The sequence below is a fragment of the Bartonella sp. AP88HLJMH genome (assembly GCF_042195605.1).
In the GTDB taxonomy this organism is placed as follows: Bacteria; Pseudomonadota; Alphaproteobacteria; order Rhizobiales; family Rhizobiaceae; genus Bartonella.
Genome location: NZ_JBHIOR010000016.1, coordinates 1 through 46,304 on the forward strand (window position 1 = coordinate 1; position 46,304 = coordinate 46,304).

Annotated in this window: 36 protein-coding genes, 3 tRNA genes and 3 pseudogenes; 22 read left to right on the plus strand and 20 right to left on the minus strand. The window is 36.6% G+C overall.

Translation table 11 applies throughout. From position 1 onward, the window contains the following. Positions 1–359 precede the first annotated feature (359 nt). The 3 genes from ACFIMA_RS07470 to ACFIMA_RS07480 all read right to left on the minus strand — a co-directional run bounded on the left by ACFIMA_RS07470 (position 360) and on the right by ACFIMA_RS07480 (position 2,655). A tRNA-Val gene (locus tag ACFIMA_RS07470) sits at positions 360–434 on the minus strand. Positions 435–531: 97 nt separating this feature from the next. Then, complete coding sequence (gene cpdR / locus ACFIMA_RS07475; RefSeq protein WP_375613077.1) at positions 532–894, minus strand: cell cycle two-component system response regulator CpdR; 363 nt, start codon at positions 892–894, stop codon at positions 532–534. 843 nt (positions 895–1,737) lie between these two features. Beyond that, entirely contained in the window at positions 1,738–2,655 is a 918-nt protein-coding gene (locus tag ACFIMA_RS07480; protein WP_375653493.1) for a serine aminopeptidase domain-containing protein, read from the minus strand. Positions 2,656–2,914: 259 nt separating this feature from the next. On the opposite strand from ACFIMA_RS07480, the gene ACFIMA_RS07485 reads away from it, so the two are divergent. Then, positions 2,915–3,382, plus strand: coding sequence for an Hsp20 family protein (locus tag ACFIMA_RS07485; RefSeq protein ID WP_273791398.1), 468 nt, complete (start codon positions 2,915–2,917; stop codon positions 3,380–3,382). A 251-nt stretch (positions 3,383–3,633) separates the two neighbouring features. On the opposite strand, the gene ACFIMA_RS07490 is transcribed toward ACFIMA_RS07485, so the two are convergent. After that, positions 3,634–3,710, minus strand: a tRNA-Pro gene (locus ACFIMA_RS07490). 606 nt (positions 3,711–4,316) lie between these two features. On the opposite strand from ACFIMA_RS07490, the gene ACFIMA_RS07495 reads away from it, so the two are divergent. Beyond that, the gene (locus tag ACFIMA_RS07495) at positions 4,317–4,682 is read left to right on the plus strand and encodes an iron-sulfur cluster assembly accessory protein (RefSeq protein ID WP_375632191.1); all 366 of its coding nucleotides are present in this window, start codon (positions 4,317–4,319) and stop codon (positions 4,680–4,682) included. Positions 4,683–4,752: 70 nt separating this feature from the next. On the opposite strand, the gene mazG is transcribed toward ACFIMA_RS07495, so the two are convergent. The 8 genes from mazG to ACFIMA_RS07535 form a co-directional block, all read right to left on the minus strand. Continuing rightward, positions 4,753–5,568 carry a nucleoside triphosphate pyrophosphohydrolase gene (gene mazG / locus ACFIMA_RS07500; RefSeq protein WP_375632192.1) on the minus strand — a complete coding sequence of 272 codons (816 nt, stop codon included), beginning with the start codon at positions 5,566–5,568 and terminating at the stop codon, positions 4,753–4,755. Positions 5,569–5,601: 33 nt separating this feature from the next. Continuing rightward, on the minus strand, positions 5,602–6,531 hold the full coding sequence (locus ACFIMA_RS07505; RefSeq protein WP_375632258.1) for a lipid A biosynthesis lauroyl acyltransferase: 930 nt from the start codon (positions 6,529–6,531) through the stop codon (positions 5,602–5,604). A 6-nt stretch (positions 6,532–6,537) separates the two neighbouring features. After that, the gene (locus ACFIMA_RS07510) at positions 6,538–7,566 is read right to left on the minus strand and encodes a zinc-binding dehydrogenase (RefSeq protein ID WP_375613072.1); all 1,029 of its coding nucleotides are present in this window, start codon (positions 7,564–7,566) and stop codon (positions 6,538–6,540) included. Positions 7,567–7,623: 57 nt separating this feature from the next. After that, entirely contained in the window at positions 7,624–8,898 is a 1,275-nt protein-coding gene (locus ACFIMA_RS07515; RefSeq protein WP_375632193.1) for a beta-ketoacyl-ACP synthase, read from the minus strand. 15 nt (positions 8,899–8,913) lie between these two features. Next, a complete protein-coding gene (locus ACFIMA_RS07520; RefSeq protein ID WP_375613070.1) occupies positions 8,914–10,089 on the minus strand; it encodes a beta-ketoacyl-ACP synthase in 1,176 nt (391 codons plus the stop codon). Positions 10,090–10,099: 10 nt separating this feature from the next. Further along, positions 10,100–10,384: an acyl carrier protein gene (locus ACFIMA_RS07525; protein ID WP_005773457.1), complete on the minus strand. Its 285-nt coding sequence runs from the start codon at positions 10,382–10,384 to the stop codon at positions 10,100–10,102. A 189-nt stretch (positions 10,385–10,573) separates the two neighbouring features. After that, positions 10,574–12,892, minus strand: a complete 2,319-nt coding sequence (locus tag ACFIMA_RS07530) for an NADP-dependent malic enzyme (protein ID WP_375677957.1) — start codon at positions 12,890–12,892, stop codon at positions 10,574–10,576. Between the two features lie 1,002 nt (positions 12,893–13,894). Then, positions 13,895–18,454: a hypothetical protein gene (locus ACFIMA_RS07535; RefSeq protein ID WP_375693298.1), complete on the minus strand. Its 4,560-nt coding sequence runs from the start codon at positions 18,452–18,454 to the stop codon at positions 13,895–13,897. A 654-nt stretch (positions 18,455–19,108) separates the two neighbouring features. Between ACFIMA_RS07535 and hfq the strand changes: the two genes are divergently transcribed. From hfq to ACFIMA_RS07555, 4 genes are all read left to right on the plus strand, one after another. Next, a complete protein-coding gene (gene hfq, locus ACFIMA_RS07540; RefSeq protein WP_005773461.1) occupies positions 19,109–19,348 on the plus strand; it encodes an RNA chaperone Hfq in 240 nt (79 codons plus the stop codon). Positions 19,349–19,401: 53 nt separating this feature from the next. Continuing rightward, the gene (gene hflX / locus ACFIMA_RS07545) at positions 19,402–20,745 is read left to right on the plus strand and encodes a GTPase HflX (protein ID WP_375693297.1); all 1,344 of its coding nucleotides are present in this window, start codon (positions 19,402–19,404) and stop codon (positions 20,743–20,745) included. A 144-nt stretch (positions 20,746–20,889) separates the two neighbouring features. Further along, positions 20,890–22,716, plus strand: a complete 1,827-nt coding sequence (locus tag ACFIMA_RS07550; protein ID WP_375693296.1) for a hypothetical protein — start codon at positions 20,890–20,892, stop codon at positions 22,714–22,716. Positions 22,717–22,847: 131 nt separating this feature from the next. Next, the gene (locus ACFIMA_RS07555; protein WP_375677961.1) at positions 22,848–23,939 is read left to right on the plus strand and encodes a COX15/CtaA family protein; all 1,092 of its coding nucleotides are present in this window, start codon (positions 22,848–22,850) and stop codon (positions 23,937–23,939) included. Positions 23,940–23,959: 20 nt separating this feature from the next. On the opposite strand, the gene argC is transcribed toward ACFIMA_RS07555, so the two are convergent. Further along, positions 23,960–24,892, minus strand: a complete 933-nt coding sequence (gene argC, locus ACFIMA_RS07560; RefSeq protein WP_375693295.1) for an N-acetyl-gamma-glutamyl-phosphate reductase — start codon at positions 24,890–24,892, stop codon at positions 23,960–23,962. A 322-nt stretch (positions 24,893–25,214) separates the two neighbouring features. Here argC and glyA point away from each other — a divergent pair, with 322 nt between their 5' ends. The 6 genes from glyA (at position 25,215) to nusB (ending at position 29,754) form a co-directional block, all read left to right on the plus strand. Further along, the gene (glyA, locus tag ACFIMA_RS07565) at positions 25,215–26,528 is read left to right on the plus strand and encodes a serine hydroxymethyltransferase (protein WP_375611569.1); all 1,314 of its coding nucleotides are present in this window, start codon (positions 25,215–25,217) and stop codon (positions 26,526–26,528) included. Positions 26,529–26,539: 11 nt separating this feature from the next. After that, positions 26,540–27,022: a transcriptional regulator NrdR gene (gene nrdR, locus ACFIMA_RS07570; RefSeq protein ID WP_375611570.1), complete on the plus strand. Its 483-nt coding sequence runs from the start codon at positions 26,540–26,542 to the stop codon at positions 27,020–27,022. Further along, complete coding sequence (ribD, locus tag ACFIMA_RS07575) at positions 27,015–28,145, plus strand: bifunctional diaminohydroxyphosphoribosylaminopyrimidine deaminase/5-amino-6-(5-phosphoribosylamino)uracil reductase RibD (RefSeq protein ID WP_375611590.1); 1,131 nt, start codon at positions 27,015–27,017, stop codon at positions 28,143–28,145. The genes nrdR and ribD overlap by 8 nt, the downstream gene beginning before the upstream one ends. Beyond that, positions 28,127–28,744: a riboflavin synthase gene (locus ACFIMA_RS07580; protein WP_375613061.1), complete on the plus strand. Its 618-nt coding sequence runs from the start codon at positions 28,127–28,129 to the stop codon at positions 28,742–28,744. The genes ribD and ACFIMA_RS07580 overlap by 19 nt, the downstream gene beginning before the upstream one ends. Positions 28,745–28,825: 81 nt before the next feature. Then, on the plus strand, positions 28,826–29,281 hold the full coding sequence (locus ACFIMA_RS07585) for a 6,7-dimethyl-8-ribityllumazine synthase (protein WP_375611572.1): 456 nt from the start codon (positions 28,826–28,828) through the stop codon (positions 29,279–29,281). Positions 29,282–29,283: 2 nt separating this feature from the next. Continuing rightward, complete coding sequence (gene nusB / locus ACFIMA_RS07590; RefSeq protein ID WP_015856452.1) at positions 29,284–29,754, plus strand: transcription antitermination factor NusB; 471 nt, start codon at positions 29,284–29,286, stop codon at positions 29,752–29,754. Between the two features lie 78 nt (positions 29,755–29,832). Here the strand turns inward: nusB and ACFIMA_RS07595 are convergent, their stop codons facing one another. Continuing rightward, entirely contained in the window at positions 29,833–30,312 is a 480-nt protein-coding gene (locus ACFIMA_RS07595) for an outer membrane protein assembly factor BamE (RefSeq protein WP_375613146.1), read from the minus strand. 221 nt (positions 30,313–30,533) lie between these two features. Between ACFIMA_RS07595 and ACFIMA_RS07600 the strand changes: the two genes are divergently transcribed. The 5 genes from ACFIMA_RS07600 (at position 30,534) to ACFIMA_RS07620 (ending at position 34,427) form a co-directional block, all read left to right on the plus strand. Beyond that, entirely contained in the window at positions 30,534–31,091 is a 558-nt protein-coding gene (locus ACFIMA_RS07600) for a DUF177 domain-containing protein (RefSeq protein ID WP_375618504.1), read from the plus strand. Positions 31,092–31,240: 149 nt separating this feature from the next. Beyond that, a complete protein-coding gene (gene plsX / locus ACFIMA_RS07605) occupies positions 31,241–32,311 on the plus strand; it encodes a phosphate acyltransferase PlsX (protein ID WP_375693294.1) in 1,071 nt (356 codons plus the stop codon). 49 nt (positions 32,312–32,360) lie between these two features. After that, positions 32,361–33,335, plus strand: coding sequence for a beta-ketoacyl-ACP synthase III (locus tag ACFIMA_RS07610; RefSeq protein WP_375629381.1), 975 nt, complete (start codon positions 32,361–32,363; stop codon positions 33,333–33,335). Between the two features lie 77 nt (positions 33,336–33,412). Then, on the plus strand, positions 33,413–33,727 hold the full coding sequence (locus ACFIMA_RS07615; protein WP_273791377.1) for an integration host factor subunit alpha: 315 nt from the start codon (positions 33,413–33,415) through the stop codon (positions 33,725–33,727). Positions 33,728–33,923: 196 nt separating this feature from the next. Then, the gene (locus ACFIMA_RS07620) at positions 33,924–34,427 is read left to right on the plus strand and encodes a MerR family transcriptional regulator (RefSeq protein ID WP_375607116.1); all 504 of its coding nucleotides are present in this window, start codon (positions 33,924–33,926) and stop codon (positions 34,425–34,427) included. Between the two features lie 1,048 nt (positions 34,428–35,475). On the opposite strand, the gene thrS is transcribed toward ACFIMA_RS07620, so the two are convergent. The 3 genes from thrS to ACFIMA_RS07635 form a co-directional block, all read right to left on the minus strand. Further along, on the minus strand, positions 35,476–37,452 hold the full coding sequence (gene thrS / locus ACFIMA_RS07625) for a threonine--tRNA ligase (RefSeq protein WP_375611577.1): 1,977 nt from the start codon (positions 37,450–37,452) through the stop codon (positions 35,476–35,478). Positions 37,453–37,563: 111 nt separating this feature from the next. Next, entirely contained in the window at positions 37,564–37,914 is a 351-nt protein-coding gene (gene yidD / locus ACFIMA_RS07630; RefSeq protein WP_375632204.1) for a membrane protein insertion efficiency factor YidD, read from the minus strand. Beyond that, a complete protein-coding gene (locus ACFIMA_RS07635) occupies positions 37,915–38,343 on the minus strand; it encodes an iron-sulfur cluster assembly scaffold protein (protein ID WP_375653703.1) in 429 nt (142 codons plus the stop codon). A 125-nt stretch (positions 38,344–38,468) separates the two neighbouring features. On the opposite strand from ACFIMA_RS07635, the gene folE reads away from it, so the two are divergent. The 4 genes from folE (at position 38,469) to ACFIMA_RS07655 (ending at position 41,312) form a co-directional block, all read left to right on the plus strand. Further along, complete coding sequence (folE, locus tag ACFIMA_RS07640; protein WP_375653705.1) at positions 38,469–39,080, plus strand: GTP cyclohydrolase I FolE; 612 nt, start codon at positions 38,469–38,471, stop codon at positions 39,078–39,080. Between the two features lie 137 nt (positions 39,081–39,217). Beyond that, positions 39,218–39,302 (plus strand) — tRNA-Leu (locus ACFIMA_RS07645). A gap of 193 nt (positions 39,303–39,495) precedes the next feature. Next, positions 39,496–40,668 carry an alpha/beta hydrolase gene (locus tag ACFIMA_RS07650; protein WP_375607121.1) on the plus strand — a complete coding sequence of 391 codons (1,173 nt, stop codon included), beginning with the start codon at positions 39,496–39,498 and terminating at the stop codon, positions 40,666–40,668. Between the two features lie 137 nt (positions 40,669–40,805). Then, positions 40,806–41,312: a hypothetical protein gene (locus ACFIMA_RS07655; RefSeq protein WP_015856440.1), complete on the plus strand. Its 507-nt coding sequence runs from the start codon at positions 40,806–40,808 to the stop codon at positions 41,310–41,312. Positions 41,313–41,664: 352 nt separating this feature from the next. Here ACFIMA_RS07655 and ACFIMA_RS07660 read toward each other — a convergent pair. From ACFIMA_RS07660 to ACFIMA_RS07670, 3 pseudogenes are all read right to left on the minus strand, one after another. Further along, positions 41,665–42,686 (minus strand): annotated as a pseudogene (locus ACFIMA_RS07660) (tyrosine-type recombinase/integrase). A 391-nt stretch (positions 42,687–43,077) separates the two neighbouring features. Beyond that, positions 43,078–43,341, minus strand: a pseudogene (locus ACFIMA_RS07665) (hypothetical protein); the annotation flags it as partial. A gap of 113 nt (positions 43,342–43,454) precedes the next feature. Then, a pseudogene (locus ACFIMA_RS07670) lies at positions 43,455–43,748 on the minus strand (hypothetical protein); the annotation flags it as partial. Between the two features lie 580 nt (positions 43,749–44,328). Here ACFIMA_RS07670 and ACFIMA_RS07675 point away from each other — a divergent pair. Continuing rightward, on the plus strand, positions 44,329–46,125 hold the full coding sequence (locus ACFIMA_RS07675; protein WP_375693293.1) for a ShlB/FhaC/HecB family hemolysin secretion/activation protein: 1,797 nt from the start codon (positions 44,329–44,331) through the stop codon (positions 46,123–46,125). Positions 46,126–46,304 lie beyond the last annotated feature (179 nt).

The following is a 46,304-nucleotide window of genomic DNA, read 5'->3' on the forward strand; positions in this document are numbered from 1 at the left end:
ACAGAACAACAGCTCCTTCACGAGATGATAGAGACCTATCAAGGCTTAAAGATGATGTCACGCATCATGAAATTGATTGCCTTCATTCTCTTTATGTTTGTTATCGATTTTTCCCGTTGCGTGGACGCCATAGAAAATAGCTTCTCACATCTTAAAAGATGGATAACAAAAAGTTAGATATCTTAGAATAGCGACCCTTTGGACCTCTGGTTTTGCTAAAAAACCACCCCGAAAAGAACTCTTGATTCGCAATAATTAAGAGGCATGTTAAAAATCCTATTCCCTTAACTTTATTAAGGTATCCCTCACTTAAAAAAACATATGTAAAATCAATAAATTATTGTTGATATAAAATGCAATGGTGGGCGTGACAGGGATTGAACCTGTGACCCCTACGATGTCAACGTAGTGCTCTCCCGCTGAGCTACACGCCCATTCATTGATGTTGCATACACCATATAGAATGCCAAACGTCAATGCCTAATTTCATTTTCTCTTTCAACAGATGCAAATAACTTTAAAAAATACTTTTTAAGCAGCAATAAGGATTTTTTCAACCTCATTGACGAGTTCACGTAAGTGAAATGGCTTAGAGAGAACCTTTGCATCAGGAGGGGTATCACTATTTGAATTGAGTGCTACCGCTGCAAAACCCGTAATGAACATTACTCGTAAATCAGGGTCAATCTCAGTAGCACGTCGAGCGAGTTCGATTCCGTCCATCTCTGGCATGACAATATCAGTCAGGAGAAGGGAAAATGGCTCTTCTTGTAAACGTTCATATGCGCTAATACCATTATCGAAATCGGCGACTTCGTAGCCTGCACGTTCTAGGGCTTTTACGAGAAAGCGACGCATATCGTTATCATCTTCTGCGAGCAGGATTCGTTTCATGATTATATTCCAATGGCTCCATTTGTCAGAGTTTTGCCGCATCAATTATACAATATAGAGTATTTATAAAAAAGATGGTAAAATGCTCATAATTGAAATGAATGGCAAAATGGTTAATTCTTACATTCTGATTCAAAATACAGCATATTCGTTGTGAGTTGGTTAAATTCGAAATATATGTGATTTTGAAAAAAGAAGGGGTTCTCTAAAACTACTAAGATGATTCATTACTATCTTTTCTTTTAAAGTTACTGATTATTATCAGAATTCCATTAAAAAACTTATGAAAACCGTTATTGTAGGGACTTCCTATATCGAGAAATTAAAAGAATATTATGTTAATTTATTGTTTTTAAAAAGTTCTTCTAAGAAATAGAAATTTTATAGTTATTTGTTTTTATAGAGATTTGTAATAAATATTATAAATGCGCTTTATTTCCAGTTTTTTCCTTAAATAGATGAAAACTATTGTTTTCCTATATATAATATTAAATTATCACTTAATAACAGATCAAAAATAGTATTTTGATGCTTTATTTGTAAATATGTATCATGTTATATTAAGATAAATTTATTATTTTTATTTATATAAATAGTTTTTTTATTAAGTTATTTTTTATGATGTAAAATAATATTGTTTAATGTAATGATATACTTTGTATATTATTTTTTTTATTAGAAAGCGTGGTGCATATTTAGGTCATGGCTTGCCTGTAAAGGCTAGAAAACGAATCATATGAGTGGTTGGAAAGAAAAATCTATTATATTAAAAAGTGTTTGTAGATCCAATGCTCGTAGAAACTTTCTTTTTTGATGGGGCGGAGCGGAAATTAAGGTTTAGTGTTATTTTACAGATACATTATCGGGAATAAAGGCATCAAATGCAGCCCAAAATTGTTTTTTATAATCTTCGTTAACCATAATTGTATCCAGTTCAGCGCCTGTAATAGTAATAATTTCTGTTAGACGTGTGTGTTGGCATAATTGCCGCACTTCAATGTTGTTTGCAATATTGTTTTGATTGGCAAGAATAAAGAGTGTTGGGATTCGTAAATCTCCATGAAGTACATTTCTCTTCATAGAATCAATCGCATTAAATACTGAAGCCATCCATTGGGATGTTGGGGGCTTAATGGAAGGGAGCGGCACTTTATGTATGTGTCCCAATTGTATATTTTTTTGTTTTGTCTTGTTTAATTTTTTACTATCTTTCGCTGGTATAAAGCCAAGACCTATATCAGAAAGAAATTGTGTTAATTTATGTTGAAAACCATTCGTTTTATTGCCGAATGGAGCAAAAAGGGGAGAAACACAGAGCAATCTATTAAACTGATGATTAATGAGATCTAATCCGCTAAGTGCTATCAATCCACCTATGCCATAGGTGAGCATAGAGTAAGGTGGCAGACAATTAGGATAAACAATATTTGTAAGAAATTTATATAAGTCATTAATATCATTATTTATATCAAAATATTGATGTCGGCTTTGTTTTCTTATCTTGAGGGATATTTTTTCTTGATCAAACCAGTCAAATATTGCTGTATGAAAACCGCGTCTAGAAATTTCATTTATTAATAAAAAATATTTTTCTAAAGTATTTGCGTAGCTTTTGAGAATAACAATTGTTCCCTTAGATTTTTCCACCTCAGGATATGTTATAGCAAAACAAATTTCGTGATCTATTGCTATTTTAAGAGTACCATGATGGATATTAAGAGGAGTGGAACCCCAGTCTATGGGATAAAGAGGTGTTTCCAATTGAAATTCCTTTACAGTGTATTTGCCGCTTAGTGCTTTGACATTTATGTAATGAAGAAAGAGGATTAAAAAAGGGGTATATTGCTTTTTAGATAGTTTTTATCAATTTAGGTCCCAAAGAGTTGAAATAAAGAAAAACGATTACTAGATAATATAATGCGGTTGCCATGATGGGGCCGCAGGTTCACAAGTAAGTTTGCCATGTGGGAACTTTGTGAATTAATTATAAATTATAGTCGCTCTAGAGGAGGGCAATATTATGCGTCAAGTAGATTTTTCACCATTTTATCGTTCCACAGTAGGTTTTGATCATCTTTTTAACTGGTTTGATTCTAGAACACAACCAGACGAAGTTTCTTCTTATCCCCCTTATAATATCGAGCGTTTAACTGAAGATTCTTATAGAATTTCTATGGCTGTTGCTGGTTTTTCTCAAGATGAAATTGATATTGAAACGCATTGTAATCAGCTGATCGTTAAGGGAGACAGAAAGTCTAAAAATGATGATGAAGAGCGAGAATTCCTTTATCGAGGTATTGCTTCGCGTGCTTTTGAACGGCGTTTTCATTTGGCTGATCATGTTAAGGTTATTGGGGCAGAACTTGGAGATGGGCTTCTTCATATTCAGCTTAAAAGGGAAATGCCAGCTGAATTAAAACCCAAAAAGATAACCGTACAGATGTCACCATCCATTACAAAAAATGATAACAGCGACATTATCGTGTAAAGAAAATTTAGAAAATATGAGATCGGATAATTATAAATTTTTCTGAAAAATAAAAAACGCGAGGCAAAAGGTCTCGCGTTTCGTATGTGTTTTCCTAAGAACGAAGCGCATTTTAATAAAACAGCTTATCTCGAATTTATGATAAAATATCATTGCACATTATTCTACGTTGAAGAAAAAGTTCATGTGTGTGCAATTGAAATGCATAATAATTCACTTTTTAAGTAGCTTATTTTATAGTATTTTAAAAATGGTCGGAGCGGCGGGATTTGAACCCACGACCCCTTGACCCCCAGTCAAGTGCGCTACCAAGCTGCGCTACGCTCCGAGTTCGTGTAAAACGATTAAATGACTGTTTCTTTAAAGGCAAGAGAAAAAATAAACAGAATAAAATCTAAAATGCTCTTGCACTTAGAGCTTTTGAAAGTAAAAATTTTGGACATCAATATTTTGTTGTTAATTCAAGATAAATAACGAATTTGTAAAATTCTTTGTGATCATTAAATTTTTAGCTCTATAGTTAATAGATGTATGCAATTTAATTACTTTTGAGATTGTGAGGAGGGGGGTAAGATTGGTGTAGAGGTATGAATTGGAGCAAATGAGTGCTGAAGGTATATTTTTTTCTTACCTAATCGTTACTTTTCTAAAAAGATAAAGATTTTCAAAAGAAGAGGAGTGAATGTATGGTTTTGAAAAGTTTTCGTTTTTTAGAGTTTTATAGACGAGGTATTTTCATTTTATATGGATAAAAAATTGTAAGTTCTGGATTGTATAATCACAAATCTCATTTTACGGGTATGTATTTTTATCCAAATAAACAAGATCAGAATGCTTTAATTTATGTTTTGTTGTTTTTTTTCTAAAATATCAGATAAAATATTATAGAGGAAAAACTTTCAAAGTGTCTATTGAACTAAGAAAAGAGTAAAGGATGAGCCGTTTTTCGGTAATAAATTTGACGCAAGCAGCAGTGGATCGTGTTAAAGCGATTATGGATGCAAAAGATGCACAGGGTATTCTTGTTGGTATCAAAAAAGGTGGCTGTGCAGGGATGGAGTATACAATTACTCTTGTCAAAGAAAACGGGATAGATGCGGATGTTGTTGAAGTGAATGGTGCCCGTGTTTTTGTAGCACATGATGCGGTATTATTTTTATTAGGGACGCAGATGGATTATGAAGTGACAACGCTGCGGTCTGGTTTTGTCTTTAAAAATCCTAATCAAGTTTCAGCATGCGGGTGTGGCGAATCGGTGGAACTTCGTCCTGCTACGCAGGATCAATATAAAACAAATTGAGCTGAGCTAAATTATAATTAAGTAATTTTAGAGGGGCTTGTTCTTTTAGGTAGAAGAAATCTACTATTTTTTATCGTTCATTTTTAGCTTGCTTCCAAAGTGCTTCCATTTCATTCAAGGATGCGTCAGTGAGTGTTTTAGATTGAGTGGATAGCTTTTCTTCAATATAGGCGAAACGATTTCGAAATTTTATATTCGTTTTTTTTAATGCTTTTTGTGAATCAATCGCTAAGTGGCGCGCGAGATTAAGAAGTATAAAGTAGAGATCTCCAAACTCTGCTTCTATCTCTGAGTTTTGTTTATTTTTGATGGCTTCTTTGAGCTCTTCCAGTTCTTCTTCTATTTTTTCAAAAACTTTATCACTTTTTTGCCAATCAAAACCTACTTTAGCTGCTGTTTCTTGTAAAGCAAGTGCCTCTTGGTTTGCTGGCTGGATTTGTTTTACTGTTGCGAGTATGCTTATGGAGGAATTGTTGTTTTTTTCTTCGCACATTCTTTTTTGTTCAACCTGTTCTCTTTTTTTTATATATTCCCACTCCTCTTTTATAAATCCTCGTTTTTTTTGCTCGGTATTTCCAAAAACATGAGGATGGCGTCGAATCATTTTTTCCGTGATTGCATAAACAACATCTTCAAAAGTAAAGCTGCCTTCTTCTTGTGCTATGGTAGCATGATAGACAACTTGTAAAAGAAGATCCCCAAGTTCTTCACAGAGATCCTTTCGATTCTTTCGTTCAATGGCATCGATGACTTCGTAAACTTCTTCGAGCATATAGGGTATGAGGGATTCAAAAGTTTGTTTTTTATGCCAGATACAACCATTATCAGAGTTTCGTAATGCAGTGATAATTGCAGTGAGATCTTTGATATCTTTTGAGGCTAACATTTTGCACTTCCTTTGTAAGCAATAGAGCTTATGTTAGATGTCCCAACGTCTATGTAACCACATCCATTGTCCAGGATATTCACGGACCCAAGATTCAACAATATCATTTAATTTTTGCGTAGAAGCAGCTATATCGATATCATTTTTTTCATCACGTGGAAGTTCTACATGTTCATATAACTCTAAACGATGACGTCCTCTAGGCAAACGAATACAACGTGCTGGATAAATATCACAGTCATATTGTCGAGCAAGTTTTATAATTAAGGGGTTTGTTTTAAGAGGTCTGTTAAAAAATGTTCCCATGATACCGCGGCGAAATTTTTGATCAACGAGCATACCAACATTTTCACCTTCTTCTAATTTGGCTGCTAATGCCCATGCGGCACCGGCCTTGGAGGGAACAAGATGTCCCATAGAAGTTTGTCGTGCTTTAAGGATTCGTTTGGCAACATAGGGATTATTGGGTGGTCTAAATAATACCGTAACATTAAGATCAAAACTTTGTGCACAAATAGGCAGAAGTTCAAAATTGCCAGTATGTGCGGTGAAAAAAATATGTGGTTTTTTTTCATTTTTTAATCGCTCAAATATTTCAATGCCTTTAACCTCAATGAAACCTGGCTCGTCTGCATGAGGATCAAAATCAAAAATTTTATCAAGAAAAATATATTCGGCTAGGAAACGTCCTATATTTTCCCACATTTCTATTGCAATCGCACGGAGTTCTTGCTCTGTTTTTTCTGGATATGCACTCCTAAGGTTTGCGAGTGTGATTTGATGACGATGTACAAGGGGACCAATTTTTTTTGCTAACCAAGCAAAAAAAGAAATTCCCATTTTGGCTGGAAAACATTTTAGAATAAATAAAGAACCAAAGAGTAGATATGCCCATAACAAGTAGGATATTTTTTTAGCTATAATTTTAATACGATATATGAGATTTTTAAGAGAAAGCTTCATCATGATTTAATCGATTTTAAGGATAATTTTACCAAAAACATCACGACTCTCCATTCGTTTTAAAGCTGTATCAATTTCATCCAGCCCAACAATTGTATCAATGACAGGGTGTACGGCTTTTTGTGCCATTTTTTGCATGGCATTTTTCATATTTTCCATACGGCAGCCAAATGAACCGAATATTTTAAGCTGTTGCTGGAATAGTTGCATGAGATTTATTGGTGCTGAAACACCAGAGGTAGAACCGCAAGTCACTAAGCGTGCTCCTTTTTTCATACATAACAGAGAACCGTTCCATGTATCGACACCAACATGCTCAAAAACAACGTCAACACCTTTTTTTTGGGTTAATTTACGCACTACACCTTCAAAACGATCTTTACGATAATTAATCACATGATCTGCCCCAAGAGAGTGCGCTTTTGCAATTTTTTCATCTGAACCTACAGTTGTGATAACTGTACAGCCCATGTGTTTTGCAAGTTGAATGGCTGCAGAACCAATACCTGAGCCACCAGCCTGTACCAGGATTGTTTCTCCTGCTTGTAGTTTTGCGTTATCGAAAAGCATATGTTCTACGGTACCAAAAGTAATTGGAGCAACTGCTGCTTGCAATTCATCACATTGGGGAGGTGATGGAACTAATAAACGTGCTGGCAAATTGACAAGCTCACACGCAAATCCATCAAGGTGAAAACCGTAGACTCCCTTTACATTACTGCAAAGATTATCCCGTCCTTCATGACAAGCTTGGCATACTCCGCAGGTTTGTGCACCATAAATTGAGACAATCTGTCCAAGTTGGAGATGTTCAACGCCATCTCCTATTTGTATAACCTCACCAGAGGCTTCTGCACCAATGATGAGTGGCATTTTTCTTTTCGCAAAAGCCATGCCACGCCATCCCCATACATCAATATGATTAAGAGCAACGGCTTTTATCCGCACAGTTACTTCACCTATACTAGGTGAAGATGGCGGGGAAATATTGGTGATTTCAAGCCGACGATCATCGAAGAGTTGCAGTGCACGCATTATCATCCCCCTTAAATATATTATTGGTTAGCGTTATAAAATTTTATTATTACAGGATTATCCTTTATATGTAGTGATAACAAGACTCATATTTTGACCACCAAATCCAAATGAGTTTGACAAAACCGCATTGACACAGGCCTTACGGCTATGATGAGGAACAACATCTAAGGGGATAGTAGGGTCAGGATTATCATAATTTATTGTTGGTGGAAGTATTCCCGATTGAATGGTTAAAAGCGAAAAAACCGCTTCTATTGCACCAGCAGCAGTTAATGTATGCCCAATCATTGATTTATTAGAAGAGACAGGAATATGCTCTAAAAGATCACCGAATACTGTTGATAATGCAAGATATTCCATTTTTTCATTTTCAGGTGTTGAAGTTCCGTGGGCATTAATATAGTCAATTTCATTGATGGTTATTTTTGCATCGTCTAAAGCTTTGCGAACGGATTCAATTGCTGGTGATGCATCGGGTTTTGAACGTGTACGGTGAAAGTCATCGGCGGTTTCTCCACAGCCAGCTAAAATTCCTAAAACTGTAGCATTACGGTTTAATGCGCTTTGAAGAGATTCAAGAACAAGAGCGCCTGAGCCTTCTGCCATAACAAAACCATCTCGATCACGGCTAAAGGGTTTTGCTGCTTTTTCTGGAGGCTCATTCTGAGTTGAAAGAGCAGATAGTAGCGAAAAACGAATAAGAGATTCTGCTGAAACTGATCCATCTGTCGCAATTATGAGAGCTCTATTTGTCTCTCTCCGTCTAATAGACTCAACACCTAATTGAATTGCTGTTGCACCAGATGCACAGGCAGTGGAAAGTGTAACAGGAAGTCCTTTTGTGCCAAATGTTTTTTGAAGTTTTTCTGCAATTGCACCAAATTGTGTGGATTCAAAAAGCGTCTCATGGAGTTTATCTTTACAGACTTTAAGAAGATGTGCATAAGAAGGCTCATTATTGAATTCTTCCTCTTGATCAAGACTAAAACGTGCTTTCCATTCAAGTTCAACAGGAGGAGCAGCTAGAAAGAGTGGTCCATTAAAGTTTTTTTTATCAATAGCAGCTTGTTCTAAAGCTTCTTCAGCAGAAAGATGTGCAAGCTTCTCAGAGAGAGCTGAAGCACCAAGTGTACTTTCTTTAAGAAAATCAATTGTTCCAGCAATATATGTATTTAATCCCTCAACGGGAAAACGTGTTATTTTGTGGATACCACTTACACCGCTTGTTAATTTTTGCCAATTTTCATGTTTCCCTTGTCCCAGTGATGTGACAATGCCTGCACCAGTTATTGCTACAAGTGGACGCCCAAAATGATCATGATATTTCACTATAGAAATTCCCCTTCAAACAGCAGTAAGACGCACAATACCTTCAGCTCTTTTTATACCAATCGTTGTAACAAATATTTCACGTACTTCTTTAGAAAAAGGTTTTTCATGAGGACTTAACGCTGGAAAACCGCGTTTTTTTTCAATTGAAAGTGCTGCAAGAGCTAGAGCTAGAGGAAATTGTGCTTCCCGCATATAACCAAATAATGTTGTAATGCCACGGTAAGATAGATCAGCATTATCAAGAGCATTTTGTTCTGCTTTTGTTGCTTCGTGAGCTCCTGAGGCTGCTGAAATGGCTAAGGCAGATTTAGCGCCCGCAGTTTTTAACATTGTTGCAATTGAATCTCTAAGTGGAATTTTGGTTCTATCTGTTTGGTCTGTAATAATTTGGCTAATTTCAGCATAAGCACGTGCGTTGCGTTTTTTGGCATGTTCTCCACTTTCAATAACTAGGAAGATCCCACCAGAACCTGCTATGACACCGCCGCCTGGATAGATTCCACGATCCCACACTGGGCTCCATCCATTATGGGTTAAAAGACCACCAAGCTCATGCGCCAACAACATATCATAACTTTGTGCATTATAGGAACTTCCTACAAGAGCATGGGTACTTTGACCTGATTTAATACGAGCTACAGCAATTTGAAGTGCAGAAAGACCACTGCCTTCTTCTCCCATAAATGTACGAGATGATCCAGTGACTTTATGAACAATTGAAATGTTTCCTGCCAAAAGGTTTGAAAGTTGTGCCAAAAATAATGTTGGACGAAGTTCAGTTGAAAGAGCAACATTTAACATAGAAGCATGATCGGCAACAGCGCGCGCTTTAGAAAGAATCTGTGTATCAACAGTAATATCACGTTCTCCCCCACTTGCTGCTACGATCATATCCATTGTTGAAGTGAGTTGTTCATTATTTTTCATGCCGGCATCATCAAGAGCAAGACCAGCCGCATAGGTACCAAGACGCTGCCATGTTCCCATTTGCCGTTGATCACTTTTTTTAGGAATTTGTAAACTCCAATCAATTTCGGGCAATTTATGAACCGTGTAAGGTGAAAAAGTTGTATAATCTAGGTTTGGTGTACGGATTGGATCATTTAAGAGATTCCAATGTTGATCAGTTCCTTCCCCCAGAGAGCTTATGAGACCTATACCAGTGATGAATACAGATTGATCATGCATGGCGAAAAAACTACTCCGCCTGTTTTAAGGCAACGAGATCATCAATTTTTGCACAAAGGTTTTTAAGAACAAAGTATTCTTCTGTTGCAACGGTACCTTCGTTGACTTCTTGTGTCCATTGTTCTAGAGGGACTTTTATTCCAAAAGCTTTATCAATAGCGAAAACAATATCAAGAAAATCAAGACTGTCGATTCCTAAATCGTCAATTGTATGACTCTCAGGTGTAATTGTATTGCGATCAATTTCACTGATTTCTGCAATGATATCAGCAACTTTATCAAACGTGGAAGGCAATGTACGGATTCCTTATTATAGAGTTAGTAAATTCAAAATACATTTAATATTGTTCTTCTAGCCTTTTTTCTCTTTAAAAAAAAGACTTAATCCAGAATATAGCTGTCTTTATCTATAGAGAAAAGAGGTTTACAGTACATGAAATACTATATCTCAATATTTAAAAAACTTTGAAATTTTATTGCGCATTTATTTTACGAGACTATTTTTTCTATTGGCAGCAAGGACAGCAAGGGCTGTTATATTAACAACTCCCCGAGAAGTTACTGAAGGTGTTAAGATATGGGCGGGACGTGCTGCCCCGATTAGAATAGGACCAACATGGAGTGCATTTGTGAGGCTTTTAACAGTGTTGAGCGTGATATTGGCTGAATCAAGTGTTGGAAAGACAAGCAAATTAGCTTCACTTTTAAGACGAGAATTAGGAAAAACACGATCACGAAAAACTTTGGAAAGGGCAGCATCAGCATGCATTTCACCATCTGCTTCTAAATCAGGGTGTAATTTGGCAAGAATTTCTGTTGCACGTCGCATTTTACGCGCACTTTCTGTGTTTTTAGAACCAAAGTTTGAGTGTGATAATAAGGCTGCTTTTGGTGTTATTCCAAATGCTTCAACTTCTTGAGCGGCCAACACAGTCATTTCAGCGATTTCTTCTGCAGAAGGATTTTCATTGACGTAAGTATCTGTGAGGAAAAGAGTACGTTGTTGAGAGATAAGCAAACTCATAGCAGAAAAACGGTGAACATGAGGATCAAGACCGATAATTTGTTCAATCAATTCAAGTTGACGTTCAAAGCGTCCTTCTAAGCCGCAAATCATCGCGTCTGCTTCTTCACGCATGACGGCGAGGGCAGCAATAGCCGTTGTTGATGTTCTCACTACTGTTTTTGCCATTTCAGGCGTAACACCACGCCTCCCTGTATAATGAAAAAATAAATTAACATAATCACGAAAACGTGGATCATCTTCAGGGTTTGTTAATTCAAAATCTATACCAGGACGAATTCTTAAACCAAAGCGTTTTAATCTTGCTTCTACGACATGTGGACGGCCGATAAGGAGGGGCGTTGCTGTTTGTTCTTCAATGACAACTTGTGCCGCACGAAGGACGCGTTCATCTTCACCATTGGCATAGATGACGCGTTTACGTTTTGCTGTTTTTGCTGCAGCAAAAACAGGTTTCATTGTTAAACCAGAAAGAAAGACAAATCGATTGAGGATATCATAGTAGGCCTCCATATCTTCAATGGGACGAATGGCGACACCAGTTGTCATTGCTGCTTTAGCAACAGCGGGAGCAATACGCAGTATTAAACGCGGATCAAAAGGAGAGGGGATTAGATAGTCTGGTCCAAAATTGGGTGGTTCTTTCGAGTATGCACGTGCTACAACATCTGAAGTTTCTTCACGTGCAAGGGCAGCAATCGCATGAACAGCGGCCATTTTCATTTCTTCATTAATTGCACTAGCACCTACGTCTAATGCACCACGGAAGATATAGGGAAAACAAAGGACATTATTAACTTGATTGGGATAATCAGAGCGTCCTGTGCAGATCATTGCATCTGGTCGTATAGAGCGTGCTTCTTCAGGCATAATTTCTGGTACTGGATTAGCCAGTGCTAAAATGAGTGGATTTTGAGCCATTCTTTTAAGATATTCAGGCTTTAAAACACCACCTGCAGATAGGCCTAGAAAAATATCCGCATCATCAATAATATCAGATAAAGTTCGTGCGTCCGTTTTTTGTGCGTAATTGATTTTCCAACGATCCATAAGGGTCTTGCGACCTTTATAAACAACTCCCTCTAAGTCACTAAGCCAAATATTTTCAACTTTTGCCCCAAGACGAACCAAAAGATTAAGGCAAGCGAGGGCAGCAGCACCTGCACCTGAGGTAACTATTTTTGCATTTTCAATTTTTTTTCCTGAAAGATTTAAGGCATTTAATACAGCCGCAGAAACAATAATGGCAGTTCCATGTTGGTCATCATGAAAAACTGGAATTTTCATTTTAGCACGAAGCTTTTCTTCGATGTCAAAACATTCAGGAGCCTTAATGTCTTCAAGATTAATACCACCAAATGTAGGTTCTAAAGTCGATACCGTTTGTACCATTTGTTCTATATCGGATGCATCAATTTCAATATCAAAGACATCAATATTCGCAAATTTTTTGAATAAAACGGCTTTACCTTCCATAACTGGCTTTGAAGCAAGAGGGCCAATATTTCCTAAACCAAGAACAGCAGTTCCATTGGATATAACAGCGACTAAATTAGAACGGGAGGTATATTGAGCAGCAAGATTAGGATCTTCATGAATTGCAAGACATGGTGCAGCAACACCTGGAGAATAAGCAAGAGCTAAATCACGTTGGTTATCAAGAGGTTTTGTTGCTTGTATTTCCAATTTTCCAGGTTTAGGGTACTGGTGATAAAAAAGTGCGGCACTGTCAAGTTCAGCTTTTGGTGAACTGAAATCACTATTTCGTTCTCTAGACATTTTTATGATATCCAAGTTAGCGTATGTGTATATGAGATGTTCCATCTACGATAAGGTTTTGTCCACTAATAAATCCTCATTTCTCTGAATATCAAAATGCATGAGTATGAGAAAATTCTTCTGGATCGTAAAACCAGTTTGATGATTCTTTTTGTTTGTGTGCATGAATAATTTCATTGATAGCAGCACGATTAGTTTTTTCTTTCCTTAATAAAACCCGTAAAAATTGATTAGTCTACAAACAAATAAAATATTACTAATAATTACATTACCAAGCCATTATTTTTTTTGCAATGCTTACAACTTAAGGAAAGAAAAGAAGAGTGTTTTCTATTAACTTCATCTTCTTTATTTAAATTTCTATAGGGAGGTAGAAGAAATTTTAAATAACAATTTGCAATTTATAAATTATTTTTGCAGCTATTTAAAAGGAAATTGGAACTTTAAAAATGGGAGTTGTTTTGTTTATTATTCCATTGAACTCTTAATAATGCAAACTTTATAATTTATAATGAATCATCTCGTATGTTGAATGAGAAATTTGAATACAATAAGATTCTTTTAGCTCAAATTCATCTAATATAATAAAAAATATTTACTTACATAATTCAAACGAGAGTAATATGTGGATAAAAAACATTAAAAAAATAAATAGAAGTGTTTCTATGAGCTATTTTAATACAAAAGCATGAATTTTTTTCACAATTAATAAAAATAATTATTACCGATTTTGTACCTTTATGAAACTATGAAAAATAAAGGAGTTAAGAAAAAGATAAGGAAATAGAAAACATGCTTTATCATTCTTAGAATGATACGTTGTTTGATAAGCCATTACGCTTCTTTAGGGTTATTGCTTAGGATATCAAAGAAAACCGCATGCCAATTATCCCAACCTTTGAAGTACAAAGCTACAGTTGAAAAAAAAGCATTCTATGATGAGCCATTAAAACAACTGGAGAGAGAAAGTGGAAAAAATATCTTTTTCCACTTTCTTATTTGTTATTGGATTCGACCACTTGCATGAGCAAGCATAGTATAAACTTTTCCGGTATCTGATATCAAGTACTTGCGAACTGAGTTGGAAGAGCCAGAACTGCGCGATATATCACGTAAGAGCTTTTCGAAATCTGTAACATATTGATTCACTGAACGTTTAAACCCAAAATCGCTCATATATTTTTTCTTAATCATTTCAAATATTTTTTGTCCATTTAAGGTATAAAGGCGTTCTGTTACGATGTTTTTTTGTCCACGTTGATAATGATCCCATAGCTCAACAATGGCATTGTGATTAATAGCTTGCACTATACCAGAAGCTAATGAATTAAGAGAGCAGTTTGCAGGAGATGGTTTTGTTTGCACTGATGTTAAAACATCATCACTAGGGGGAGCATCATAAAATGTTTCTTCACGTGAAGCTCTTTCTAAGAGATTTGATACCCATTTATTTGGTCTTTTTTTGCTTTGATCTTGTTGCAAAATAGGCTTAGGTGGCACAATCTTTTTAACAGACTCAGTGGAACTGTCACTTTTTTGATTAAACATTGATGATGTAGGAAATGCTGACATTAGCTGTTTTTGTGCGCTCTTTTGATCATTTTGTATAACACTGACTAAATCTTGTAACGCTGTAATCTGTTCATTCAAAGCTGTGCGAATTGTTTGCGTTGTTTCTTTTGTTTTTTCTGGAAGTTTTTTTACATTTTCATTGATATCATTATTAATCTTTGAAAGCTCTAAACGAACTTCATCAGCGGAGCGACGTATATCTTCTGCTGCTTCTGAAAAACGCGTTGATGCTTCACTAACAAGCTTATTAAGTGATTGTTGGAATGAATTTGTGGAGTTACGCGCATTCTTATCAGAGCGTTCAAGTGCTAAGTTGAAGATTTTTTCATAATGCCCAATCATTTGATTAATTTCATGAGACTTTGAAACAAGAGCATCACTTAATACAGAAAGCGTATTATGTTTTTCTTCAAGTGTTGCACTAAGTGAATTTTCAGACTGTTCAAGAACATGAATAGTTTGGGAAAGTGTCTTTGCATGTTCACCAAAACTGCTCGTTATATGATTAATTTGTTCAAAGGTACTCTTTGAAAGTCCTTGCAGAATTTCAACATTAGTATTGAGCGCTTGATTTGAAGCTGACAAACGCTCTGCTACTTGGTCCGTGTTGCGGAAAAAATTATTCGTACTCTCATTAAACTGCCCATCAATATTTTGAACAGCCGATAATAAAACATTACTATTTTCCTGAAAATTGTAAATTGATTGATTCAACTGTGTTAAGATGGATGAGACATTATTAACAAGCTCTTCCTTCATAATCGTTATTGTTTGAAGTGTTTCAGAGTTAGCTTTGGTTAAGCTATTCACTAAAGATTCATTATGTGCATAAATTCTTTGTTCAGCATCTTGTGTGGAAAGAGAGAGTTGTTCACCGATATGCTGTGTTAAAGAATCAATTGATTCTGTCGTATTTTGCGCTGCTTGATTTAAGTGATTTGTAAGCTCTGTTATTTTTCCAACATGTTGTGAAATTTGTGTTGTTGTTTGATTTCCAGCATCTTCCAGACGGCTCGTTACATCAGAGAGCTGATATCCTAAATTATTTTTAAGATTTTGCATAGAGTGATGAAGAACATCACAGCGTTCATTAAGAACTTGTTCTATTGCTGTTGTTGATGTGTGAATAGTTTCATTCAATAATGCTTGTGCATTATGGCTGGCTGTTGCGAAAGCTTCGACAGTATGCGCTGTTTGTTCAGACAGAACTGACAGAACTTTTTCACTGGTATCATAAACAGTTTTTTTGACATTTGATACAATGCGATTGCCTGATTCTGAGAGAATATTTTCTGCTTGTGCAGTAACATTTGTAACAGATGAAAGAATTTGTTCACTCGTAGAAGAAAGAATATCAGAAGCTTTTATAATCTTATTATGCAGGTTATCTGTCACTGTATTAACAGAGTCTTCTAAGGTTACACGCATATTGTCAACACTGCTTTCCAGCGCTTGTTGAATTATCTGACTTTGCTCATTACTAATCATGAGAGACGTTTTTAATGTGTCAGAACGTTCCTCAATAACAGATGTTTGCATATCAATGGCTTCACAGATTTGGCTAAATTTTTCAGATAATATTTCCTCTAGCGTTGTTGTCCGTTCAAAAATTTTGTGTGCACGATCTTCTAGATCTGTATCGAATGATTCCATACGTGTTTCAAGGGTTTCAAAGAAAACACCACTCGATTGAGAGAGAGTATTCTTTAAAATTTCGGCATGGCTTTCAAGGTTTTTGATATGATCTTGAACCGTTTCAGTAATGTTTTTATTATTGGCGACAATTGCACTCTCAACTAAATCTATTTGTTGTTTCAATGCAACATCGACACGTATATCACTTTTTGCAATGAGATTATGGATTGTTTCCATGCGTTGTTCAAGTGTGCGTGCTTGATCGGCAAGAACTTCATTGAGAGAAAAACTATTAATCGCTAAAGAATCGCGCAGAGCATCGGCACGGATATCAATATTTCTCGCTTGTGCTTCTAAAGCATCTTGGGTTGTATTACAACTTTGTACAATGACATCTTGTAACTTTTCAGTGCATTGAATGATGTTTGTAATATGATTTTCAGCTTGTTTATCAACGACTTGAACATTATCAGCCAAAACTTTTTCAATATGAGAAGTATTTTGGGACAAAACATCAATTTGATTTCTTAATGTATCCGCAATTTTATTTTTCTCGTTATCGAGCATGTCTGCCATAAGAGCTCGTTGATCAGAAAGTTGTACTTTAAAATCTTGTGAACGTTCTTGTATGATATCAACAATGGCATTGTCGACATATTGAATTTCTTCTCTCAGACTTTCCTTACTTTTATCAATTGCAGAAAGAATAGCTTCACGTCCATTTGTAAATGCATGGGTAATGTCTGCTGTTTTTTCTTGGAGGTTCTCATTTATTTTCAAGACATGAGCTTCCAAGAAGTTACCAAGTTTTTCAGCATTATCCTCTAAAGCCTGACTGCGTTCTATAAAGGAATCAATGATGGAATCACTATGTTCTTTAAGAGAAAGATCAACAGTTGCTAAACGTTGTTCAAAGGCTCCAATTGCTTGCGAGGTTACGTTATCAAATTTAGAAGAGAGTTTATGTGCTTGGTCGTCGAGCTTTAAGATCTTCTCATCAAAATTCTGTAGAGATTGATTATTACGATCAATAAGAGCTTTATCCAAGGCTTTAAACTTTTCATCGACAGCGTGCAAAGTTTGATCTGTTACTGCTTGTATATGTGTTGCAATTTTAGCAACATGTACTTCCGCTTTTTCAGCTGTTTCATTAAAGGTTTTTTCTATTTGTTTTTCATTATGATCAAATCGTTTTGCAAAACCATCAAAGTTTTTTCCTAATTCATAAAAAAATTCCGTGTTTTTCTGCTGAATTTGTGTTGTTGTTTTGTTAAATTTTTCAACAAGTTGATTTGTTACGCCATCACCGGCATAGGAAAGTTTTTCAACAAGGTCTTCACCTTGTTTTTGTAAAGTTTGAGAAAGGGTTTGTGCAAGCTTTTCAACATTGGTCACAATGTTAGAGGTAACCAAACCAAATTCATCACTCAGTTGTTCTTGGGTTCCTTTAATTGTTGATTGTACGCGATCTGCGTGATTCAAAATGGCTATGCGTTCATTACTCAATTCTTTGATTAATGTGTGAATGCGTGATTCATTCTCAGCATAGGCTTGTTCTAGATTGTGAACTTCACCTTGTATGATTGCTTCAAGTTCAACAGCACGTCCGAGGGTACGTTCAATACCTTCGTTCATTGCCGCTACTTCTTCACGAATGGTTTGCCCTATAGCAATAGCTTGTTTTTCAGATAGATGTTGTGGTTCACTAAGGCGCTGTGCAGCATTGGTCATAAGAAGCGCAATATTATGCAAGTCGTTTGAACGTTTTGTTAATTGAGCAACGCCCCAAGATATAAGGATAGGAATTGCTGTTCCGGCTGCTACAGCAAGTCCTGTTGGGGATGTAACAAAAGTGCTGATATTGGATAAGGAGCTGAGTCCGGTAGGTGCGAGTTTATGCGCAATAAAAGCTCCTCCCGTTGCCCATAAAGCACTAAGCGCTGTTGTATACCAGTAGACTCGAGAGGAAGAACGCTGCTTGAATGGTCCAAAATTTACAGGGGTTGTTATATCATCATTTGCAGGAAGAAGTTTTGTAGGCAATAATGTATTATGAACAGTTCCACCTGAAATATCAGGTGAAGGTTTTGGAGCAAAAAGCTGTTCAACAACGGATTTATCAACAACAGCTTCATCATGAATATTAGAAACAAAAGTTGACGTACCGTTTTCAGCAAAAAATTCTTCTTCTGCCATTGCAATTTTTTGAATCAGATCATCGACATTAACAACATTTTCAGAATTATTGGATGATATCGTTTCAAATCCTGTGTCATCGAAATCAAAGTTCATAGCTTTTGTGAGGGCTTCTTCAACTTCAACTTCAAATGTTTGCAATTTTGTTCTGCGTGCCATACTCGCCTCGTACTCTTACAGCCGGAAAAGGGATACGTCCTCTTCCACATAATTTCTACATACTAGCTGTTAATTATTTAGAAAGGAATATGCTTAGGGAAAAATTTTAAAAACTTATCAAGATAAAGTTAACGCGGTTTCTTGTACCCTGTTTAAAAATGTTATAAAATATAGTAAAAACAATTTATTATTTAAATCTAACTAAAACAAAAATACTGTTTACAACTTGTGTTTATAGAAAGCTTTATAAGCCGGCAGTCTTTGAAATAAGGACAATTTAATAGCGGTTATATATACAGTAAGGTGCGAATGTCTCTCTTTAATATCGATAATCGTTAATAAATGTTGTTGTCCGCTTACTTTTATTGATTCTAAACGAAGCAGATTCATCATCACATATAGTCTGTAATAGCTTAGGATGTATAAAAGTATGCCTTTGAATTGTAAGCTCATAAAAAAGTAAACGTGGAAAAATTTTTAATTTAATATAGCTTTTCGTAAGTTGTACTTTATTATTGTCTTAAAGAGCTGTTTTTTCTCTAATTTCAGTTGTTTGTTGCTGAATTTTTAAGCTTCTACGTTGACAATTGGATATTTTTCAGTCGATATGCATGCACGAATATTTTATGCAATCTAGATAAAGGTGTAAGAATAATGGCAGAGCGATCACAACACCTGCAAGATGTGTTTTTAAATACGGTGCGTAAGCAAAAAATTTCCCTTACAATTTTTCTTGTCAATGGCGTTAAACTCACGGGTATTGTAACTTCATTTGATAATTTTTGTGTTCTTTTGCGCCGAGATGGACACGCGCAATTGGTTTATAAGCATGCTATTTCTACGATTATGCCTGGACAGCCTGTACAGATGTTTGAGGGTGAAAGTCCTGAGTAAACATATCATTTTAAGATAGACCTCTTATCCCATTTAAAAGTACTTAGATTGCTATGATAAATGAAAATGAGAGATTAGGAGGGGTATTTTCGCAGAATACAGAACAGGTGCGCGCACTTGTTCTGATACCGATTTTTCAAGAAAATAGAAGTGAAAGCTCTTTGAGAGAGTGTTCTATATCTTCTCGTGTTAAAGAATCATTGGGGTTAGCGCGTGCTATAAGGTTAGAAGTTGTTAATTATGAAACGATTAATATTGCAACGCCTCGCTCTGCGACTCTCTTTGGAAAAGGTAAAGTAGATGCGTTAACCTGTTATATAGATGAATATTCTATTGAGCTTGCGATTGTAGATCACTTTTTAACGCCAGTACAGCAGCGTAATTTAGAAAAATTATGGAATTGCAAAGTTATCGATAGAACGGCTTTGATTCTTGAAATTTTTGGGGATCGTGCACGAACAAAAGAAGGAGTTTTGCAAGTAGAGTTAGCGCGTTTGTCCTATCAAAAAGGGAGGCTTGTGCGGAGTTGGACGCACTTGGAAAGGCAACGGGGGGGGCGTGGCTTCCTAGGTGGACCTGGTGAGACGCAAATTGAAGCAGATAGGCGTCTTTTACAAGAGAAAATTATTCGTATTCGCCGCGAATTGCAAACGGTTATTAAAACACGTGCACTTCATAGAGCAAAAAGGAAAAAAACATCTTATCCTGTTGTAGCAATGGTAGGATATACGAATACAGGAAAGTCAACTCTTTTTAACCGTTTAAGCGGTGCAGATGTTTTAGCAAAGAATATGTTATTTGCAACGCTTGATCCGACTTTGCGCAAAGTTGTTCTTCCCCATGGAAAAACTGTTCTTTTGTCTGATACTGTAGGGTTTATTTCTAACTTGCCAACGAATTTGATTGCAGCTTTTAGAGCAACCCTTGAAGAAGTGGTTGAAGCAGATCTCATTCTTCATATAAGAGATATGTCAGATCTTGATCATCGAGCACATGCCCAAGATGTTTTAGAAGTGCTTTCAAGTCTTGATATCGATATTGATGATATGGAGCATATCATAGAAGTTTGGAATAAGATTGATATGTTAGATGAGCAAGCATTGAATGTTTTACAAACAAGCGCAAAGACGCGATTAAATCCTGCTCTCATGGTATCAGCACTTAAGGGGGATGGACTCGATCAATTATTAAGAGCCATTGAAAAGCGAATTTTTGGAGAGGTGCAAAGCATTGAATATCTTTTACAACCTCATGAAATGTCGCTTATTGATTGGTTTTATGAAAACTCTGCGGAAATAGTGCAAGAAGGGCATGATGATGGGTCTATTACCATTAGAGCGGTTGTTACTTCTGAAGCAAAAAAACAACTAGAGAGCCTCAAAAAAAATATGAATTAAGTTCTTTAAAGCTATTGTTGAACATTTGTTCTTAAATTTTATATTTTTATTATCTCAAAATAATATGACAGCAAGTTAAGAGGATAGTTACTACTTTCTCTTAATAAAACAATATGAAGAAGTATTTTGCTGGTTAAAATAAAGATGAGTCTTACATGTAATAAAAGACTATTCGTACGTACCGTATGGCGAAGCATTTTGATTGTTTTGCTATTACAAATGCTATGTGTATCTTTGATTTGGTTGTATTATTTTGTCCAGCCCCGTGGTTACCAAGCAACTTTAACATTTTCATTATCTGATTCTGTAGGAAAGCTATTACCAATTAAAAAGCAAGACAATGTTATCGCCTTTTTGTTTTCACAGCCTATGTTCTTCAATGATTCGAATTTTTCTTTAAGTGCTTCTTATAAGAAAAAAAATCATGAAAATATCCGTTTATCGCGTCATGGTGATTTTATCGATCTTACTTTTGAAGCCGAGACACTTGAAGCAGCTCAACGTGGGTTGGAAACTTGGTTTTCCGCATTTTCACAAGCAATCATAAAACAGAAACAATTCTTGTTAAATGATAAATTAGAAGACAAACAATATGATAATATTGCAATCCTTAATATCGTGCAGGAATTTCGTAAATCTATTGATTCTTTTATTCAGCGTGGTGTAAAACAAACAGAGCTTCATGATCTTTCGATGCAATTAACGCAAGCAACTTTAAAGCGTATTCATTTAACAAGTTTGAATTCAACGATTAACATGATGCGTGAAAATGGGCAGTCTTTACTGTCTTTATCGTTTATTGCAGGCAATTCAGCAATTGCTGCTCTGGAATCTAAACGTGATCTCTTGGAAACACAAAGAGCACATATGGCTGTGCAATTAGGGTGGACACATCCTCAAATTAAAGCGATGACTGCAGAATTAGAGACAGTTTCTCATCAATTAAAAAATAAAATTTTACAAATTGTTTATCAAGTTCATTCAGATGAGGTTATTGCAACGGAATTAGAAAAACAGCTCAAAAAAAGAATGAACTTTTTTGTAAAAGATCAATCCCAATCTTTGAATGAAATATTTAACGAGTTTGAAAATAAAATAAAAGCAGCAGTCGATGCCCAAAATAAAGCGATGAGCAAGTCTGCTCAACGAAGAGAAAAAATTATTGATTCATATCGGAGATTGAGTGATGATCCTCTTCTCTTACAAAATACAAATATTCACGTGGTCACGCCAACAACGTTAGCACCAATTTCTTTTATGGCTCTTTATGGAAAAAATATTCTTGTGAGTGCATTGGTCAGCTTCCTTACTCTTTTGCTAGGAATATTGTTATTCTATCCGTGCTTTAAAAGGAAAAAAGACCAAATCTCAGAAGAGGATTTGAGATCAAAAGAAAATGATCTTAAGAAGAATGAGAGTATTTTAGTCTCTCAAGAAATGAAAAATTTTGAAGCTTTTATTACGATAGAGGGATTATCTGATGTTTTGAAATGGCGTGCTTCAACCATTATTTCAATCATTGGACCAGAAGCTGCACGGACAGCGGCAAAGCTTTCACTTCATCTCACAAAAGAGAACAAAACAATTTTGTTGGTCGATATTTCTGGTCAACAAATAGAGAAAGTCATTGGCCCACATCGCGGACTGAGTGATATTTTAACGGGCAATGCCAAGTTGCATGATGTTATTTACCGTGATTATGATACGGGGGTTGATATTCTTCCTCAGGGGTTAACAAGTGCTATTTCAGCACAAGATTTTTCAAATGATATTTTTCATATATTACAAGAATTTAAAAAAGAATATGATTTTATCATCCTAGAGATGGCAAGCGAACCAAAATATGGGGTTGAGCAATTTGCAGAGCTAACAGACTATTATATTTGTAATACTGTTCTTAATGAACAAGAATGGATGATGCGTATGGTAGACAGCTTTCCAAAGACTGTTTATCGCGTTGTAGCATCATAAGCTTCGTAAAAAAGAAATATGTATCGCATGTTATAGTGGTACGCTTGTTTTTTGCTAAAGTTGTAGTACATACTAAAATAGACAAAGAGTTAATGTTTAAATTTTAAAATGCATTTTAGTTGGAGAGAAGCGTGGGGCAATCAGAGATGGCAGTAAAGAGATTAAACAATAGCGTTTTAACGCCTGTGCAAAAGGAAAATAGAAAACATATACAGGTGTGGCTTTACTCTATTTTATTGCTTTGTTTGGCAATTGTCTTAGTGGGTGGCGCTACTCGTTTGACGGGATCAGGATTATCTATAACGGAATGGAAGCCAATACACGGCGTTATTCCACCGATTGGTGAGGATCAATGGCAAGAGGAATTTTTAAAATATCAACAGATAGCACAGTATAAGCTGCTTAATCCTGATATGACTTTAAGTGCTTTTAAGGTCATTTTTTGGTGGGAATGGGCGCATCGTGTTCTTGGGCGTCTTGTTGGTCTTGTCGCTTTATTGGGGCTCATTTGGTTTTGGGCGACTAAGCGTGTTGAAAAAAATATCTTACTCCCGCTTATTGTTGTACCTATTCTTATCGCCTTTCAAGGCTTTATTGGTTGGTGGATGGTTGCTTCAGGGATTGGGCAAAGTAGTTTAACAAGTGTGAGCCAATATCGTTTGGCCTTTCATCTTATAACGGCATGTTTTGTTATTGTTTTTGTTACTTATTTATCTCGAGGACTTGAAGAATACTCAGAAAAGCCAGCAAATCAAAAGGTGCAATATTTTGCGGCATGGCTTGTTATTCTCGTCTTGATAGAGATTTATTTCGGAGCTTTGGTTGCAGGGCTTCATGCTGGAAAAGTCTATAATACATGGCCCCTTATGGATGGTCAGATTATTCCTGATGGATTGTTACAGCATCGTCCTGTTTGGCTCAATTTATTCGAAAATCCCTTAACGGTTCAGTTTATTCATAGATTTTTTGCTTATTTTTTATTGATTGCCTCGGCTATTCATGCTTTCTATGTACAAAAAAATGCTCCACATTCAACTCATTCTCGTCGTGCATTTCTTATCTGTGTTATGATTATTATCCAAGCAGTCTTGGGTATCTTAACACTGTTACATGAGGTTCCGATAAGTTTGGGGCTCATTCATCAAAGTATGGCATTAGTCGTGTTGTGTTTTGTTGTTGCACATTGGCGAGCAACAAAAGGGGCTTATCGCGTTGTTGAATAAAAGTTTGTGGGTAGGGAGGTTTAGTCGCTTGCAAGCATTAAATCGAGGTTTTGGATAGCTGCAGCTGATGCGCCTTTTCCTAAATTATCGAATATGGCGCTGAGATTAAAAATACCTTCACGATCATTTCCAAATACGAACAGTTTCATACCATCTTTATTGGCTAAACACTCTGGATTAAGTCTTTGAAGTGAAGCAGTTTCTTCTTGTGATGCAACTAAAATGGTATTTTGTCCATCGTAATGGTTTGCGAGAATTTCGCGCAAATCAGAACAGTTTGCTGATTTTGTAAATAAATGGCGATGCAGAGGAAGATTTACAATCATTCCTTGGGGAAAACGACCCACACTTGGTATAAAAACTGGGGGTTGATTGATTTGTCCATAGATTTTAATTTCTGGCACATGTTTGTGTTCAAGATTAAGACCATAGATAAAATAATTGTCCTGAATATTTTGTTGAGATTGATTTTCCATTTGTAAAATCAACTGTTTTCCACCACCGGTATAGCCGGAGATTGCATTAATCGAGATGGGATAATCGGCGTCTAGCAGTCCTGCTTCACGGAGTGGGCGAATCAAACTAATGGCACCGGTAGGATAGCATCCGGGATTGGTTATATAATGTGCTGCTTGGATGCGCTTTCTTTGTCCTGCTGTCATTTCAGGAAAACCGTAAACCCAGTTTGGTGCAACACGGTGGGCTGTCGAGCTATCAATAATCCTAATGTTTTTATTTTTTTGAAGCCAATGAACCGTTTCGCGTGCAGCATCATCTGGAAGACACAAAATAGCAATATCGGCTTGATTAAGATAGTCTTGTCGCAGATGAACATTATGGCGATCTTTATGAGCAAGAGAGAGTAGTTTTAAATCTGTACGCCTTTCTAAGCGTTTTTGTATTTGTAGTCCGGTTGTGCCATGTTCACCATCAATAAAAACTTTGGTTAGCATTCTTATTTGCCTTCGTATTAACTTTGCCTATTATATTCAGCTTTTCACATTATAAATTATTTTTAATCATTAAATTATTGAATTTCTTTAGATTATAGATATTTTTTGTAAAAGGTGTAAACAAATAAGAGTGTAAAAAAGAAATGTAATCTCATTTTTTACTATTCTCGAGAGGAAAGTTTTTCGCTGTTTTTATAACAAAGAATAAGATAAATATTTGCCTCATTATTTTTGAGTGTAAGTAGTTTAAAATGTTTGGTTTGCATGGTTTGCTGTGTTATCGTTCCTTGACTTTATTTTTTTTATGTTAGGAATGTGTTTTATGACTCAGCAAGAAAATGACGCACAAAAGCGCTTTTTTAATGATAATTTACAAACTGTTGATGGTGCAATTTTTGACGCAATTAGAGGGGAGTTTGAGCGTCAACAACATGAAATTGAGCTTATTGCTTCAGAGAATATTGTTTCAAGAGCGGTCCTTGAAGCGCAGGGGTCTGTTTTAACCAATAAGTATGCAGAAGGTTATCCAAGAAAGCGCTACTATGGTGGGTGTCAATTTGTTGATGTCGTTGAAGATTTAGCTATTGAAAGGGCAAAACAGCTTTTCGGTGCTGCGTTTGCGAATGTACAGCCTAATTCTGGTAGCCAAATGAATCAAGCTGTCTTTTTAGCTTTACTTCAGCCTGGTGACACATTTATGGGGTTGGATTTAAATGCTGGAGGTCACCTTACGCATGGTTCACCTGTTAATATGTCAGGAAAATGGTTTGATGTTGTTTCCTATGGTGTGCGTCAAGAAGATCAGATTATTGATATGGATGAGGTTGAGCAGCTTGCAAAAGAACGTAAGCCAAAACTTATTATAGCAGGGGGCTCATCTTATCCACGGCTATGGGATTGGGAAAGATTCCGTGAAATTGCAGATGAAATCGGTGCTCATTTACTCGTTGATATGTCTCATATTGCTGGTCTTGTTGCTGGTGGCGTGCATCCTTCACCTGTTCCACATGCGCATATTGTAACAACAACAACACATAAATCGCTTCGAGGTCCCCGGGGTGGTTTAATATTGACAAATGATGAGGCTTTATCCAGAAAAATTAATTCTGCAATTTTTCCTGGTCTTCAAGGTGGTCCTTTAATGCATGTGATTGCCGCAAAGGCTGTTGCGTTTGAGGAGGCTTTGCGTCCCTCTTTCAAGAGTTACAGTGCCAATGTTGTCGCTAATGCGAAAACTTTAGCAAAAACATTACAGGGTAATGGTTTTAATATTGTTTCTGGTGGTACAGATAATCATTTGTTGTTGGTTGATTTACGTTCCAAAAATCTAACAGGTAAACGTGCTGAATTGGCTTTGGGACGCGCTCATATTACCTGCAATAAAAATGGCATTCCTTTTGATTCTGAAACGCCATCTATAACATCGGGAATTCGTTTGGGATCACCTGCTGCCACGACGCGTGGTTTTTTAGAAAAAGAGTTTATTCAAGTTGGTCATCTGATTTCAGAAGTTCTTGATGGTCTTCGGAGTGCAAAAAGTGATGAAGATAATCATGCCGTTGAAATGGCTGTTGAGAAAAAGGTAAAAGATATAACGAATCAATTTCCTCTTTACTCTTATCTTACCACTCGTTAAGGATACAAAGGATGCGCTGTCCTTACTGCCAATATGAGGATACACAGGTCAAAGACTCACGTCCAGCAGAAGAGGGGGCAGTGATTCGCCGCCGCCGTGTGTGTTCTGTTTGTGGTGGTCGTTTTACAACTTTTGAACGTGTTCAGTTGCGTGAGCTCTTGGTTGCTAAAAAAAGTGGACGATGTGAACCCTTCGATCGTGATAAGTTAATGCGATCAGTTGATGTGGCTGTACGTAAGCGCAATATTGATCCTGATCATATTGAACGAGCAATTTCTGGCATTGTACGCCAGCTTGAAAGTTTGGGAGAACCAGAGATTTCTTCAGAAAAAATTGGGCATCTTGTGATGGAAGCATTGAAAAGAATTGATGATATTGCTTATATTCGTTTTGCTTCTGTGTATCGAGATTTTCGTAATGCAAGCGATTTTCACGATGTTATAGATGAATTGTCAAAGGGTATCGCGGATACAGAATCTCGTTTTGATGAATAAAAAAGTGCAAGATGAACGGTTTATGGCTGCAGCTATTCGTTTAGCAGAACGTCATGTCGGTCTTACAGGTGAGAATCCTTCCGTTGGTACGTTAATTGTGCGAAACGATAATGGTGCTGTGGGGGCTTTTATTGTTGGCTATGGCGTAACAGCTATTCATGGGAGTCCTCATGCGGAAGTGCAAGCTTTACACATGGCAGGTTCTTTGGCTCAAGGAGCGACTGCTTATGTTACTTTAGAACCTTGTGCGCATTATGGAAAAACTTCGCCGTGTGTGAATGCGCTTATTGATTCAGGTGTTTCTCGAGTTGTTATTGCGCTGACTGATTGTGACAAGCGTGTTGATGGTCATGGTATTGCTCTTTTGCGAGCGGCGGGTATTGAAGTGGTTGAGGGCATTTTAGCTGAAGAGGCTTTTGAATCCTTATGGACGCATTGGTGCATAAGGAAGATACAACGCTGTGCGGTCACTTTTAAAATGGCAATTTCTGCCGATAATGGTGTTGGAAAAAGAGAGAAGGGCAGCGTAAAAATTAGTGGAACACTTTCTCATGCCCATACGCATATTCTACGTGCTCAAAATAATGCTATCCTCGTTGGTATTGGTACTATATTAGCAGATGATCCACAACTCAATTGCCGCTTGCCAGGGATGGAGATGCGCTCACCAATTCGTATTATTTTGGATGCAGATTTATCTATCCCCCTTGATGCAAAAGTTGTCCAAACAGCCATAAAAATTCCTACATGGGTTATTTGTGATGTGGATATTTCAAAGAAAAGCAAAAAAAATGCATTGGAGCAATATGGTGTGTCTGTTTATTCGGTCGAGATGAACAATGGTTGTGTAGAACCCTTTGCTCTTTTACAGATGCTTTATAAACATGGGATTAATAGTGTTTTATTGGAAGGGGGCGTCAAGACAGGGGAAAAATTTTTGAATGCTGGTTGTGTTGATCATTTGATATGTTTTCATACCCCCATTGTTTTAGGCAAAAATCGTATTGAAGCCCCTCATTTTGGAAATTATCTCTCGCAGTTTCATGAGATTGAGACAAGAATGTTTGGAAATGACCGTTTTTATAAGTGGAGACGTAAGACATTATGTTCACAGGAATTATAACGGATATTGGTTGTGTTGAAGATGTTCAACCTTTAAAGCAGGGGATGCGTTTAAAGATTTCTACCCGCTATGCTATAGAAAGCTTAGCAATTGGGGCGTCAATTGCTTGTTCAGGAATTTGTCTGACAATTGTAGAGCGAGGATTAAAGCAAGAAGATTCCAATTGGTTTGTTGTCGAGGCGTGGGAAGAAACATTACGTTTAACGAATCTTGCACAATGGATAAAAGGAACTTTTGTTAATTTGGAACGTTCGCTTCGATTGGGTGATGAAATGGGAGGACATTTAGTTTCTGGTCATATTGATGGTTTGGCTGAAATCATTGATCAAAAAAATGAAGGGGATGCAATTCGCTTTTATTTAAAAGTTTCAAGACAATTTATGCCTTTCATTGTTAATAAGGGATCTATTGCACTTAATGGGACATCTTTGACTGTTAATGGTGTTGAGGATTGTGTTTTTGATGTTCTTATTATTCGCCATACACTTGAAATGACAACGTGGGGACAAGCTAAAATTGGAGATCGGGTCAATTTGGAAATTGATCAACTTGCTCGTTATGCTGCAAAACTTTTTGCTTTAAAAAGAGAAGATGAATAAGCCAACACTCTATTGATCGTTTTCAGAATTTTATGCTTTATAACTTTGATTTTTTTGATTCGTTTTTTGTGGAATTCCATTATGATGAAAGAGATAGGTAAAAAGCCTCACGTATTGATTGTTGAGGCACGTTTTTATGAGGGGATTTCTGATGCACTTTTGAGAGGTGCAGTGAATACTTTGCAAAAAGCTGAAGCAAGTTATGATGTTGTAACGGTTCCTGGAGCATTAGAAATACCAAGTGCAATAGCTTTTGCTGAACAAAACAAGATATCGTATGATGGTTATGTTGCTCTTGGTTGTGTTATTCGGGGTGAAACATATCACTTTGAAATTGTTGCTAATGATTCTTGTCGTGCATTGATGGATTTAACTGTTCATCAGCACTTGGCTATTGGAAATGGTATTTTGACTGTTGAAAACGAAGAACAAGCATGGGTGCGTGCAAAACTAGATGACAAAAATAAAGGTGGTTTTGCGGCTGAAGCTGCTTTATGTATGATCGCTCTAAAAAAGAGATTTGGAGATAATCGTTAAATATGGCTGATATAAAAAGCAGACATTTTCCGCGTTCAGCCAATAAACGTGGAGCAGCAAGACTCGCTGCAGTTCAAGCACTCTATCAAATGGATATCGTGGGTTCGGGGGTGATGGAAACGGCAGCTGAGTATGAGGCTTATCGTTTGGGAAAAGATATTGATGGAGATCAATATCTTGAAGCTGATTTTCAATGGTTTTTGGCTATTATAACGGGTGTTGTAAAAGATCAAAAGCAGCTTGATCCGCTGCTTCATCAACAGCTTTCTGCAGAGTGGTCTCTTTCACGTCTTGATTCTATATTGCGAGCAATTTTACGAGCAGGTTTATGGGAGTTGATCAACCGTAAAGATGTTCCCGTTGCAGTTGTCATGAATGAGTATGTTGACATAGCAAAGGCGTTTTTTGAAGGTGATGAGCCAAAACTTGTTAATGCAGTTCTCGACAGTATGGCAAAAAAAGTCCGCCTCTAAGAGTTACAAATCCCCCCCCTATTATAGATCTGATATTATCAGACCTATAATATTGAAACGGTATGCAGACTATATAATTTAGTTATGGGGTGGCAAATTCGCAGGGCCTTTTATAATTTGAATTAAGAAAGGATGTTCTTTCGTTACAGTTGGTGTTGTTTGTGTAATAAAATCAAACACTTGACCGTCTTGTAATCCGTAATTTGCAACTTTTGTAACCTGATTATTTTTACTGAAGTAAATGGCTAAAACTTTGCGATCAATAATCTTTGTTTTCATAAACTGCATCCCACGATAACGTGTCTGTGAGATGTAATAAAAAACTTCATTATCATATTTTGTTTTTAATGAAGGGGTCCCTAAAGTTAAAAGAACTTGCTCTTGACTTGAGCCAATAGAGATAGAACTTAGAGCATTTTTATCAAGAACATAGCCCTCTCTATAAATTTGGCTCGAACCTGAAGAATCAAGAAGGCTACACCCAGCAAGCATTCCTATGCTTGCTATTGATAGACCAATCAATAATTTACGTTTGATTAAGGCTATTATGTGAGGCATTTGAAACAATGGTATCTCCTTTTTATACTGAGATGTAGGACAAGAAGGCAACCTCAAGTTTTTTCTAATTTTAACTTAATCTACCGTAGCTTACACTGAGTTTCCCTGTTATAAAGCAAATTATGCCATATAGAATTTCTTTAGAAAAGAAAAAAATGCATAAATACTTGAGATAAATAAAAACATAGTGCTTTACGCGTTTTTATGTTTGGGAGTTGTCAATGAATGTTCAAAATGTTCCTCAAATGACATTTGCTTTGGCTTATCCAATATCTGTACGTTCTCTACCTGCTAAAGGTATAAGGGTTCATTTTTGTGCAAACAAAAAAGAATGTACACATTTAGCCCAGAACCATGATTTAATTGAAGTAAAATCTTGTGAGGGAAAATTCCATATTTTCCCGTGGAAAAAACGCGGAGTGCGTATAAAAGGTCTGTTGCAAGCGCGTATACTACAGTTATGTGTTGTTACATTGGAACCATTAGAAAATATCCTTTGTGAAAATATTGAGGTTGTTTTTGTTCCTGAAGATTCAAATTTGATGAAGCCAAAAATATCAGAGGATACAGGGGAATTGTTTTTAGATGTGGAGGGGCTTGATACTCCTGAAGTGTTTTATGATGATAAAATTGATATTGGCGCAATCATGGAAGAGTTTTTTGAGTTGTCTATTAATCATTATCCACGTAAAGAAGGGATAAAGATGAATATGGGTGAAAATTTAGAAGAAGCAGAGCGAAAATTCTCTCCATTTTCTGTTTTGAAAAATTGGAAGTGATTGTAGAAACATACAAAAAATATCTATTGTATGCTAAACGGTATTTTCTGCGGAGCGATTTTCGCAAGATGTGCTGTGTGAGTATTCAGGAGCCAAAAATCATAATATGTATTTAAAGATGTAAATGAAAAGATGTGGGATATGCAAGCGTGATTAGAATTTCTGTGGATGTCATGGGTGGTGATTACGGTCCAGAAGCAGCTATTGCAGGAGCAGCAATTGTACAAAAATATTTATCAAATATTTATTTTCTATTTTATGGAGTAGAGGAGGCTGTTCGTCCGGTTTTAAAAAAATATCCCTGTTTGGATTCTGTATCGCGCTTTTGCCCTACAGAAAGTTATACACGCATGGATGAAAAGCCAAGCCAAGCACTTCGTAATGGACGTGGTAAATCATCAATGTGGTACGCCATTGAAGCGGTAAAAAATGGTGAAGCTGATGCTTGCATTTCTGCTGGTAATACGGGTGCACTCATGGCCATGTCTTATTTTTGTTTGAAAATGCTTGCAGAGGCTGAACGTCCTGGTATTGCGGGTATCTGGCCAACACTGCGCAGTGAGAGTATTGTTTTAGATATTGGAGCAACAATTGGTGCCTCTGCTAGTCAGTTGGTTGATTTGGCGGTTATGGGAGCAGGTATGTTTCGCGCTTTATATCACACTGAAAGACCAAGTGTTGGGCTTTTAAATGTGGGGGTGGAAGAGGTTAAAGGACTTTATGAAATAAAAAAAGCAGGAATGATATTGCGTGAAGTGCAATTAGAAGGATTGAAATATAAAGGATTTGTTGAGGGCAATGACATTGGAAAAGGAACAGTCGATGTTGTTGTGACAGAGGGGTTTTCTGGTAATATTGCTTTAAAAACCGCAGAAGGAACCGCGCGACAGATAGGAGAGATTTTAAACTCTGCAATGCGCAGTTCTTTTTTAACATCTCTTGGTTATTTTTTATCACGGGGTGCTTTTCGTATACTGAAACATAAAATGGATCCTGATAGGGTGAATGGAGGAGTTCTTTTAGGTTTGAATGGTGTTGTTATAAAAAGTCATGGCAGTGCTAATGCTAATGGCTTTGCTTCTGCTATCCGCGTTGGTTATAAAATGGTTAATAATGGACTTTTACAAAAAATAACGGCTGATTTACGGCGATTTCATGAAAATAAAGCAACACTTTTTGACCAAGAAGATGAAGCGGTGATGAATGGAGAGTCCTTATGATAAGCTCTTATAATAGAAATAAAAAATTTGAAGAAAAGGTAAGAGCTGAATGATTCGGTCAATTATACGTGGTGTAGGAAGTGCTTTGCCGAAAAGAAGTTTATCAAATGATGAGATTGCAAAGTTTGTTGAAACGTCAGATTCATGGATTGTTCAGCGTACAGGAATACGCCAACGTTATATTGCCAGTGAAAATGAAACAACTGTTTCTTTAGGAGTTGAGGCTGCGCAAGCAGCACTTACAAATGCTGGTTTAACAATAAAAGACATCGATTGTATTATTTTAGCAACGTCCACCCCGAATCGTACTTTTCCTGCTTCTGCTGTTGAAATTCAGCATGCTTTGGGAATGAGCCATGGATTTGCTTTTGATATTCAAGCTGTTTGCTCTGGTTTTATTTTTGCTTTAACAACAGGAGATTCTTATTTACGGTGTGGAGGGGCTAAAAGAATTTTAGTTATTGGATCCGATACATTTTCTCGAATTTTAGATTGGGAAGATCGTACGACATGTGTTTTGTTTGGTGATGGTGCTGGTGCTGTTATTTTGGAAGCACTAGAAACTGAGGGTGATATTGCTTTTGAGCGTGGTATATTGTCTGCGAAATTGCGCTCTAATGGTGCTTATATAGATAAGCTATATGTTGATGGTGGACCTTCAACAACACAAACGACAGGCTATTTGCGTATGGAAGGACGAGAAGTTTTTAAATATGCTGTTGGTATGATAACGGATGTGGTTGATGATTGTTTTGCAGCTGCAGGTATGGATTCTTCACAACTAGATTGGTTTGTACCTCATCAGGCTAATAAGCGCATTATTGAAGCATCTGCTAAAAAGCTGGGAATTTCACTAGATAAAGTTGTGATTACCGTTGATCAACATGGTAATACGTCTGCTGCATCAGTTCCGTTGGCTTTAACAACAGCTGTTTGCGATGGAAAAATAAAAGAAGGAGATCTTATCATGTTAGAAGCCATGGGAGGTGGATTTACATGGGGAGCAATTCTTATTCGTTGGTAAATTATGGCTACTTGACCATATTTCAAGAAAACGTATAAGTCATTTTGTAATTTTTAATATTTTAATAGGTGGTTATAATGACAAGTAAGACAGTAACGCGTGCAGATTTAGCGAGCGTAGTTTGTAAAAGAGTGGGCTTGTCACATACTGAATCAGCAGCTTTAGTCGAATTGGTTTTGGATGAGATTTGCAACTCACTTGTAAGAGGTGAAGCGGTTAAATTATCTTCTTTTGCAACTTTTCAGGTTCGCAGTAAAAATGAACGTGTTGGACGCAATCCAAAAACAGGTGTTGAAGCACCGATTCCGCCGCGACGTGTTGTGACGTTTAAGGCTGCCAATGTCCTTAAACAGAGAATTTTAGATTCGCATCGTGCAAAACAGAAAAAATGATATCTCATAAATAAATGCCATGGTATGTTTGGTATTTGTTAAAGAAATGTATAAAATAAGGGTCTTTATTTTTTAGAAAAAGACTGGTGAGTAAGGTATCAATGATGGTCTTATTTTTGACTAATCTTGTTGAGAAATTGAGACAGAATGAGTCATTGTGAAGTAATTTATTTTGTTTTAAATAAGGTGTTACAAAATGGATAAAAGCTCTGATGCTTTTCGCACAATTAGCGAAGTAGCGGAGTTATTGGAGCTTCCGCAGCATGTCTTAAGATTTTGGGAAACACGTTTTAGGCAGATTAAACCAATGAAACGTGGGGGAGGAAGGCGCTATTATCGTCCGGTCGATGTTGATTTGCTCAATGGTATTAAGCAGTTACTATATGATCAGGGTTATACGATAAAAGGTGTGCAACGCCTTTTGAAAGAAAATGGTGTTGCTTTTGTGACTGCATTGGGTAATGGTGATCTTGATGCTATGAATGTGGTCATAGAGAAGAAACATGCAGGACAAACTTCTGAAAATGCTAGCAATAAGCCTAAGAAATCTTCTTTTGGGCTTTTGAGTTTCATGAGGAATGAGGGAGAAACATCTGTCGGTTCTGTGAATCTTTACAAAGATAAAACTGATAAAGCATTGTTACAAGAAATTCTGTTTGAACTCATTGAATGTAAGCGTGTTCTTGATAGAGCACGATAATAATATTTTTTTATTTTATATGTGTTTCGTAGATATTTAGATGTTTTATGGATGTGCCCAGAATTTTATACGTTCAACGAGTAGTCATATATCGTATGTGTATATTTAACGAGTTTTTTATAAGAGTTTTTCATTTGGTAAAACACGAAGAAGAGAAAGAATAAACGCTGAGTTTTGCCATTTTTTTTGATTTGGCTTTATAAAAATTAAGGCAATATCTCATCAGTGTAGATTGCGGGATGTAGAATGCCATTAGCTTACCAATTCATGTGCTTGTTTTAAAGAGATGTTTCTTAAGGCTTCTTAATCTTATTTTACCATAATGCCTCGTGAATGATTAATGGTAAACTCGTTGAGTACCGCTATTTTTATACTTATGAAGGTTCAAGTCGGCATCATCATTATAATTATAGCCTGTTCTCAATGACTGCAACAATTCTTAGCACTTTAGGCGGTTCATTGTAGGCATTTTAAAAGTCCTTTCTCAATAATTTTTATCCACACACTCATTCCGCTTGTTTCGTGCAAGCAAATGATTTTGATAGATTCAACATAAACATATTAAAAATAAGAGAAGCCTATGATATTCGAAACCTTATTTAATATGAATAACGATATATTATCATTATAAATCAATATCTTGTCCTTTTTATAAGGGCTTATCTTACGAATAAGAAATATCATTGTTCAGCTAATTTTACATATTTTTTATTAATAAATATAATCTTGTTTTCAGTTTTCTTGCTTGATGTTTCTATAATTATTGTAATGATCTATCCATGATAATAGCAGAATTTTTTCATTATAAAGGTAAAAGATTAATGTTATTATTAATATTCAATTGTCTATGATTTTTGCATTTAAACAGCTCATAGCTTACATTCAACTTTTTCACCAATCTACCTTGTAGAGAAAGAGCACGTTATTCTTTCTGATGATAGGTCATTGTGCATGAAACAAAAACACACTACAATATCAAATTATTTCATTTTGTACAAAAACTGAAGATTTATAGTAAAAAATTAACGTATTACCATCTTCTGTGGTATTATGCATTTATTACACGTTGCAAATCTGGAGGTGTTGCTTCATTTGAGAGTTGTTTAATCACATCTTCTACAGATAAAAGGGTTTGATTTGTACTTCCTAAGCGGCGCATATTTACGCTGTTTGTTTCAGCTTCACGTTTGCCACATACCAAAATTACGGGGACTTTTTGTAAAGAATGTTCTCGTATTTTATAGTTAATTTTTTCATTGCGGAGATCTATTGTTGCGGAAAGCCCAACAGCTTTAAGTTTTGCTGTTATTTTTTGGGCATATTCATTTGCTTCGGATGTAATTGTTGCAACAACAATTTGTTCAGGAGCAAGCCAAAGTGGCATATGTCCAGCAAAATTTTCAATTAATATACCAAGAAAACGCTCCATTGATCCAAAAATAGCACGGTGGATCATAACAGGTTGACGTTTTTCTGAATCTTTATCAATATAGAATGCACCAAAACGTTCAGGGAGATTAAAGTCTATTTGTGTTGTTCCACATTGCCATTCACGACCGATAGCATCCTTTAATGTATATTCAAATTTTGGACCATAAAATGCTCCTTCACCTGGAAGGATGCTTGTTTTGATTTGTCCTGCAAATTTTGTTTCAATCGTTTTAAGGACAGATTCCATGATACTTTCTGCATGATCCCATAATGCATCAGATCCAACTCGTTTTTCTGGACGTGTTGAAAGCTTAAGACTAATTTCTTTAAAACCAAAATCAGCATAAGTTGATAAAATAAGATCATTAATACTGAGACATTCATCGGCTAATTGTTCATCAGTACAAAAAATATGCGCATCATCTTGTGTAAAACCACGCACACGCATAAGACCATGTAAAGAGCCTGAAGGCTCATAACGATGAACAAGTCCAAATTCAGCAAGTCTAATAGGCAAATCACGATAAGATTTTAAACCATGTTTAAAAATTTGCACATGACCAGGGCAATTCATTGGTTTAAGGGCATAAACATTCCCATGATCTGAATCTTCTTCTGCTGAAATTACTTTGAACATATTCTCCTTATACCAACCCCAATGGCCAGATATTTCCCAGAGTGACCTATCGAGGACTTGTGGTGCATTAACTTCAGCATATTGATGATCATCAAGGCGTCTACGCATATAGCTGATCAAATTTTGGAACATTTTCCAACCTTTTTTGTGCCAAAAAATCATTCCTGGCCCTTCTTCTTGAAAGTGAAATAAGTCCATTTCACGTCCCAAGCGGCGATGATCACGTTTTTCAGCTTCTTCTAGCATATGGAGGTAGGCTTTTAAGTCATTTTCATTTGCAAATGCTGTTCCATAAATTCTCGTGAGCATTGGATTATTGGCATCGCCACGCCAATAAGCTCCTGCAACTTTCATTAATTTGAAAGCATTCCCAATTTGCCCTGTAGATTGCATGTGCGGTCCGCGACAAAGATCAAACCACTCCCCTTGATAATAGATTTTTAAATCTTGATTTTCAGGAATGCTATCAATAAGTTCAACTTTATAAAATTCCTTTTTCTCAGAAAAAACTTTTCTTGCTTTTTCACGAGACCAAATTTCTTTTCTAAAAGGTTTATTGCGTTGGATAATTTCACGCATTTTCTTTTCAATGACGGTGAGATCATCTAATGTGAAAGGTTGTTGGCGTGCAAAATCATAATAGAATCCGTTCTCAATGACAGGACCTATTGTTACTTGCGTTTCAGGAAAGAGCTCTTGCACTGCTTCAGCAAGGACATGGGCGCAATCATGCCTTATGAGCTCAAGAGCGCGTGAATCTTCTCGGGTAATAATCTCTACTTGACCAGATTGTCCCAATGGATCCGATAAGTCTCGCGTGATACCATCAAGACTATAGGCGACTGCTTTTTTTGCAAGTGATTTAGAAATAGATTCTGCTAATTCCAAGCCTGTCATTTCGGCGGGGTAATTACGTTTTGAACCATCGGGAAAAAAAAGAGAAATAGAGCAAGACATAAAAACACCCTTTTAATCCAATTCCGCTAACGATTGCGGATGGTTTCGTGAAAATTGAGTAAAAAGCTTATAGACTAATTTTTTATCAATACATGTGAAAAAAGAAAAGGATTATTTGTTGTGTTTGTCAGAAATTTTCCAGTAACGCCAAGGTTTATAAAAACAGCAAGAATTTCCAAGCGATGGAGGGACTGGATCAAAGCCATCTGTTCCAAAGGGCCCACAACGCATGATACGAAAGAGTCCCATCCATGCACCAGCCCAAAGCCCATGGCGAGCAATCGCTTCATATGTATATTCTGAACAAGTCGGAGCATGGCGACATTGATTGCCTATAAGGCTCGAAAGTGTTATTTGATAGAACCGTATTAAGAAAATACCCAATAATCGTCCGGGTGTTTTTTTCCAAGTGCCTGTGTAATTCCGAGTCAACTTTTTTTGTCTAGATTGTGATTTGAACATTTATTTTTCTTCAATTTTTTGAATGCAGTCTATCATTGCATCAAAGGGTAGTAGTGTTGCTGCATGGCGCACTTTATAGTCTTTAATGGGCTGTAAGCAAGAAAAATCCTCAAATGGAGCTTGAGGAGAAGGACCATTTTGCGTTAGCATTTGGTAGATAACTTCACGCAATATTTTAAGATCTTGAGTTGTTTGTCCGATGATATGAGATGCTAAAAGTGAAGCTGAAGCTTGCCCTAGCACACATGCATGTATTTCGTGAGCAAAATCGGTAATAATACCATTTTCCACTTTTAAATCTACAGTGATTGTCGAACCACAAAGGTGTGCATGTTTTCTTGATGTTGCATCAGGATTATTAAGACGCCCAATTTTGCCTATATGTGCAGCATATTTAAGTATTTTATCATTATAGATATTATCAATCATGCGCTATTGCCTGAAATTTTGAGAGTCGTGATTGTTTAAACTTTTAATTCGCTTATATAGAGATTATACAAAATGAGATAGGTATGGAGCAAATGCTTTGTATAGAGTAAGCTTGGAGTTTTTGAATGCGTAATGTTGTTAAAGAAGACGCAATTTTATCTGAAGAAAAGCGTCCGAGTATTGAAAAGGTGGAAGAAGCGATTCGTACATTACTCTTATGGATAGGGGAAAATCCAAATAGAGAAGGGCTTTTAGATACTCCAAAACGTATAGCCAAGGCATATCGCGAGCTTTTTAATGGTTATAGTCAATCGGTTAAAGAAACCTTAGGTACAGTTTTTGAAGAGGTTTCAGGATACAATGAAGCCGTAATCGTAAAGAATATACCTTTTTATTCACACTGTGAGCATCACATGATCCCAATTATTGGGAAAGCACATATAGCATATCTTCCTAATGCAAAAATTGTTGGTCTTTCAAAAATTGTACGTGTTGTAGATATTTTTTCTCGTCGTTTACAAACTCAAGAAGCTATGACAGCGCAAGTGGCTCACGCGTTAAAAACGTATCTGAAGCCTCATGGTGTAGCAGTATTGATTGAGGCTGAGCACATGTGTATGGCTATGAGAGGAATCCAAAAACAGGGCTCTACAACAATTACAAAAAACTTTCATGGTTATTATGAAAAAGATCAAGCGGCACAAGCACATTTTATGATGATGGTTCAAAGGTCATAGTAAAGCCCATATTTCTCGTAATCTCTATTAAATTATAAAGCATCCGGATAAAATAAATTATGAGAAAAAGAAAATTGGCTTGTACCTTTCTTTATGATTTGTTAAAGGCTAAAAACCAAGATTTTTTCTTTCCACGTGCGGTCGTGGCGGAATTGGTAGACGCGCAGCGTTGAGGTCGCTGTGGGGCAACCCGTGGAAGTTCGAGTCTTCTCGACCGCACCAGTTCGCAGGGAGTCTCTCCATAATGAGATGAAGTTATGTTAGAGAGAGGGGATTTATAGGCATTATAGAAAAATCTTTTTTGTATGTTATTTGTTGGTGTGTTGCCAATAATGTTTCGTTTTTTATTACTTTATCTATGCATTTGAAATGTTATATTTTTATAAGGTGGGGTGAAGTTGCAGTGAGAAGTATAATGATTCTGAGATATTTAACACTTCTTATTTGTATTTCTTTATTATCAGCGTGTAGTGATTCACGTGCTGTACTTTGGCATGGGGTGCATGCAACACCTTCTATGACTGCCGTAGAAAGGGAAGTTGAAGGGAAACCAGTTTCTCCAAAAGCCATCGTTCCAGTGTATGTTGCAACGAGTCGTATGATGCAAAATAATTACGCTCAACCTTATGGTGCAGAGCGATCAAATAAAGTTCATTATAATCGTGTTGACGTAGGAATTCCTCAGCAACATGTAAAGGGAGTTGTTGAAATAAATGCCTATAAACCTACGCATGATAAGTATTTTGCAGCAGTAGCATTGCAAAAATACGATAATAAAGAACAGTTTAAACAGCAATTAAATGCTGCTTTAGCAAAAAAGCCAAAAGGAAAAAGAGAAATTTTTCTTTTTATCCATGGGTATAATAATAATTTTGCAGATGGTACATTTCGTACAGCACAGTTTACACACGATTATTCTTTAAATGTTGTCGCTGTGCATTATTCTTGGCCTTCGGCCGGATCAGTTCCTCTTTATATTTATGATCGTGACAGTGCTAATTTTGCCCGTGACGGATTGATAGAGCTTTTAACACTTATTAGTGAAACCAATGCTGATCAAATTTCGGTTATTGCACATTCTATGGGCAATTTTGTTATAATGGAAGCATTTAGAACGTTAGCGTTACAGGGAAAATATAGGCCTATTCGTCGTATTACAAGTTTATTAATGGCTGCACCAGATATTGATGTTGATGTATTTGAGCGCCAACTTAATGATATAAAAAAACTTCCGCAGCCAACCGCTATTTTAGTATCCAGAGCGGATAAAGCTCTTGCGGTTTCAGGACGTCTTACGGGTGGACATCATCGTGTGGGCGATGGCTCAGATATTGAAATGTTGCGTAAAAATGGAATAGCTGTTCTTGATTTTTCTCATGTGGATGGGGGAGCACACAATGTCTTTGCATCTTCGCCAACGTTGATGGCTCTTTCTCGAGAAGGTTCTTTGGCTTCCACAATTATGCAAGGTACAGAATTGTCACCTAGTCAAGCCCTTCTTGCTGATGGTAGTAGTGTGTTGGAAAAAACAACACATCTTATCCTTTATACACCTGTACGTTTTCTCTCTCCACGGATTCCACGTTGATCGTGAAAAGAGAGAAGGGGCTCCATCGAATAATGTATTGGAGGTAATATTTTTTAGCACTTTCTTTAGAATGGTCTTGTAAAATGAAAAATAAATAGCGGGATGAATGTAAAAAACAGTCATTAGGTGAGTTTGTGATGATTGCACGGAAACGCTATGTTAATACGCCTACAGTTGTTGATTATTTATCTCATTCCGCAATTAAGTTATTAGATATTCATGCTATGCTTGTGAAGGTGAGAAAAGGTGATATGGGGGAAAAACCAAATTTATTGCGTCAAATTGATTCTACAAAAAAACAGTTAGATGAGATAAGCCATGCTCTTATTTTAGAATATCGTAAACGCCAAGAAAATGAGCGTTTTTTAAAACAAATTCTGCTATCCATTTCTGATCAACTTTTTGCACTTAATAATGGTTTTAAGGAAACAGGACGTCTTTTTTTTCAAGAAGTTAGAATACTTCAATCTCAGATGCAATGTTTGTATGAGGGAAAGGAGAGGCTGCATTTGTTGAATAGCCAAGAATCTTTTTGTTCTCCATCAAAGATTGATGAAGTCATTAAACAGTTACAAAAAGCACGAGAAAAGCTTATTCTTGAAAGCCCACATCTCTTTGAAAAAAGCACAAAAGCTAAACAATAAAAGTTCTTTAGTTGAGCAGATAGATAATTTGAATTTTACAGCAAAAACGCTGTTAGATAGAAGGCTATAACCTTTTTAAAGAAAAGAATTTGCTTTAATAAATGAAACACATACCTTATATCTTTGCTAAAGTTAAGGCTGATGAATTAGGTGGCTTTATTGAAAAAAATGTTTGTGGAAAGAATTTTACAAAAAACTTTCTGATTCTTTTAATAATAGTCCGCCGGATAATTTTACCAATGTTATGAAGTTGTTAGTATATTCATTAGGCAAATAAAAAGCAAGTAAAATAAAATAGTTATGTCTAATATAAGGGAATAGGTGAATCTTGATTCTATTGAGTTTTTTGCCTCTATCCCTCATCTTTTTGAAGCTTTTTTATGGCTTCAAGAGCGAGTTTTTTACGGTCTGCGCTCTTTGTGTAAAGAGATGCCATAGCATCATTTGTCCAGCCAAAAATTGCTTTGAGTTGTGATACTGTTGCACCAGAATTAGCTGCGCGTGTTGCTGCTAATTTTCTTAAGCCATGTGCTGATTTTTTGATTCCCGCTACGTTACAAGCCTCACGAAAAAGGTTGCCAAAACTTTCTTTAACTAGTTTTTTACCTTCTTTACCACAAATGAATGTTTCTTCTCCAATAGGACCAGTTTCAAGCGTTTTGGCTAATTCCGGTAAAATAGGTAGAAAGACATCTGTTTGGAATTTACTTTTCTCTGTTTTGAGATGAATAATATTGTCTTTGACATCTTTCCAGCCAATGCGAACCGCATCACCACGACGCAAACCCGTATACAAAAGGACATCAATCCAAACGCGTTCATGGGTACCATGGGACCATCTTTGATAATATGTCTCAACATCTTCTTCTGTCCAAACAGGAAAGCCGCTTTTATTTTTAAGAGGAGGTTTTTTGACGCCTAAAGCTGGATTATTTTCCAAAAGACCTTGATCAATTGCCCAATTAAAAAGTCCATTAAGGGCTTTCAGAAAGTTTCTAGCCATTGCTGGGTTTCTTTGCGCCGTTCAACACCGGCTATGATATGTTTCTTTTCAATTGCTTGGTATGGAATGTTTCCTATGCTATCACATACCTTCATAAGGATGAGTTCTTTTTGTTTTTGGGTGACTTTAGAAAGGCTATGCCAATTGGAGCTGTTAAAGTATTGTTTAAGTAGCCATGCAAATGACCCTTCAACAAGTTTACCGGTTTTTGATTTAGGAAGTATAAGCCCTTGTAACTCGGCAAGTGCGCTTTTGTAGTTATCAACAAACTCTTGCGTTCCATAGGTACCGCGTATTCTAATGCGTTTGCCGTGACCAATACGTACATACCATACAATTTTGCCATGTTGAGTAATTTGTTTGATAGCCATAACAAGCGTTATAGGCTCTCTCACTCAAATGAGTGATTAAAGATCATACGCACCATTTACATTCCTTTTGATAAGTTTTCATATCTCTCATAGAGCACTTGCAATATGATACGTTTTGTATATATGCACTCATTACTCCATTGTGGATGATTCATTTTAATCAATAAGAAACGCTATTTGAAAGCCGCGTCATATCACTTGGCACGGCTCTCTTTTATTTTACTCTCTCTTTTATGATATGTTTATAGCAATGCATTTTATATGCGCTTATACACCATAAAAAAGGCACGCCCCCCATATCTATTTTTATTCTGTTTTATCAGTTATATTGACAACATTATCGTTTTCATAAACCTTACATTTTTTTGGAACGACACTTACTTTGACTGTTTAATTTTGCATTGCCATAGGCTTTACCCCAGACCTTGGCATGATAGGAAACCTTGGCATTGCCATAAACCCACGCATTATCATACACCCAGAAATTGCCATCATGGGATAAGTTACTTTCCTTTTCGATATAGCCTCCCAGATCACCTACTTTGACATCATCAAAGTCTTTTAAAGCTTTAATGCGATAAAGGTTTGTAATTTTCTTAGTAATTCTATCTTTAATTTGTTTGATTTCATTTGTTAATTGGTATTTTTTGCACATAAAGATACCCTCACAATCTAATATGATAAACATTTGCTAAAATTTGGAATGGGAAAATTTGAAAGAGGAGCGCCCCCGCCACGCCTGTACTTTCATTTACACCGCTTTATTGATTAGACCCAGACAATCTCTAATTCACCATAAGGAGAGAGACGTTCAGTATAGGTTTTTATTTTAGTAGACCCGCCGACATTTTCACGAATAACAGCAATGCCATGAATATTGGCATTTTCATAAACTCTAGCATTGCCATAAACCCTTGCATTTTCATAAACGTGACCATTTTTAAACACAAGAGCCTCATCATAGTCCCAGCAATTGCCTTCATGAGAGAGGTTATCTTCCTTTTCAATAAAGCCGCCTAAGGTACCTGCTTTGATATCAGCAAAATCTTTTAATGCTTTAATAATGAAGTCAATTAAATCTATTTAGGATAAATAGCGAGTATCAGGTGAGGTAAAGTCATTTAAAAGCGGATAAATTTTTTTCAAAAAGGGTTTTTAAAGGTTGTTTATCCACAGCCTATGACATGGAATAAGATCAGCAAAGTAGTGAAATTTGCTATTCATTTCACGGGTTAATCAAGACAAATGAACTATGTACATAAAAATATCAGAATGAGTATTTTGATGCATTTTATAGATAGGTTTTGAAGGTTTCTCAAAATACTCAAAACCTTCAAAACTTATAGATAAGGCGTTCTTTAAAGGTTCACTCTATGAATGCAAGGGGATATGGTTGAGCAAATTTATCCTTTATATTTATGGGGATATTGATGTATTAACCATTGACGGGCTAAACAGTTTTGTTTAGAAGCTTTTTCATATAAATGTGGGGGAGAGATCTTCAGCAGTTAAAATAAAGTGGTTTTTGGGTGTCACTTTTTTGGTCACAGAGGCATGTGCTTTTGTTAAAAGCGTCATAGAGCAGTGGCTGTTTTGAGTGGACTTGTTAGAGGTTCCATGAAGTTTTTTTAAAGAGTGCTTCATGGATAATGCAAAGCGGGGGCAATCTGTATTGTTATTGATATTTTTACGCCAAAGTTCTCTTTTGAGAATTTTTCGTGCCATTGTTGTTTTCTTTGGCTTGTTTACAGGTGTAAATGTTTATGCGCGCTCCTCAGCTATTTTTCATTCCCCAACAGATAATTTTTCTCGCAGATATTCAGAAAAGCAGCAATTAGAAAGAATTGAGAAATTACGGTCTTTAACGCCTAAAAGGATCAAGACGCCTTCAGAGCAAAATCCAGAAATGCTTTTGGGTGGGAAGCAATGTTTTCCCATTCATGCTGTTGTTGTTGAGGGAGTGCACCATGTCAAAAAGCGCTCTATATCAGCCGTAACAGAGCCTTATGTTGGAAGATGTATCGGTCTTTTTGATATTCAGCTCTTAATCAAGAAGTTAACCAAAGTTTATTTGGATCAAGGCTATGTAACGGCACGTTTTTACATTCCTGATCAAGATATCAAAAACAGCAAGACGCTCAAATTTGTTGTTGTTGAGGGGAAACTTTCAGAGATTTACTATAATGGTTTACCGACGTCTCGTTATAATAATGTTGTATGGAGTGCTTTTCCTGGGCTTCAAGGTCATGTTCTGAACATGCGCGATATTGAACAGGGGCTTGATCAGATCAACCGTTTGAGTTCAGCGCACGCTCAAAGCGAACTTCTTCCAGGGCGTGAAGAAGGGAGCACCATTGTCAATATTAACAATCATCCCGATAAAACGTTCAAGGTTACTGTTTCTCATGACAATATGGGACAATCTTCCACGGGTTATGCGCGTTATAGTGCGGGCTTGAGGGTAGAAAATATTTTAGGGATGAATGATGCGTGGGATTTTAACTATCAACGCAGTGAGCCCGATTATTGGGGTGGGAGCAAGCAAGAAGGACATAGCAATAACATTTCAGCGAGTGTGAGTATTCCATATGGTTATTGGACCTTTGGATTGAATGGCACTGTTTATAATTACCAAAGCATTATCCCTGGCAATTTTACCGATATTGAGACGACGGGGGATTCCAGTGAGTTGCACGCCAGTACAAGCAGGGTTCTTTACCGTGATAGTGTTTCCCTTACAACCTTGAATTTGGGGCTTTCTTATAAAAGAACCAACAATTACCTTCTTGGCAATAAGATTGAAGTGGGCAGCCGTCAATATAGCGTCGCCAATTTTGGCATTTCGCATTCGCGCCAGATGTTGGGGGGGACTTGGACCTTTGATGTGAGTTATTTGCAAGGGCTCCCTTTGTTTCATTCTGTCAAGAAGCACGATCCAGGAGCAGGGGATGCGGAGCCACAATTTGCCAAATTTACTGGTACGCTTAGTGTCATGACGCCTTTTAAGGTAGGGAGCTTGGACTTTATACTGAGCAATCTTTTGAGTGGTCAATATTCACCGCATAATTTATTGGGAGCTGAACAGATTTCGTTGGGGGGTGCTTCCAATGTTCGTGGCACGCGTGAGAGTTTTCTTTTTGGCAATAACGGTTTTTTTAGCCGGAATGATTTGTTGTTGCGCACCATTCCGTGGAGCAATCACGCGACCTTCAAAAAGGTTTTTGGAGAACTTCGCCCTTATGTTGGTTTGGATTATGGGCGTGTTTTTGCACAACCCTTGTATGGGATTAAGAGTGATCAGCTTGCCGGTTGGACAGCCGGTGTCAAGCTTGCGGGAGGCATGGTCTCTCTTGATGCCAGTTATTCCAGTATTTTTTGGAGCACAGTTAAGCACAAAAAATCAGGAACATTTTTTATGACATTAACAATGGAACTTTAAGCATTTTTTATTGGGGAGTTAAAGTATGAGATATGAGAAGAGAGCAGAAAGAGCAGCTTTATTAGGTGTTTTGGTCTCCAGTACGATGCTCAAAAAGGTTTTATTTGGGGGACTTGGTTTTTCTTGTTTGTTAGCCCCTTCAGCGTTACAGGCGCAAATTACTGTGGATCCTAACGCGA

What these genes read in the sequence shown, in the direction of transcription:
- cpdR (WP_375613077.1), bottom strand. Translation starts at nt 894, where the DNA reads ATGAAACGAATCCTGCTCGCAGAAGATGATAACGATATGCGTCGCTTT.
- ACFIMA_RS07485 (WP_273791398.1), top strand. Translation starts at nt 2,915, where the DNA reads ATGCGTCAAGTAGATTTTTCACCATTTTATCGTTCCACAGTAGGTTTT.
- ACFIMA_RS07495 (WP_375632191.1), top strand. Translation starts at nt 4,317, where the DNA reads ATGAGCCGTTTTTCGGTAATAAATTTGACGCAAGCAGCAGTGGATCGT.
- mazG (WP_375632192.1), bottom strand. Translation starts at nt 5,568, where the DNA reads ATGTTAGCCTCAAAAGATATCAAAGATCTCACTGCAATTATCACTGCA.
- ACFIMA_RS07505 (WP_375632258.1), bottom strand. Translation starts at nt 6,531, where the DNA reads ATGAAGCTTTCTCTTAAAAATCTCATATATCGTATTAAAATTATAGCT.
- ACFIMA_RS07510 (WP_375613072.1), bottom strand. Translation starts at nt 7,566, where the DNA reads ATGCGTGCACTGCAACTCTTCGATGATCGTCGGCTTGAAATCACCAAT.
- ACFIMA_RS07520 (WP_375613070.1), bottom strand. Translation starts at nt 10,089, where the DNA reads ATGCATGATCAATCTGTATTCATCACTGGTATAGGTCTCATAAGCTCT.
- ACFIMA_RS07530 (WP_375677957.1), bottom strand. Translation starts at nt 12,892, where the DNA reads ATGTCTAGAGAACGAAATAGTGATTTCAGTTCACCAAAAGCTGAACTT.
- ACFIMA_RS07535 (WP_375693298.1), bottom strand. Translation starts at nt 18,454, where the DNA reads ATGGCACGCAGAACAAAATTGCAAACATTTGAAGTTGAAGTTGAAGAA.
- hfq (WP_005773461.1), top strand. Translation starts at nt 19,109, where the DNA reads ATGGCAGAGCGATCACAACACCTGCAAGATGTGTTTTTAAATACGGTG.
- hflX (WP_375693297.1), top strand. Translation starts at nt 19,402, where the DNA reads ATGATAAATGAAAATGAGAGATTAGGAGGGGTATTTTCGCAGAATACA.
- ACFIMA_RS07550 (WP_375693296.1), top strand. Translation starts at nt 20,890, where the DNA reads ATGAGTCTTACATGTAATAAAAGACTATTCGTACGTACCGTATGGCGA.
- argC (WP_375693295.1), bottom strand. Translation starts at nt 24,892, where the DNA reads ATGCTAACCAAAGTTTTTATTGATGGTGAACATGGCACAACCGGACTA.
- glyA (WP_375611569.1), top strand. Translation starts at nt 25,215, where the DNA reads ATGACTCAGCAAGAAAATGACGCACAAAAGCGCTTTTTTAATGATAAT.
- nrdR (WP_375611570.1), top strand. Translation starts at nt 26,540, where the DNA reads ATGCGCTGTCCTTACTGCCAATATGAGGATACACAGGTCAAAGACTCA.
- ribD (WP_375611590.1), top strand. Translation starts at nt 27,015, where the DNA reads ATGAATAAAAAAGTGCAAGATGAACGGTTTATGGCTGCAGCTATTCGT.
- ACFIMA_RS07580 (WP_375613061.1), top strand. Translation starts at nt 28,127, where the DNA reads ATGTTCACAGGAATTATAACGGATATTGGTTGTGTTGAAGATGTTCAA.
- ACFIMA_RS07585 (WP_375611572.1), top strand. Translation starts at nt 28,826, where the DNA reads ATGATGAAAGAGATAGGTAAAAAGCCTCACGTATTGATTGTTGAGGCA.
- nusB (WP_015856452.1), top strand. Translation starts at nt 29,284, where the DNA reads ATGGCTGATATAAAAAGCAGACATTTTCCGCGTTCAGCCAATAAACGT.
- ACFIMA_RS07595 (WP_375613146.1), bottom strand. Translation starts at nt 30,312, where the DNA reads ATGCCTCACATAATAGCCTTAATCAAACGTAAATTATTGATTGGTCTA.
- ACFIMA_RS07600 (WP_375618504.1), top strand. Translation starts at nt 30,534, where the DNA reads ATGAATGTTCAAAATGTTCCTCAAATGACATTTGCTTTGGCTTATCCA.
- ACFIMA_RS07610 (WP_375629381.1), top strand. Translation starts at nt 32,361, where the DNA reads ATGATTCGGTCAATTATACGTGGTGTAGGAAGTGCTTTGCCGAAAAGA.
- ACFIMA_RS07615 (WP_273791377.1), top strand. Translation starts at nt 33,413, where the DNA reads ATGACAAGTAAGACAGTAACGCGTGCAGATTTAGCGAGCGTAGTTTGT.
- ACFIMA_RS07620 (WP_375607116.1), top strand. Translation starts at nt 33,924, where the DNA reads ATGGATAAAAGCTCTGATGCTTTTCGCACAATTAGCGAAGTAGCGGAG.
- thrS (WP_375611577.1), bottom strand. Translation starts at nt 37,452, where the DNA reads ATGTCTTGCTCTATTTCTCTTTTTTTTCCCGATGGTTCAAAACGTAAT.
- yidD (WP_375632204.1), bottom strand. Translation starts at nt 37,914, where the DNA reads ATGTTCAAATCACAATCTAGACAAAAAAAGTTGACTCGGAATTACACA.
- ACFIMA_RS07635 (WP_375653703.1), bottom strand. Translation starts at nt 38,343, where the DNA reads ATGATTGATAATATCTATAATGATAAAATACTTAAATATGCTGCACAT.
- folE (WP_375653705.1), top strand. Translation starts at nt 38,469, where the DNA reads ATGCGTAATGTTGTTAAAGAAGACGCAATTTTATCTGAAGAAAAGCGT.
- ACFIMA_RS07650 (WP_375607121.1), top strand. Translation starts at nt 39,496, where the DNA reads ATGATTCTGAGATATTTAACACTTCTTATTTGTATTTCTTTATTATCA.
- ACFIMA_RS07655 (WP_015856440.1), top strand. Translation starts at nt 40,806, where the DNA reads ATGATTGCACGGAAACGCTATGTTAATACGCCTACAGTTGTTGATTAT.
- ACFIMA_RS07675 (WP_375693293.1), top strand. Translation starts at nt 44,329, where the DNA reads ATGGATAATGCAAAGCGGGGGCAATCTGTATTGTTATTGATATTTTTA.